At 64.5% G+C, this 55902-nt stretch carries 56 protein-coding genes and 1 riboswitch (1 of these 57 only partly in view); of the genes, 28 read left to right on the top strand and 28 right to left on the bottom strand.

The features are described 5' to 3' along the window. Both FJ424_RS27700 and FJ424_RS27695 read left to right on the top strand, forming a co-directional pair. Positions 1-11: the 3' portion of an electron transfer flavoprotein subunit alpha/FixB family protein gene (locus tag FJ424_RS27700; protein ID WP_140658798.1), read on the top strand. 919 nt of this gene lie to the left of the window's left edge; 11 of the gene's 930 nt are visible here — the last part of the coding sequence; its start codon lies beyond the left edge, outside the window; the stop codon is at positions 9-11. A gap of 201 nt (positions 12-212) precedes the next feature. Then, a complete protein-coding gene (locus FJ424_RS27695; RefSeq protein WP_140658797.1) occupies positions 213-1091 on the top strand; it encodes a 3-hydroxybutyryl-CoA dehydrogenase in 879 nt (292 codons plus the stop codon). 30 nt (positions 1092-1121) lie between these two features. On the opposite strand, the gene FJ424_RS27690 is transcribed toward FJ424_RS27695, so the two are convergent. From FJ424_RS27690 to FJ424_RS27680, 3 genes are all read right to left on the bottom strand, one after another. Next, positions 1122-3098, bottom strand: coding sequence for a PAS domain S-box protein (locus FJ424_RS27690; RefSeq protein WP_246677362.1), 1977 nt, complete (start codon positions 3096-3098; stop codon positions 1122-1124). Between the two features lie 166 nt (positions 3099-3264). Next, positions 3265-3903, bottom strand: coding sequence for an NrsF family protein (locus tag FJ424_RS27685; RefSeq protein WP_140658795.1), 639 nt, complete (start codon positions 3901-3903; stop codon positions 3265-3267). 1 nt (position 3904) lies between these two features. Further along, positions 3905-4441, bottom strand: a complete 537-nt coding sequence (locus tag FJ424_RS27680; RefSeq protein ID WP_140658794.1) for a sigma-70 family RNA polymerase sigma factor — start codon at positions 4439-4441, stop codon at positions 3905-3907. A 208-nt stretch (positions 4442-4649) separates the two neighbouring features. On the opposite strand from FJ424_RS27680, the gene FJ424_RS27675 reads away from it, so the two are divergent. From FJ424_RS27675 to FJ424_RS27655, 5 genes are all read left to right on the top strand, one after another. Then, positions 4650-5651, top strand: a complete 1002-nt coding sequence (locus tag FJ424_RS27675) for an iron ABC transporter substrate-binding protein (RefSeq protein WP_140658793.1) — start codon at positions 4650-4652, stop codon at positions 5649-5651. Positions 5652-5844: 193 nt separating this feature from the next. Continuing rightward, complete coding sequence (locus FJ424_RS27670) at positions 5845-7401, top strand: iron ABC transporter permease (RefSeq protein WP_246677364.1); 1557 nt, start codon at positions 5845-5847, stop codon at positions 7399-7401. Next, positions 7398-8480 (top strand): ABC transporter ATP-binding protein, encoded by a 1083-nt coding sequence (locus tag FJ424_RS27665; protein ID WP_140658791.1) that lies wholly within the window; start codon positions 7398-7400, stop codon positions 8478-8480. Before FJ424_RS27670 ends, FJ424_RS27665 begins: the two co-directional genes overlap by 4 nt. Positions 8481-8638: 158 nt before the next feature. Continuing rightward, on the top strand, positions 8639-8914 hold the full coding sequence (locus FJ424_RS27660) for an AbrB/MazE/SpoVT family DNA-binding domain-containing protein (protein WP_140658790.1): 276 nt from the start codon (positions 8639-8641) through the stop codon (positions 8912-8914). Further along, on the top strand, positions 8911-9309 hold the full coding sequence (locus FJ424_RS27655) for a type II toxin-antitoxin system VapC family toxin (RefSeq protein ID WP_140658789.1): 399 nt from the start codon (positions 8911-8913) through the stop codon (positions 9307-9309). The genes FJ424_RS27660 and FJ424_RS27655 overlap by 4 nt, the downstream gene beginning before the upstream one ends. Positions 9310-9312: 3 nt before the next feature. Here FJ424_RS27655 and FJ424_RS27650 read toward each other — a convergent pair whose 3' ends face one another. The 5 genes from FJ424_RS27650 to FJ424_RS27630 form a co-directional block, all read right to left on the bottom strand. Further along, complete coding sequence (locus FJ424_RS27650; protein ID WP_140645201.1) at positions 9313-10110, bottom strand: phosphodiesterase; 798 nt, start codon at positions 10108-10110, stop codon at positions 9313-9315. 22 nt (positions 10111-10132) lie between these two features. After that, positions 10133-11242 (bottom strand): sn-glycerol-3-phosphate ABC transporter ATP-binding protein UgpC, encoded by a 1110-nt coding sequence (gene ugpC / locus FJ424_RS27645; RefSeq protein WP_140658788.1) that lies wholly within the window; start codon positions 11240-11242, stop codon positions 10133-10135. A gap of 10 nt (positions 11243-11252) precedes the next feature. Then, positions 11253-12167 (bottom strand): ABC transporter permease subunit, encoded by a 915-nt coding sequence (locus FJ424_RS27640; RefSeq protein WP_140645199.1) that lies wholly within the window; start codon positions 12165-12167, stop codon positions 11253-11255. Positions 12168-12174: 7 nt separating this feature from the next. Next, positions 12175-13059, bottom strand: coding sequence for an ABC transporter permease subunit (locus FJ424_RS27635; RefSeq protein ID WP_140658787.1), 885 nt, complete (start codon positions 13057-13059; stop codon positions 12175-12177). 166 nt (positions 13060-13225) lie between these two features. Continuing rightward, positions 13226-14578, bottom strand: a complete 1353-nt coding sequence (locus tag FJ424_RS27630; RefSeq protein WP_140658786.1) for an extracellular solute-binding protein — start codon at positions 14576-14578, stop codon at positions 13226-13228. Positions 14579-14831: 253 nt separating this feature from the next. On the opposite strand from FJ424_RS27630, the gene FJ424_RS27625 reads away from it, so the two are divergent. Continuing rightward, positions 14832-15872 carry an endonuclease/exonuclease/phosphatase family protein gene (locus FJ424_RS27625; protein WP_140645196.1) on the top strand — a complete coding sequence of 347 codons (1041 nt, stop codon included), beginning with the start codon at positions 14832-14834 and terminating at the stop codon, positions 15870-15872. Positions 15873-16033: 161 nt separating this feature from the next. Continuing rightward, positions 16034-18475: an EAL domain-containing protein gene (locus tag FJ424_RS27620; protein WP_140658785.1), complete on the top strand. Its 2442-nt coding sequence runs from the start codon at positions 16034-16036 to the stop codon at positions 18473-18475. Between the two features lie 5 nt (positions 18476-18480). Here FJ424_RS27620 and FJ424_RS27615 read toward each other — a convergent pair whose 3' ends face one another. Then, positions 18481-19164 carry a TlpA disulfide reductase family protein gene (locus tag FJ424_RS27615; RefSeq protein ID WP_140658784.1) on the bottom strand — a complete coding sequence of 228 codons (684 nt, stop codon included), beginning with the start codon at positions 19162-19164 and terminating at the stop codon, positions 18481-18483. A gap of 33 nt (positions 19165-19197) precedes the next feature. On the opposite strand from FJ424_RS27615, the gene argH reads away from it, so the two are divergent. From argH to FJ424_RS27590, 5 genes are all read left to right on the top strand, one after another. After that, entirely contained in the window at positions 19198-20598 is a 1401-nt protein-coding gene (gene argH, locus FJ424_RS27610; RefSeq protein WP_140658783.1) for an argininosuccinate lyase, read from the top strand. A gap of 129 nt (positions 20599-20727) precedes the next feature. Next, entirely contained in the window at positions 20728-20934 is a 207-nt protein-coding gene (locus FJ424_RS27605; protein WP_127253283.1) for a lipoprotein, read from the top strand. A 55-nt stretch (positions 20935-20989) separates the two neighbouring features. Next, the gene (gene lysA / locus FJ424_RS27600) at positions 20990-22258 is read left to right on the top strand and encodes a diaminopimelate decarboxylase (RefSeq protein WP_140658782.1); all 1269 of its coding nucleotides are present in this window, start codon (positions 20990-20992) and stop codon (positions 22256-22258) included. A gap of 28 nt (positions 22259-22286) precedes the next feature. Then, on the top strand, positions 22287-23228 hold the full coding sequence (locus FJ424_RS27595; protein WP_140658781.1) for a threonine/serine dehydratase: 942 nt from the start codon (positions 22287-22289) through the stop codon (positions 23226-23228). Between the two features lie 114 nt (positions 23229-23342). Continuing rightward, the gene (locus tag FJ424_RS27590) at positions 23343-25970 is read left to right on the top strand and encodes a TIGR02302 family protein (protein ID WP_140658780.1); all 2628 of its coding nucleotides are present in this window, start codon (positions 23343-23345) and stop codon (positions 25968-25970) included. A 136-nt stretch (positions 25971-26106) separates the two neighbouring features. Here the strand turns inward: FJ424_RS27590 and FJ424_RS27585 are convergent, their stop codons facing one another. Beyond that, positions 26107-26991, bottom strand: coding sequence for a LysR family transcriptional regulator (locus FJ424_RS27585; RefSeq protein ID WP_140658779.1), 885 nt, complete (start codon positions 26989-26991; stop codon positions 26107-26109). Positions 26992-27359: 368 nt separating this feature from the next. Between FJ424_RS27585 and FJ424_RS27580 the strand changes: the two genes are divergently transcribed. Continuing rightward, positions 27360-28313, top strand: a complete 954-nt coding sequence (locus FJ424_RS27580) for a DMT family transporter (RefSeq protein ID WP_140658778.1) — start codon at positions 27360-27362, stop codon at positions 28311-28313. Here the strand turns inward: FJ424_RS27580 and FJ424_RS27575 are convergent. The 3 genes from FJ424_RS27575 to FJ424_RS27565 form a co-directional block, all read right to left on the bottom strand. Beyond that, the gene (locus FJ424_RS27575; RefSeq protein ID WP_140645187.1) at positions 28296-28667 is read right to left on the bottom strand and encodes a response regulator; all 372 of its coding nucleotides are present in this window, start codon (positions 28665-28667) and stop codon (positions 28296-28298) included. The two genes, FJ424_RS27580 and FJ424_RS27575, sit on opposite strands and share 18 nt — an antisense overlap. A gap of 83 nt (positions 28668-28750) precedes the next feature. Then, positions 28751-29293, bottom strand: coding sequence for a hypoxanthine phosphoribosyltransferase (gene hpt / locus FJ424_RS27570; RefSeq protein ID WP_027167478.1), 543 nt, complete (start codon positions 29291-29293; stop codon positions 28751-28753). Positions 29294-29440: 147 nt separating this feature from the next. Next, positions 29441-30028: a DUF3426 domain-containing protein gene (locus tag FJ424_RS27565; protein ID WP_140658777.1), complete on the bottom strand. Its 588-nt coding sequence runs from the start codon at positions 30026-30028 to the stop codon at positions 29441-29443. Positions 30029-30250: 222 nt separating this feature from the next. Here FJ424_RS27565 and ftsE point away from each other — a divergent pair, with 222 nt between their 5' ends. The 3 genes from ftsE (at position 30251) to FJ424_RS27550 (ending at position 32781) form a co-directional block, all read left to right on the top strand. Continuing rightward, entirely contained in the window at positions 30251-30910 is a 660-nt protein-coding gene (gene ftsE, locus FJ424_RS27560) for a cell division ATP-binding protein FtsE (RefSeq protein ID WP_027167480.1), read from the top strand. Next, positions 30903-31895, top strand: a complete 993-nt coding sequence (locus tag FJ424_RS27555) for an ABC transporter permease (protein WP_140658776.1) — start codon at positions 30903-30905, stop codon at positions 31893-31895. Before ftsE ends, FJ424_RS27555 begins: the two co-directional genes overlap by 8 nt. A gap of 196 nt (positions 31896-32091) precedes the next feature. Continuing rightward, the gene (locus FJ424_RS27550) at positions 32092-32781 is read left to right on the top strand and encodes a YdcF family protein (protein WP_246677363.1); all 690 of its coding nucleotides are present in this window, start codon (positions 32092-32094) and stop codon (positions 32779-32781) included. Here FJ424_RS27550 and FJ424_RS27545 read toward each other — a convergent pair. Beyond that, positions 32778-33398, bottom strand: a complete 621-nt coding sequence (locus FJ424_RS27545; protein ID WP_140658774.1) for a pyridoxamine 5'-phosphate oxidase family protein — start codon at positions 33396-33398, stop codon at positions 32778-32780. The two genes, FJ424_RS27550 and FJ424_RS27545, sit on opposite strands and share 4 nt — an antisense overlap. Positions 33399-33499: 101 nt before the next feature. On the opposite strand from FJ424_RS27545, the gene FJ424_RS27540 reads away from it, so the two are divergent. Both FJ424_RS27540 and FJ424_RS27535 read left to right on the top strand, forming a co-directional pair. Continuing rightward, positions 33500-34402: a LysR family transcriptional regulator gene (locus FJ424_RS27540; RefSeq protein ID WP_140658773.1), complete on the top strand. Its 903-nt coding sequence runs from the start codon at positions 33500-33502 to the stop codon at positions 34400-34402. A 163-nt stretch (positions 34403-34565) separates the two neighbouring features. Continuing rightward, positions 34566-35360 (top strand): 1-acyl-sn-glycerol-3-phosphate acyltransferase, encoded by a 795-nt coding sequence (locus tag FJ424_RS27535; RefSeq protein ID WP_140658772.1) that lies wholly within the window; start codon positions 34566-34568, stop codon positions 35358-35360. A 4-nt stretch (positions 35361-35364) separates the two neighbouring features. On the opposite strand, the gene FJ424_RS27530 is transcribed toward FJ424_RS27535, so the two are convergent. The 4 genes from FJ424_RS27530 to FJ424_RS27520 form a co-directional block, all read right to left on the bottom strand. Further along, on the bottom strand, positions 35365-35985 hold the full coding sequence (locus tag FJ424_RS27530) for a LysE family translocator (protein WP_140658771.1): 621 nt from the start codon (positions 35983-35985) through the stop codon (positions 35365-35367). 76 nt (positions 35986-36061) lie between these two features. After that, a complete protein-coding gene (locus FJ424_RS27525; protein ID WP_140658770.1) occupies positions 36062-37009 on the bottom strand; it encodes an aldo/keto reductase in 948 nt (315 codons plus the stop codon). Positions 37010-37088: 79 nt separating this feature from the next. Further along, positions 37089-37253 (bottom strand): hypothetical protein, encoded by a 165-nt coding sequence (locus tag FJ424_RS33725; RefSeq protein WP_181182169.1) that lies wholly within the window; start codon positions 37251-37253, stop codon positions 37089-37091. After that, on the bottom strand, positions 37250-37771 hold the full coding sequence (locus tag FJ424_RS27520) for a gamma-glutamylcyclotransferase (RefSeq protein ID WP_140658769.1): 522 nt from the start codon (positions 37769-37771) through the stop codon (positions 37250-37252). The genes FJ424_RS33725 and FJ424_RS27520 overlap by 4 nt, the downstream gene beginning before the upstream one ends. A gap of 125 nt (positions 37772-37896) precedes the next feature. Between FJ424_RS27520 and FJ424_RS27515 the strand changes: the two genes are divergently transcribed. Both FJ424_RS27515 and FJ424_RS27510 read left to right on the top strand, forming a co-directional pair. Then, on the top strand, positions 37897-38895 hold the full coding sequence (locus tag FJ424_RS27515; RefSeq protein ID WP_140658768.1) for a DUF2125 domain-containing protein: 999 nt from the start codon (positions 37897-37899) through the stop codon (positions 38893-38895). Positions 38896-38902: 7 nt separating this feature from the next. Then, positions 38903-39847 (top strand): sugar kinase, encoded by a 945-nt coding sequence (locus tag FJ424_RS27510; protein WP_140658767.1) that lies wholly within the window; start codon positions 38903-38905, stop codon positions 39845-39847. A gap of 120 nt (positions 39848-39967) precedes the next feature. On the opposite strand, the gene FJ424_RS27505 is transcribed toward FJ424_RS27510, so the two are convergent. The 9 genes from FJ424_RS27505 to FJ424_RS27465 form a co-directional block, all read right to left on the bottom strand. Next, positions 39968-40903: a prephenate/arogenate dehydrogenase family protein gene (locus FJ424_RS27505; protein WP_181182168.1), complete on the bottom strand. Its 936-nt coding sequence runs from the start codon at positions 40901-40903 to the stop codon at positions 39968-39970. A gap of 6 nt (positions 40904-40909) precedes the next feature. Then, a complete protein-coding gene (hisC, locus tag FJ424_RS27500; RefSeq protein ID WP_140658765.1) occupies positions 40910-42013 on the bottom strand; it encodes a histidinol-phosphate transaminase in 1104 nt (367 codons plus the stop codon). A gap of 141 nt (positions 42014-42154) precedes the next feature. Next, a complete protein-coding gene (locus tag FJ424_RS27495; protein WP_140658764.1) occupies positions 42155-42985 on the bottom strand; it encodes a 3-methyl-2-oxobutanoate hydroxymethyltransferase in 831 nt (276 codons plus the stop codon). Between the two features lie 2 nt (positions 42986-42987). Then, entirely contained in the window at positions 42988-43449 is a 462-nt protein-coding gene (gene rbsD, locus FJ424_RS27490; RefSeq protein WP_140658763.1) for a D-ribose pyranase, read from the bottom strand. Further along, positions 43446-44396 (bottom strand): ribokinase, encoded by a 951-nt coding sequence (locus tag FJ424_RS27485; protein ID WP_246677361.1) that lies wholly within the window; start codon positions 44394-44396, stop codon positions 43446-43448. The genes rbsD and FJ424_RS27485 overlap by 4 nt, the downstream gene beginning before the upstream one ends. Positions 44397-44409: 13 nt before the next feature. After that, positions 44410-45927: a sugar ABC transporter ATP-binding protein gene (locus FJ424_RS27480; protein ID WP_140658761.1), complete on the bottom strand. Its 1518-nt coding sequence runs from the start codon at positions 45925-45927 to the stop codon at positions 44410-44412. Positions 45928-45986: 59 nt separating this feature from the next. After that, on the bottom strand, positions 45987-46955 hold the full coding sequence (locus FJ424_RS27475) for a sugar ABC transporter substrate-binding protein (RefSeq protein WP_140658760.1): 969 nt from the start codon (positions 46953-46955) through the stop codon (positions 45987-45989). 153 nt (positions 46956-47108) lie between these two features. Further along, positions 47109-48131 carry an ABC transporter permease gene (locus FJ424_RS27470; protein WP_140658759.1) on the bottom strand — a complete coding sequence of 341 codons (1023 nt, stop codon included), beginning with the start codon at positions 48129-48131 and terminating at the stop codon, positions 47109-47111. Positions 48132-48265: 134 nt separating this feature from the next. Next, a complete protein-coding gene (locus tag FJ424_RS27465) occupies positions 48266-49021 on the bottom strand; it encodes a phytanoyl-CoA dioxygenase family protein (protein WP_226892106.1) in 756 nt (251 codons plus the stop codon). Positions 49022-49209: 188 nt separating this feature from the next. Here FJ424_RS27465 and FJ424_RS27460 point away from each other — a divergent pair, with 188 nt between their 5' ends. The 5 genes from FJ424_RS27460 to FJ424_RS27440 all read left to right on the top strand — a co-directional run bounded on the left by FJ424_RS27460 (position 49210) and on the right by FJ424_RS27440 (position 54115). Continuing rightward, positions 49210-50064 carry an AraC family transcriptional regulator gene (locus FJ424_RS27460; protein WP_140658758.1) on the top strand — a complete coding sequence of 285 codons (855 nt, stop codon included), beginning with the start codon at positions 49210-49212 and terminating at the stop codon, positions 50062-50064. A gap of 170 nt (positions 50065-50234) precedes the next feature. Next, a riboswitch (SAM riboswitch) is annotated at positions 50235-50312 on the top strand. Positions 50313-50408: 96 nt separating this feature from the next. Then, the gene (locus tag FJ424_RS27455; RefSeq protein WP_140658757.1) at positions 50409-51578 is read left to right on the top strand and encodes a homoserine O-acetyltransferase; all 1170 of its coding nucleotides are present in this window, start codon (positions 50409-50411) and stop codon (positions 51576-51578) included. 79 nt (positions 51579-51657) lie between these two features. Further along, a complete protein-coding gene (gene metW / locus FJ424_RS27450; protein ID WP_140645165.1) occupies positions 51658-52272 on the top strand; it encodes a methionine biosynthesis protein MetW in 615 nt (204 codons plus the stop codon). Further along, a complete protein-coding gene (locus FJ424_RS27445) occupies positions 52221-53024 on the top strand; it encodes a Stf0 family sulfotransferase (RefSeq protein WP_140658756.1) in 804 nt (267 codons plus the stop codon). The genes metW and FJ424_RS27445 overlap by 52 nt, the downstream gene beginning before the upstream one ends. A gap of 98 nt (positions 53025-53122) precedes the next feature. Next, positions 53123-54115 carry a glycosyltransferase family A protein gene (locus FJ424_RS27440; protein ID WP_140658755.1) on the top strand — a complete coding sequence of 331 codons (993 nt, stop codon included), beginning with the start codon at positions 53123-53125 and terminating at the stop codon, positions 54113-54115. 29 nt (positions 54116-54144) lie between these two features. Here FJ424_RS27440 and FJ424_RS27435 read toward each other — a convergent pair whose 3' ends face one another. Continuing rightward, complete coding sequence (locus FJ424_RS27435) at positions 54145-54465, bottom strand: DUF1330 domain-containing protein (protein ID WP_140658754.1); 321 nt, start codon at positions 54463-54465, stop codon at positions 54145-54147. A gap of 334 nt (positions 54466-54799) precedes the next feature. Here FJ424_RS27435 and FJ424_RS27430 point away from each other — a divergent pair, with 334 nt between their 5' ends. After that, positions 54800-55729, top strand: coding sequence for a glycosyltransferase family A protein (locus tag FJ424_RS27430; RefSeq protein WP_140658753.1), 930 nt, complete (start codon positions 54800-54802; stop codon positions 55727-55729). Positions 55730-55902 lie beyond the last annotated feature (173 nt).

Raw genomic sequence — 55902 nt, 5'->3', positions numbered from 1 at the left:
AGGCGCTTTGACGCAGCCGGTTCCGGCATATTAAAATCCGAAGGGTGGGGTAGACGAAGTCGCCCCGCCCTTTTAGTTTGCACTGCACAAAAAGCGGGCCATCGAGGCCTGAAGCCAATCCGGCGATTTTGCGTCCGGATTGCAGGAAATAAACAAAAAGGAGCGTTTCCGCGCTTCAAAGAAGCGGAAATGCTCAGGACGGGATCGGGGTAATGAGCAAGATCGAGACGATCGGCATTGTCGGCGCGGGTCAGATGGGTGGCGGTATCGCCCATGTCTCGGCGCTCGGGGGCTACAAGGTCCTGATCCACGACGTGTCGCCCGACCGGATCGAGAAGGGCATCGCCACCGTCAGCGGCAACATGGCGCGCCAGGTCGGTTCCGGCAAGCTGGAGGAGACGGCGCGCAACGAAGCGATGGCGCGCATCTCCGCCGCCCCGGCCATGGCCGACCTCGCCGCCGCCGACCTTGTGATCGAAGCGGCGACCGAGGACGAGACGGTCAAGCGCAAGATCTACGCGCAGCTCTGCCCGCAGCTCAATCCGGAAGCGATCCTGGCGACCAACACCTCGTCCATCTCGATCACCCGGCTTGCCGCCCAGACCGATCGTCCCGAGCGCTTCATTGGCATACATTTCATGAACCCGGTGCCGGTGATGAAGCTGGTCGAGCTGGTGCGCGGCATCGCCACCGAGGACCAGACCTTCGAGGCGGCCAAGACCTATGTGAAGCACCTCGACAAGACGATCACCGTTTCCGAGGATTTCCCGGCCTTCATCGTCAACCGCATTCTGCTGCCGATGATCAACGAGGCGATCTACACGCTCTACGAAGGCGTCGGCACGGTCGACGCCATCGACACCGCCATGCGGCTCGGCGCCAACCACCCGATGGGACCGCTGCAGCTCGCCGACTTCATCGGCCTCGACACCTGCCTGTCGATCATGCAGGTGCTGCATGAGGGCCTGTCGGATTCGAAATACCGCCCCTGCCCGCTGCTGGTGAAATATGTCGAGGCCGGCTGGCTCGGCCGCAAGACCGGCCGCGGCTTCTACGACTATCGCGGCGACCATCCGGTGCCGACGCGCTGATCTTCGCCGGCTGAACCCTTTCGGCGCGGCTCAGGAGGCCGCGGCAAGCGGCGGAGGCCGCACGACGCCTTTCGAAACATCCTCGGTCGAAACTTCGTCGGGTGCCGCCGAAACGCAGCCGCGTCCTGCCGCCTTGGCGGCATAGCAGGCGGCGTCGGCGCGGGCGATGATCTCGTCCACTTCGCCGCAACCGGCGCGGATCGGCGCGAGCCCGATGCTGGCGCCGATCGAATGCGGGCGCCCGTCCCAGCTGAAATTGAGGTTGCGGATGGCGTCGATGATCGAGCGCGCCGCGATCGGCCCACGCGCCGCGGCGCCCGATTTGAGGATGACGGCGAACTCGTCGCCGCCGAGCCGCGCGACGATGTCTTCCGGGCCAAGCACATTGCGCAGGGCGTCGGCCACGCGCTTGAGCAGCGCATCGCCCGCGGCATGGCCGCCGGTGTCGTTGACCGCCTTGAAGTGGTCGAGGTCGACGAACATGAACTGATGCTCGCCGCCATTGAGACGGCACTGGTCGACAAGTTCCTCCATAGTGCGGATGAAGCTCGAGCGGTTGGCGAGCCCGGTCAGCGCGTCATGGGCGGCGGCGTAGGCCAGCTGGCGCTGCAGGGCGCGCGCGTCGGTGAAATCCTGGAAGACGATGACGAGGCCGCAGAACTCGTCGCGGTCGTTCATCATCGGCGACGCCACCTGGCGGATGCTGCAGCGCGTGTCGTCGCGCCGGACAAGGACAGCCCGCGTGTTCTGGTCGCAGTGCGGCCGCTCGCTCGTCGAAGGGCGCGTCAGCCCGATCCTCTGTCCGCTTTTCTCGTCGACCGCCCAATAAACATGGCCGAGCACCTTGCCCATAGCCTCGCCAACGTCAACTCCGGTGAGCTTTTCGGCAACCGGGTTCATGAAGGTGACGCGATTGGCGGCATCGGTGCAGATCACCGCGTCGCCGATCGACTGCAGCGTCACCCTGAGACGTTCCTTCTCGTCGGCCAGCATCGCCGCCGAGACCATCAGCCGCGCCTCGGCCTCTTTGCGCTCGGTGATATCGGTCAGGCTGCCGATGGCCTGGACCAGCCGGCCCTCGCCGTCACGCTCGATCACCTTGCCGCGGTCGAGGATCCAGACCCAGTGGCCGTCCTTGTGCCGCATCCGGAACTCCGCCTCGAAAAAGGCCGTCTCGCCGGCAAGGTGCGCGCGATCCGCCTCGGCGACGCGCTCGCGATCGTCGGGGTGGATCATGGTCAGCCAGCGGTCGGGGTCGCCGTCGAGCTCGCCGTCGGCATAGCCCAGCATCTTCACCCAGGTTTCGGAATAGGTCGTGCCGCCCTTGCGCATATCGAGGCTCCAGATGCCCTGCCCGGCACTGGTGAGCGCGAAATTCCATCGAGTCTCGGCCTCGGCGATGCGCGCCTCGGCCTGCCTGCGGGCGTCGATGTCCTCGATCTGCGACACCAGATAAAGCGGCTTGCCTGTGTCCTCGTCGCGGATGACCGAGCCGGCAAGCTGCGCCCAGACCGGAGTCCCGTCTTTCCTGAGGTAGCGCTTTTCGAAATGGTAGGAGCTGATCCGGCCTTCCCGCACGTTCATCATCGTCTCGCGGCCGATCGAAAGATCGTCCGGATGCGTGATCTGCGGGAAGGTCAGCGCCTCGATCTCCGCGCGGCTGTAGCCGAGCATGGCTGCGAAGGCAGGGTTGGCCTGCTGGATGCGACCGTCGAGGCCGACAATGGCGACGCCGATCGCCGAATCCTCCATGGCGCGGCGGAAGCGTTGCTCGCTCTCGGCTATCTGCCGGCGATCGTCGACGATGCGGTGAATGAACAGCGCCGACAAAAACAGCGTCGCGGCGGTGATGGCGACGGATATCTGCAGGCAGAGCCTCAGCGCGTCGCCGCCCAGTTCAAGACGCGGCAGCAGGATCGACACGGCTGCGGCAACCAGGCCGACCACCAGCAGACCCTGCGCAGCGTGCCTGTCGGCACGGAGCCCTTTCCAGTTCAACCACGCCACGATGCGATCCCACCCAACACGCAACTGCACGTTGCCACAACCCTGGCGGATCGGTTTTAAGGAATGGTTGCGTGGACGTTGGCGATCACTCCGCTAACCGGCAAACAATTGCCGGCATGCTTAAGGTACTGTTTCCAAACTCTACCGAAGAATCGGTGTGTGGCGGCTACCAGCGTACGAAGAGCCGGCCGCCGATGGCTCCGAGCAGCGTCAGGAAGGCGATCGCGACCGTATACCAGGTAGCGACGAAGAGCGGTGAATCGTCGAAGCAATGCGCGGCATAGAAGGTTGCCGCGAGCCCGCCCGCGAGCAGGCCGGCGACGGCGCCGGCAAGCACCGGCCGCGTCGGCGCGCCGTAACGCAGCATGCCGAGGAAGATCGCCAGCGGACCGATGCCGATCAGCGGGATGAAGCTCATGCAGATCATCATGTTCGTGCCGACGAGCCGCTTGCCCCAATCGGCCTCGGGCACGACAAATAGCTCGAGGATCACGGCCAGCACGACCAGAAGCGGCGCGGCGATCATCCAGGCCATTGCCCGCCTGGTCGAAGCACCCGGCATCGACAGCGCGCGGATCAGCGCGAAGGCGCTGACCGCAAGCACCAGCGTGAACAGGAATTTCGACATGAAGCGCATCGTGTGCATGGCCAGCATGATGTCGGGGCGCGGCCCGATGGTCCCAAAGAAAACCACCGCCGCGATCACCACGGCCACGCCGACCGCCAGCCACCAGGCCTTGCCCATCGGCATCGCCTTGTCGCGGGCATCGGCGTCGAGCGCCTTGATGAGATCCTCGGTCCTCATGTCACTGTCGTCCAAATCTTTTTGCGATCGCGGCGAGGCCGCGATGCAGCGAGACCCGCACCGCCGTCTCGCTGATGCCGAGCTTGGCCGCCGTCTCGCCGATCGACTGCCCGTCGACCGAGATCGAGGAGACCACCGAGCGTTGCGCGGGCGGCAACCCGTCGAGCGCCCGGTTGATATCGCGCTCGCTCACCGTCTCCGCCTCCGGCTCGGCGAAGGTTTCGGCGATCTCGTCGATCTCGACCTCGATGCGCCGCCCGCGCCTGCGGAACGCGTCGATCAGCTTGAAGCGGGCGATCGCATAGATCCAGGGCAACACCGGCGCATCCGGCCGCCAAGTGTGGCGTTTCACATGAATGGCCAGCAAGGTTTCCTGCACGACATCCTCGGGGTCGACCCCGCCCTGAACGATTTTGCGCCGGACAAAGCCGCGAACGAGGGTGGCGACCCGGTGCAGAAAGTCGGCATAAGCCCTTTCGTCTCCACCGATCGCGACCCTGAGCAGCCGGGAAAGCTCGGCCTCGTCCTTGCCGGTCACAAGAGTTTACCCCCAGATGTTCGCGTCTCGGCCTTGGTTTGTTACGTGGCCGGCGAAATAATGTCCAAGCCAAACTACCGCAAAATCACGAAAGTTTGCGGCATGGCGACCGATTGAAGCAGGGTCACAATGTTGACTACAATAATCAGGTATTGATAGGTGCAGCCGTGCCCGAACCACTCTGTCTCCAGATTTGAGGATGATGCCCATGAAGATTGCCCTTTCCACGCTCGCCACCGCGCTGGCGATCGGCCTGATCGCCGCCCCGGCCATGGCCGAGGATCAAGGCATCATCGTGTACAATGCCCAGCATGAGAGCCTCGCCAAGGAATGGGCGGCGGGCTTCACCAGGGAAACCGGCATCAAGGTCACGTTGCGCAACGGCGGTGACAGCGATTTTTCCAACCAGATCGTCGCAGAGGGCGCGGCCTCGCCGGCCGACGTGTTCCTGACCGAGAATTCGCCGGCCATGGCGCTGGTCGAGGCGGCCGGCCTGTTCGCGCCGGTCGACGCCGATACGCTGGCGCAGGTTCCGCAGGAATACCAGCCGTCGAGCGGCAAGTGGGTCGGCGTCGCCGCCCGCAGCACCGTCTTTGCCTACAACAAGGACAAGCTCAAGGAAGACCAGTTGCCCAAGTCGCTGCTCGATCTTGCCGATCCGAGCTGGAAGAGCCGCTGGGCCGCTTCGCCGTCCGGCGCCGACTTCCAGGCCATCGTCAGCGCGCTGCTGCAGATCAAGGGCGAAGCCGCCACCGCCGACTGGCTGAAGGCGATGAAGGCGAACTTCACGGCCTACAAGGGCAACTCGACGGTGATGAAGGCGGTCAATGCCGGGGAGATCGATGGCGGCGTGATCTACCACTATTACTATTTCGGCGATCAGGCCAAGACGGGCGAAAACAGCGGGAATGTCGCCCTGCACTATTTCAAGAACCAGGACCCGGGCGCCTTCGTTTCGGTGTCGGGCGGCGGCGTGCTGGCTTCCAGCAAGCATCCGAAGGAAGCCCAGGCATTCCTGAAGTGGGTGACCGGCAAGGGCGGCCAGGACGTGCTGAAGACCGGCACGTCCTATGAATATGCGGTCGGCAACGGTGCCGAGTCCAACCCGAAGCTGGTGCCGCTCCCCGACCTGCAGGCGCCGAAAGTCGATCCGGCGACGCTGAATTCCAAGAAGGTTATCGACCTGATGACGCAAGCCGGCTTGCTTTAGTTCGCGTTGGTCCTAAAAGGGCAAACGACCGTGCTCCCGCGGCAATTCGCCTTCCGCGGGAGCGTTTTTGTTTGGAGATCGCCTCGTCGATGACAGTCGACTGCGCTTCGATCCGCCTGAGTGGCACATCGCACCGCTTCCGCCGGCAGGCGGAGGCGACCCGGCGGCCTGCCTGATGCAGTCGGCGATCGACATGACGCCGGCAAGACTGCCGGCGGCCGGGATGAAGAAGCACCGGTCCATCTCGTGGATCACGCTCGCCGCCGCTCTGATCGCGCTTATCGCGCTGCTGCCGCTCGCCTTCATCGTCTGGGTGGCGATCCAGACCGGCTGGGATACCGTGGCGGCGCTGATCTTCCGCCCGCGCGTCGGCGAATTGCTGGTCAACACCGTGCTCCTCGTCGTTGTCGCCGTGCCGATCGCCATCGTGCTGTCGGTGGCGCTGGCCTGGCTGACCGAGCGCAGCGACCTGCCAGGTAACCGCTGGTGGTCGTGGCTTTCGGTCGCGCCGCTCGCCATTCCCGCTTTCGTGCACAGTTATGCCTGGATCAGCTTCGTTCCGGGCCTGCACGGGCTGTGGGCCGGCGTGCTGGTCTCCGTCATCGCCTATTTCCCTTTCCTCTACTTGCCGATCGCCGCCGCGCTGCGCCGGCTCGATCCGGCGCTGGAGGACGCGGCCGCGGCGCTTGGTCTTGATCCTTGGCGGGTTTTCGCGCGCGTCGTGCTGCCGCAGCTCAGGCTCGCCATCTGCGGCGGCTCGCTGCTGGTCGGCCTGCATCTTCTGGCCGAATACGGCCTCTATGTCTTCATCCGCTTCGACACCTTCACCACCGCGATCGTCGACCAGTTCCAGTCGACCTTCAACGGTCCGGCGGCCAACATGCTGGCCGCCGTGCTGGTGGTCTGCTGCCTTTTCCTGCTCGCTCTCGAGGTGATGATACGCGGCGAGGAGCGCTATGCCCGCGTCGGTTCCGGCGCCGCGCGCCAGCAGCAGCGCGCTCGCCTGGGCCGCGCCACCTTGCCCTGCCTGCTTTTGCCGGCGGGCGTCGCGCTGCTGTCGCTCGGCGTGCCCTTCGTCACGGTCAGCCGCTGGTTGATCGCCGGCGGCACGGAAGTCTGGCGTTGGGACGAGATCGGCCTGGCGCTCGGCCAGACGTTGTTCCTCGCCATCGCCGGCGCGGTGCTTGCAACGATTGCCGCCATGCCGATGGCCTGGATCTCGATCCGCGCGCCGGGACGGCTGCAGCGACTGCTCGAGAGCTGCAACTATATCGTCGGCGCGTTGCCGGGCGTGGTCATCGCGCTGGCGTTGGTGACCATCACCGTGCGCGTCGCGCTGCCGCTCTACCAGACGCTGTTCACCATCCTGTTCGGTTACGCGCTGATGTTCCTGCCGCGCGCGCTGATAAGCTTGCGCGCCTCGATCGCACAGGCGCCGGTGGAGCTGGAGCGCGCCGCTTCCAGCCTCGGCCGTCCGCCGGTCAAGGCGCTGTGGTCGACGACAATCCGTCTGTCGGCGCCGGGTGCGGCGGCCGGCATGGCGATGGTGGCGCTCGGCATCACCAACGAGCTCACCGCCACTCAGATGCTGGCGCCCAACGGCACCCGCACGCTGGCGATGGCCTTCTGGTCCTACAGCGGCGAGATCGACTACGCCTCCGCCGCCCCTTATGCGCTGATCATGGTGGCGATGTCGTTGCCGATGACCTGGTGGCTCTACGTCCAATCGAAGCGGATGGCCGGACGATGAGCTTTCTCGAACTCAGTGGCGTCGCGAAGAATTATGGCCCGGTGGCGGCGCTCGCCGGCGTCGACCTGGCTGTCGAGAGCGGCAGCCGCACCGCGATCGTCGGGCCGTCCGGCTGCGGCAAGACAACCTTGCTCAGGCTGATCGCCGGCTTCGAGGCGCCGGACCGCGGTCGCATCGCGCTCGACGGCAAGGTGCTCGCCAATGGCGGCGCGGCCGTGCCGGCGCATCGCCGTGGCATCGGCGTCGTCGCGCAGGACGGCGCTCTGTTCCCACATCTCACCATTGCCGACAATATCGGTTTCGGCATCGCTCGGAATGCCGATAGACGAGCCGAGCATATCGTCGAGCTCGCCTACATCGTCGGACTGGACAAGGCGATCCTGAAGCGGCGGCCGCACGAGCTTTCCGGCGGCCAGCAGCAGCGCGTGGCGCTTGCCCGCGCCATGGCCATGAAGCCCAGGCTGATGCTGCTCGACGAGCCGTTCTCGGCGCTCGACACCGGGCTTCGCGCGTCGATGCGCAAGGCGGTGGCCGAGCTTCTGGAAGAGGCGGGCATCACCACCATACTGGTCACGCACGACCAGGCCGAGGCGCTCTCCTTCGCTAGCCAGGTGGCGGTGATGCGCGACGGCCTGTTCTCGCAGGTCGGCACGCCGCGCGAGCTCTATTTCCAACCCAGGGACAGGATGGTCGCCGAGTTCCTCGGCGACGCCATCATCGTGCCGGCGAGGATCGTGGACGGTTTTGCCGTGTCGCGGCTCGGCCGCATCGCGGTCGACACAAAGGAACGGCGCGATGTCGCGCGCATCATGCTGCGGCCCGAGCAGGTCCTGCTCAAGCGGACCTCGCGCGAGGGCATGTCCGGCACGCCGGACATGCTGTTCGGCGAAGTGACGGACTGCGAGTTCGCCGGCTCGGTCTGCACCGTCGCGGTGCGGCTGCTCAACAGCCCGGATCCGCCCGACGCCGCTGCCATCGGGAACACGCCGCTCGTCCTGCGCAGGACAGGCATGGACGCGCCGGCTGTAGGCGAGATCGTGCGCCTCACCTTCACCGGCAAGGCACATGTCTTTGCTTGATCTCCGTCTTGAGAATAATGCAATATTGCATTATTTTTAGCACTTGAGCAATTCCAGGAAAAGTGTGAGCGGTTTTCCGTCAGGAATTGCGACAAAAGAAGGAGATAGAGCGGTTCGCCGTTTCCGTGGAACGGTGAACCACTCTAGCAGGCTACATCATGACGACTTTGACTGTTACCGCACGGGGCCAGGTCACATTCCGGAAGGACGTGCTCAAGCACCTTGGCATTCAGCCCGGCGACAAGATCAGGCTTGATCTTCTGCCTGGTGGACGGGCGGAGCTGAAAGCTGACCGGGGCAAGGGCTCGTGGCAAGAGCTGAGCGGGATGCTCAAGGGCAAAACGAACGGCGCACGGCTTTCGATCGAGGAGATCAACGATGCGATCGCCGGCGCCGGTGCTTCGAGCGGGATGCGCGGAATCGAGCGCAAGTGAAGATCAACCTCGACACCAACGTGCTGTTGCGCCTTGTTGTCGGAGACGACGAAGCGCAGCAACGGACAGCAGCCGAGACCCTGGAAGGGGCCGAGTTGGTCGCGATCAGCGTTCAAGCGCTCTGCGAGTTTGTTTGGGTGCTGGATAGAAGTTACCGGGTTGCGCGGCCGGACATATCCGCTTCGATCCGCCGCATCCTCGATATGCGCAATGTCGTAGCCAACCGACCAACGATCGAAGCGGGCCTGGCTGTGCTCGACGCTGGTGGAGATTTCGCGGATGGCGTGATCGCGTTCGACGGTCAGTGGCTCGGTGGCGAAACCTTCGTGTCCTTCGATAGGAAAGCGGTAAAGCAGGTCGATGGGCAGGGAACGTCCACACTGTTGCTCGGGTGATTTCTACCGCACGCGCTGTCCCGTCGCCGGCGACCATAGCGGCCATTGCTCGAGGAAATCGCAGCTGTGGATGACGACGCGCTGGCTATCGATCAGGATGATCGAATAGGCGGGCGGCGCCTGCTCGACAACCTCGTCGCCGACGAGATCGAGCATGAAGCGGGCATGCAGGCCGCGCTGCACCGAGAAGGGGATACCGGCGACAGTGCCGGCGATGTCGCGGTGGACATGGCCGAAGAAGATGTAGCGGACATTGCCGTGGCGGGTCAGCACATCGAGTAGCCGCTGCGGCTGTTCGAGGCCGAGCGGGTCGAGCAGCGTGAGCCCGAGTTCTACCGGCGGATGATGCAGGAAGATATAGGCCGCCTTGCCTGCCGCCTCGCCAAGCCGTGCATCGAGCCAGGCAAGCCGGTTGTCGCACAACTCGCCGGTGACACGGCCTTCCGCCAGGCTGTCGAGAAAAACCAGCCGCCCCTCCGGCGTGTCGAAAACCGATTGCGCGAAGCCGTTGCCGTCGGTTCCATTCTCGGGAAAGGCGGCGATGAGATTGGCGCGCCGGTCGTGGTTGCCGGGCAATAGACGGTAAGGCACGGTCAGCCGGCTCAGCGCCGCCTTCAGGTCGGCATAGCTCTCGGCCTCTCCGTCATCGGTCAGGTCGCCGGTGAAGATGCAGAGCGTCGCATCGCTGTGACGTTGATTGATATGATCGATGCATCGATCGAGTCGTTCATTCAGGTTCGCGCCGTAGCGTATCTCGCGCCGACGACCGAGATGGACGTCGGTGACCTGGATGATTTTCATTGCATGAACCCTCAAATCAAATTCACAACGTCGCCGGAGCCGGTTCCGGCACCGAGGCCTTGAACACGTCGAGCCTGCCACCCGTCTCCGAGGAGAAGAAGTGCAGGTCCGATTCGGCGAACTGCAGGCCGATCGTGCTGCCCGGTTCGGGGTGGACGGTCTCCGACGTCACGATGGAGAAAGGCGCGCCGTCGAGATCGACATAGACGACGCGGCCGGCGCCCAACTCTTCGATGAGATCGACAGTCGCCGCGAGCGCTCCCGGCGTGCCCGGCGCCACCATGCGCACCGCCTCCGGCCGAATCCCGACCGCGACTTTCGCGCCCACGGGAACGCCCGTGCGCGACACATTGAGCTTGCGGCTGCCGCCGAGCAATGACAGCCCGTCGAGCGTGACGGTGCCTTCGAGCATGTTCATCGCCGGCGCGCCGACGAAGGTGGCGACGAAGCGGCTTGCCGGGCGGCTGTAGACTTCCGCCGGCGTGCCGACCTGCTCGACGCGACCGCCATTCATCACCACCAGCCGGTCGGCCAGCGTCATCGCCTCGACCTGGTCATGCGTGACGAAGACCGAGGTGGCGCTGAGGCGCCGGTGCAGCTTGCGGATCTCGGAGCGCATCTGCACGCGCAGCTTGGCGTCGAGGTTGGAGAGCGGCTCGTCGAAGAGGAACACCTTCGGCTCGCGGATCATGGCGCGGCCCATGGCGACGCGCTGACGCTGGCCGCCGGAGAGCGCCATCGGCTTGCGGTCGAGCAGGTGCTCCAGCTCCAGGACGCGCGCCACCGCCTGGACGCGCTGGGTGCGCTCGGCCGACGCAACGCCGGCTACCTTCAGCGAATAGCCGATATTCTGTGCCACGCTCATATGCGGGTAGAGCGCGTAGTTCTGGAACACCATGGCGCAGCCGCGCTCGCGCGGCTCGAGCCTGTTGACCACCGTGCCGTCGATCGCGATCGTGCCGTCGGAAATCTCTTCCAGCCCGGCGATCATCCTGAGCAGCGTGGACTTGCCGCAGCCCGACGGCCCCAGGATGACGACGAATTCGCCCGAGGCGAAGTCGAGGTCGACGCCGTGCACGACCTGCGTCTTGGCGTAGTTCTTCTTGACGCCGCGAATGGTGATGGAGGCCATTTTTGTCTCCCTATTTTTCGGTGGCGATCAGGCCGCGCACGAACCAGCGCTGCATCAAGACCACGACGATCAGCGGCGGCAGCATGACGATCAGCGTGCCGGCCATGGCGATATGCCATTCCGGCGCGCCGCCGACATTGGGTATGAGCTGCTTCAACTCGGTCACCGCCATCGCATGTGACTGGTCGGTGGTGATGAGCAACGGCCACAGATACTGGTTCCAGGCCCACAGGAACATGATGGTGCCGAGTGCCGCCATGTTGTTGCGCGACAGCGGCAGAAGGATGTCGACGAAGAAGCGCAGCGCGCCGGCGCCGTCCATGCGCGCCGCCTCGGTCAACTCGTCCGGCACGGTCAGGAAGAACTGGCGGTAGAGGAACGTGCCGGTGGCGGTGGCGACCAGCGGCAGGATCAGGCCGCTATAGGAGTTGAGCAGTCCCAGGCTGAGCGAAACCTGCACGCCCGAGACCTTTTCGATCAGCCAGGAGAGGCCGGTCAGGTCCATGATCGCCTGATAGGGCTCGAGCACGTTGGCGACCACCGCGTAGGTCGGCACGATGCGCACCTCGAGCGGCAGCATCAGCGTGATGAAGATCAGCCAGAACATCAGCATGCGGCCGGGATAGCGGAAATAGACGATCGAGAACGCGGTCAGCGCCGAGATGATCACTTTGCCGGCGGCGACGCCAAACGCCATGATGAAAGAGTTGAGCAGCTTCGGACCGAGATCGGCGGTCGTCCACGCCGTCTTGATGTTGACCCAGAAATCGCTGCCCGGCAGCAGCGACATCGGCACGTCGTTGACGTCCTTCAGATTGTGCGAGGCGGCGATCGCGACGATAGCAAACGGCGCCACGCAGAATACGAAGCCCGCGAACAGGATCAGATGCGTGAAGAAATTGAGGATCGGGGTGCGCTCGACCATGGCCGCCTCACCGGTAATGCACGCGCCGCTCGATAAAGCGGAACTGAACGATGGTAAGGGCGATGATGAGCAGCATCAGGATGATGCTCTGTGCGGCGGCGCCTGAATAATCCAAACCTTTGAAGCCGTCGGAATAGATCTTGTAGACCATCAGATTGGTGGCGTTGGCCGGGCCGCCGGCGGTCATGATGTCGACGATGCCGAAGGAGTCCTGGAAGCTCTCGGTGATGTTGATGACCAGCAGGAAGAAGATCGTCGGCGTGATCAGCGGGAACTGGATATCCCAGAAACGCCGGATGACGCCCGAGCCGTCCATCGCCGCCGCCTCGATCAGCGAGCGCGGAATCGCCTGGAAGGCGGCGAGGAAGAAGATGAAATTATAGCCGACATATTTCCAGGAAAAGGCGATGATGATCGAGGCCATGGCGTCGGCGCCGTCGAGGCCCGGGTCCCAGAAGCCGGGCCAGGCTCGGTTGACGACGGCCATGAAGCCGGCTTCCGGCGCCAGGATGAAGCGAAATGCCAGCGCAAGCGCCGGCGCGGCGATGCCGTAGGGCCAGATCAGCACCACGCGATACAGCCATGAGCCGGCAAGTTGCCGGTCGGTCAAGGCGGCGAGCACCAGCGCGATTGTCATCGCCAGACCCGTGCTGATGCCGGCGAAGATCATGCTGGCGGTGATCGAGTCCCAGTAGCTGGCGTTGGACAGGATCGAGCGGAAATTGTCGAGCCCGACCCAGATATTGCCGCCGCCCCAAGGCTGCTGCAGCGTCAGCGACCAGTACACGGCCTGCCCGGCCGGCCAGTAGAAGAAGGTGAAGATCAGGAAAAGCTGCGGCACGGCGAACAGGATGCCGATCGTCCATTTGCTGAAAGTGACGCGTTTTTCCATCGATCCGCCGATGTCGTTGAACCGCCAACCCGCTCTCGCGGCACAAGACTAAAGCATGTCTCCCGAAAGTGGGAACCGGTTTCGGGACAAAGACATGCGTAAATCAAAACCCATAGGAAATGGCCGCCCGTCGATGCTCGGCGGGCGGCCGTTCCAGTATCCGGGATCAGGGCAGGGTCTTACCCGGATAGGTCTGCTGGAAGCGATCGAGGATCGCGTCGCCATTCTTGACCAGCGCGTCGAGGCCTTCCTGCACGCTGACCTTGTTGGCGAAGATCGCCTGCATCTGGGTGCCGAACTCGGCGCGGATCTGGGTGAAGTTGCCGAGGCGAACGCCGCGGGTGATGTCGGTCGGCTCCGACGCGGTCAGGCTGGCGATAGCCACTTCGCGGCCCTTATAGGGCGCCTTGTCGTAGAAGCCGTTGGACTTCATGAAATCGAAGCCCGACTTCGTCACCGGAATGTAGCCGGTGTTGGTCGACCAGAACAAAGCGGTCTTGGGGTCGTGGATGAAGTTGAGGAACGCGGCCGCGCCCTTGTATTCGCCGTCCGACTTGCCCGACAGCACCCACAGCGAAGCGCCGCCTACCAGCGAATTCTTGCGCTCGGTGCCGGCATAGACCGGCAGCTCGGCGACGTCCCAGTTCATGCCTTCCTTCTGCGTGCGGCCGACCGTGCCGTGGTCGCCGACCGAGGTCAGGATGAGCTGGCAGGTGCCGGTGGCGAAAGCCTGAACCATATCCTGGCCGAGGTCCTTCGACTTGATCTTGACCAAGCCGGCGTCATACCACTTCTTGAGGTCGGTGACGTACTGGACGAACTTGGTCTTGTTGACTTCGAGGCGGGCGTCGAGGCCGTCATAGCCGTTGTTCTTGGTGGCGACCGGCTGGTTGTGCAGCGCCGAGAACTGCTCCATCAGCTGCCAGCTTTCGTTGGCCGAGATGTTGATCGCCATCGGGCAATCATAGCCGGCGTCCTTCAGAGCCTGGAGGTCGGCGGCGACATCTTCCCAGGTCTTCGGCGCCTCGGTCTTGCCGATCTTGGCGAAGGCGTCCTTGTTCCAGTACATCAGCGCGGTCGACGAGTTGAACGGGAAGGACAGCATCTCGCCCTTCGACGTCGCGTAATAGCGCGCGATGCCTGGGAAATAGTCGCTGTAGTCGATCTTGTAGCCGTTTTCTTCCATCAGCTTGTCGGCGGGCTTGTAGGCGCCCGACAACATCATAGTGGCGGTGCCTACGTCATAGACCTGGACGACGGTGGGCTGCTTGCCGGCGCGGAAGGCGGCGATCGTGTTCTGCAGCGTGGCGTCGTAATTGCCCTGGCTGGTGCAGACGACCTCGTAGTCCTTCTGGGATTCGTTGAAGTTCTTGCACAGCGTATCGACGACGCGGGCGAGATCGCCGGAAAGACCGAACCAGAAATCGAATTTGACCGGCTCCGCAAAAGCAGGAACCGCGAGCGCGCTGCTGAGCGCGCCGGCGGCAAGGGCGGCAAAGCCCCGCTTGATGATCGTCATGGTTTTTCCCTCTTGATTGGCAGTGTGACAAGGGTTTTGCGCAAGTCCTTGCCCGCTCTCATAGAGAAGGTATGTGACAGTTCTGTTGTGGCCCTTGGACCGGTAAGCGGTTCCTGTGGACAGCCAGTCTCTCCTCCCCTGGCAGCGGTCGCGCCGGCATGAAAACGTCACATCGGCGCTCTAGGAAGCTAGGGCGCCTCGAAGCGCCGAAAAGGCCTTCCGTGATTAACCGGCTAACTGGATGAGAAGAGACATGCTGGTCCCGCAGCTCACGCACGTGCCTGTCGCCGCCCGCAACGCGATGCGGAACGGACCGCGCGACAGCGCCACCCATCTGCGCCACGCCGCCGCCGTTCCCGCCCTGGGCGAGATCGAGATCGGCGGCCAGGCGACGCGGGAGAGCGTCGGCGGGAGCCTGACCGTCATGGCCTGGAACGTCGAGCGGCTGCGCCATGTCGATGCCATCGCCGCAACGATCGCCGGCCGGGCGCCAGACGTCGTGCTGCTGTCCGAGGTCGACAAAGGCATGGCCCGCTCCGGCAACGGCCATCTGTTGAGCCGGCTTGCCGATCGTCTGGGCCATTCCTACGCCTATGGCGTCGAGTTCCTGGAACTCGGCACCGGCAATGAGACGGAGCAAGTGGCAAATGGCGGCGCCGAGAACACGGAGGGCTTCCATGGCAATGCCGTAACCAGTGCCGTTCCGCTGCTGCGGCCTTTTCTCATTCGCCTGGACGCGGCCGGCGCCTGGTTCCTGCCGGAGCACGGCCAGCCGCGCATTGGCGGCCGCATGGCGCTTGGCGGGCAGGTGATGGTCGGCGACCATCGGGTCACCGTCGTTTCGGTGCATCTCGAAAACCGCACCACGCCTGCCGGCCGCGCCGACCAGACGCGCCATCTCCTCGACGCCATCGACAGGTATGACGCGGAGGCGCCGGTCCTGATCGGCGGCGACTTCAACACGCTGACCGCCACATACCCGGAACGCAATGACGATCCTGCGGCGTGGCTAAAGCGCGTTGCCGCCGAACCGGACCGGCTGATGTATCCGGAGCGCCATGAGCCTTTGTTCGCGGTGTTTGCCGGGCATGGCTACGACTGGAAGACGGCCAATGCTTTCGACAAGCCCACCCAGCGGCGCGCGGTCGGCGACTTGACGCCAGCCGGCCATATCGACTGGTTCTTCACCCGCGGCCTCACGGCAAGCGCGCCGGCGACGCTGCCGGCGGTATTGCCGGACGGCAGCCCGAGCGCCGATCACGAGGCGCTGGTGGTCACGGTGCGGGTGAAGTAACGGCCTGCCGGATCGACACAATCGATCCCGAGATCGTTCCGGCGCATCAATACAACCTGGAAAGCACGCAACGGTTGCGGGCAGCATAATCGATTCTTCAGCCGTCCGGTCCTAATCAATCATGTTGCCTTGATTGATGGGGGAAGATCAGGTGAAGCAAGATGCTGACCGTCTATAATTGCATCGTGAACGAGCACGACCTGAGACTGGTGGCACTGGCCGCGCTCATTTGCGGAATCTCCTGTTTCTCCGCCGTCAACCTGCTTCGCCATGTCGACCAATCGACGAGCCGAAACCGTCATGTGTGGTTGCTGATTGCAGCCGCGTCGACCGGCTTCGGCATATGGGCGACGCACTTCATCGCCATGATCGCCTTCACGCCGGGAATACCCAACGCCTACAACGCCGAGCTTTCGGTGGCTTCGCTGGCGATGTCCGTCATCCTGACCGCGGCCGGTATGTGGATCGCGACGGTGCGCCGTAGCATCGACCACTGCCTCGTCGGCGGCGCCGTGCTCGGCATCGGCATTGCGGCGATGCATTATACCGGCATGGCGGCTTTCGAGGTCGAAGGCCGGATCGTCTGGAACCAGTTGCTGGTCGCCGCGTCGTTGGCCTCGGGTGTAACGCTTGCCGCGCTCTCCATGCTTGTCGTGCTTCACCGGCCGTCCACACAGGCGACGGTCGCCGGCGCTGTCCTGCTCACGCTGGCGATCTGCACGCTGCATTTCATCGCCATGGCCGCCGTCTCGATCTATCCGGACTCCTTGATCGAGATCTCGAAATTCACGATTGCGCCGATGTCGCAGGCCTTTGCCGCCGCGGCGGCAAGCCTCGTCATCCTGGTGCTGTCGGCCACGGCGCTGTGGATCGACCTGCGCTTCCGCCGCCACAGGACAGAGGCGGAGCGTATGCACGGCCTCGCCAATGCCGCCGTCGAAGGCCTCATCGTCTGCGACGGCAGCCGCATCGTCAGCGCCAATGACAGCATCGCTGCGCTGAGCGGTGTCGCCGCCGGCACGCTGAACGCGATGACGCTGGGCGACCTGTTCGGCGAGCGGATTGCTTCCGCCGTCGCCGCCGGCAACGGGCAGGCGCAGGAGGTCGACCTGCGCGGCCAGGATGACAGCCGGATTCCGGTGGAACTGATCGCCAGGAGCATCGACTATTGCGGCAAGCCGCACCTGGTCGTTGCCGTCCGCGATATTCGCGAGCGCAGGAAGGCCGAGCAGGAGATCATGCGCCTCGCGCATTACGACCCGCTCACCGGGCTTGCCAATCGCCGCAACTTCACCGGCCGCCTGGAAGCCGAGATCGCCGCGTCCGCGGAAGGCGGCAAAGACGGCCAGTTGGCGCTCATGCTTCTCGATCTCGACCGGTTCAAGGAAGTGAACGACCTCTTCGGCCACGCCGCCGGCGACGCCGTGTTGCAAAAGGTGGCTCACTGCGCCTCCGGCGTGCTGCGCCAAGGCCAGATGCTGGCCCGACTCGGCGGCGACGAATTCGCCATCATAGCCCCTAGTCTTCCCGACCCGCAGGCGGCCGGCCGCATTGCCGAAGCGGTGCTTTCGGCGCTGCGTCAGGAAAACCGGCTGTCGCCCGGCGGCATGGTTTCGGCCAGCATCGGCATCGCGCTCTACCCGCTCGACGCCGACGAACAGGCGGCGCTGATCAGCCATGCCGACACCGCGCTCTATCGCGCCAAGGCCGAGGGCAAGGATACGTTCCGCTACTTCGAGGCCTCGATGGGCGCCGAGGCGCGAGACCGGCGCATCATGGAGCAGGACCTGCGCCAGGCCGTGGCGCGCGGCGAATTCCGGCTCGTCTACCAGCCGCAGAAGGAAATCAGCAGCGGCAGGATGGTCGGCTTCGAGGCCTTGCTCCGCTGGCAGCATCCCGAACGCGGAGAGGTTCCGCCCTCGGTGTTCATCCCGGTGGCCGAGGATAGCGGTTCGATCGCCCAGATCGGCGAGTGGGTGCTGGCGACGGCCTGCAACGAGGCCGCGACATGGAAGAACCCGTTGACGGTCGCGGTCAACGTCTCGGCGGTGCAGCTTCACAACCTCGATTTCAGCCACCGGGTGCATGAGGTGCTGCTTCGTTCAGGCCTGGCGGCGGGCAGGCTCGAGCTCGAGATCACCGAGACGGCGCTGGTGAAGGACATGCCGCGGGCGCTGGCCACCTTGCGGCAGATCAAGGCGCTCGGCGTGCGGGTGGCGATGGACGATTTCGGCACCGGCTATTCGTCGCTGTCCAACCTGCGCGCCTTCCCTTTCGACAAGATCAAGATCGACGGATCCTTCATCAAGTCTGTCGACCGCAACGACCAGGTGGCGACCATCGTGCGCGCCGTGCTGGGTTTGGGGCGCGGCCTCGGCCTGCCGGTCCTGGCCGAAGGCGTCGAGACGCTGGACGAGCTGCGCTTTCTCGATGCCGAGGATTGCGACATCGGCCAGGGATATTATCTCGGCAGGCCTGGCCCGATCGAGGCGTTCGGCGAGCTGACCGGCGTTCCGGCCGCCGATGACGGCGTCAAGCCTGCCGGTAGGAGCGGCGGCAGCATCCTGATGCTCGAGCCTGCCGCGGCGGCGCGCTCAGCCTGATACGATCAGGGTTCGAGCGCCGCCTCCACCAGCCGCTTGGCATCGGGGCTCGACCACTCGGCCGGGCCGTTCATATGCGCGATCAGGCAGCCATCCGCGTCGATCAGCATGGTGACCGGAAGCCCGAGCGCCAGCCCGCGCGTCTTGACCTCGTTGAACAGCGCGATCGTCGGGTCCCGGTAGAAGCCGAGCGTTTGAACGCCGATCTCGTTGAGGAACTTCTTCGGCTTCGTGTCGTCGCCAGTGTCGACATTGACCGCGACCACCTCGAAAGCATTGCCGCCTTTTTCCTTCTGCAGCGCATCGAGCGCCGGCATCTCGGCGCGGCACGGCGCGCACCATGTCGCCCATAGATTGAGCAGCACCGTCTTGCCGGCATGGTCGGCCAGCGTCATCGGCTTGCCGTCGGGGCCGTTGAAGGCCAGGCTCTTCAGCGACTGCGGCGGGTCGGCCGGCTGCAGCGCGGCCACCTGGCCGACGGCCTTGGCGGCGACCTGCTTGGCGCGCCCGGCCTTGGCCGCGCAGGCGGCGTCGTCCTTGCCGGCAGCCGCTGCGACCTTCTCGGGAGCGTTGTTGCCAGAACCGCTCTCGCTGACATATACCGCGACCGCGCCCGCCAGCACGCCCGCCAGCAAGGCGGCCAGGATGAGGCGCGTAGCCGGAAAAAAGAATCTCTTGCCGTCTGCCATTTTCAAAACTGCTCCGGAGCACGGGTTATAGCGATGAGCGACAAGAAGGCCAGCAACCAGATGTGGGGCGGACGTTTTGCCTCGGGTCCGGCCGCGATCATGGAAGCGATCAACGCGTCGATCGGCTTCGACCGCAAGCTCTATGCGCAGGACATAAGCGGATCGATCGCCCATAGCGAGATGTTGGCCGAAACGGGCATTATTTCGGCGGCAGATCAAGAAAAAATCGCTCACGGGCTGAACACGATCCTGAAAGAGATCGAGGCCGGCACGTTCGAATTCTCGACCAAGCTGGAAGACATCCACATGAATGTCGAGGCCCGCCTTGCCGACCTGATCGGCCCGACGGCGGGACGCCTGCACACCGCCCGCTCGCGCAACGACCAGGTGGCGGTCGACCTCAGGCTCTGGGTCAAGCAGGAATGCCAGCGCGTCGCCCGGGCGTTGAAGGACCTGATCGCCGCGTTGCTCGAACGCGCCGAGGAACATGCGGCGACCGTCATGCCCGGCTTCACCCATATGCAGGCGGCGCAGCCGGTGACTTTCGGCCACCATTGCATGGCCTATGTCGAGATGTTCGGCCGCGACCTCGCGCGCGCCCGCGACGCCATCGAGCGCATGGACGAAAGCCCGCTCGGCGCGGCGGCCCTTGCCGGCACAAGTTTCGGCATCGACCGCCACATGACCGCGAAGGCGCTGGGCTTCCGCGAGCCGACGCGCAATTCGCTGGACAGCGTTTCGGATCGCGATTTCGCGCTCGAATTCCTGAGCCTCGCCGCGATCTGCGCGACGCATTTGTCCAGGCTCGCCGAAGAGATCATCATCTGGTCGACGCCGCAATTCGGCTTCCTCCGCCTGTCGGATTCCTTCTCCACCGGCTCCTCGATCATGCCGCAGAAGAAGAACCCGGACGCCGCCGAACTGGTGCGCGGCAAGACCGGCCGCGTCAACGGCCATCTCGTCGGCCTGCTGACCGTGATGAAGGGCATGCCGCTGACCTATGGCAAGGACATGCAGGAAGACAAGGAAGCGGTCTTCGACGCTGCCGAGACGCTCGACCTGATGCTGGCGGCGACCGCCGGCATGGTGCGCGACATGACCGTCAACGCCGCCGCCATGAAGAAGGCCGCCGGCGCCGGTCACGCCACCGCGACCGACCTTGCCGACTGGCTGGTGCGCAATCTCGGCCTCCCCTTCCGCGAGGCCCATCATGTCACCGGCCGCGCCGTGGCGCTTGCCGAGGAGAAGAAGGTCGGGCTGGAAAAGCTATCGCTGGACGACCTGCGCTCGATCCATCCAGGCATCACCGACGACATCTTTTCGGTGCTTGCCGTGCAGAATTCGGTGAAGAGCCGCACAAGCTTCGGCGGCACCGCGCCGTCGGAAGTGCGAAAGCAGATCCGCTATTGGAAAAAGCGGCTCGCCAAGGCTTAATGCATGTCGCCCAGAACTGTGCAGCGGTTCTGGGACAACGACATGCATCAAAGCAATTGCCGGGATGCAAAGCGCTGAAAACTCGGCTAAAAGCGGCGTCACAAGAAACAGTTTCGAACGGATGGATCGATGACCCGTAGCAGGATTTTGGTGACGCTGGCGCTGCTGGCGGCGGTTGTCACCGTCACGGCCTGCGGCAGGAAGACCGGCCTCGACACGCCCTATGAGGCGGCGGAGCAGGCGCGCAAGGATGCGGAAAAGGCCAAGCAGCCGGTGCCGCCCGAGCCGGAAAAACCGGTCAAGGACAGGAAGTTCATCCTCGATCCCCTGCTCTAGAGCCGATGAGATCGACCCGATCTCATCGAGCTTCAACCCTCCGGAACCGAACCCCGTGAACCATTTCGACTACCGCGACGGCGTGCTCCACGCCGAGGACGTCGCCATCCCCGACATCGCAGCCGAGGTCGGCACGCCCTTCTATTGCTATTCGACGGCGACGCTGACCCGGCATTTCCGCGTCTTCAAGGAGGCCTTTTCCGGCCTCGACGCGCTGGTCTGCTACGCCATGAAGGCGAACTCCAACCAGGCCGTGCTGAGGACGCTGGCCAGGCAGGGCGCGGGCGCCGACGTGGTCTCCGAAGGCGAATTGCGCCGCGCCCTGGCCGCCGGCGTCCCGGCCAGCAAGATCCTGTTTTCCGGCGTCGGCAAGACCGCGCGCGAGATGGACTTCGCGCTTTCCGCCGGCATTCTCTGCTTCAACGTCGAATCCGAGCCGGAGCTGGAATTGCTGTCGGCGCGTGCCGTGGCCTTCGGCAAGGTGGCGCCCATCTCGCTGCGCATCAATCCGGATGTCGATGCCAGGACCCACAAGAAGATCTCGACCGGCAAGGCCGAGAACAAGTTCGGCATTCCGTGGCAGCGCGCGCGGCAGGTCTATGCCCGCGCGGCTGAACTGCCCGGGATCAGGGTGACCGGCATCGACACCCATATCGGCAGCCAGATCACCGAATTGCAGCCGTTCGACGATGCCTTCGCATTGCTGGTCGAACTGGTCGGGGCGCTGCGCGCCGACGGACATTCGATCGAGCATGTCGATCTCGGCGGCGGCCTCGGCATTCCCTACCGCGTCGACAACAACCCGCCGCCGCTGCCCGACGCCTATGCCGAGATCGTCAGGAAGCACGTCACCAGTCTTGGCCTGAAAGTGATGTTCGAGCCCGGCCGCCTGATCGTCGGCAATGCCGGCATCCTGGTGTCTGAGGTCATCTATGTGAAGGAAGGCGACGCCAAGAACTTCCTCGTCGTCGACGCCGCCATGAACGACCTGATCCGGCCGACCCTCTATGACGCCTTCCACGACATCCGGCCGGTGGTGCAGCCGCCTGCCTCCGCGCCGCGCATGAAGGTCGACGTCGTTGGCCCGGTCTGCGAGACCGGCGATTTCATCGGTCTCGACCGCGACCTGCCAAGATTGAAGGCAGGCGATCTGATCGCGGTTTCCACCGCCGGCGCCTATGGCGCGGTGCAGGCCGGCACCTACAACACCAGGCTCCTGGTGCCAGAGGTGCTGGTCGACGGCGACCGTTTTCATGTCGTGCGGCCGCGCCAGACCTATGAGGACCTGATCGGACTGGATTCGGTTCCCGACTGGCTGAAATAACCGAGCGGCGCGCCTTAAGGAGTTGGCCATGCTGGAAAAAAAGACGATCACACGCGAGCGCATCGCCGCTGTCGAACCGCGCATCCGCCCCTATGTCCGCCACACGCCGGTGATGCGCGTCGACCTGGCGGATTTCGGCCGTCCCGCCTTTCCGATCGATCTCAAGCTCGAATGCCTGCAGCATTCCGGCTCGTTCAAGGCGCGTGGCGCCTTCACCAACCTGCTCGAGCGCCAGGTGCCCGAGGCCGGCGTGGTCGCCGCGTCCGGCGGCAATCATGGCGCCGCCGTCGCTTATGCCGCCATGAAGCTCGGCCACAAGGCGACCATCTTCGTGCCCGAGGTCAGCCCGCCGGCGAAGCTCGCGCGCATTCGCGGCTACGGCGCCGAGTTGGTGGTCGTCGGCGCGCGTTATGCAGAGGCGCTCGCCGCCAGCGAGGATTTTGCGACCAGGACCGGCGCCTTGCAGATCCATGCCTTCAACCAGGAGGAAACGCTGCTCGGCCAGGGCACGCTCGGCCTGGAGATCGAAGCCGACTTGCCCGAAATCGACACGCTGCTGGTCGCCGTGGGCGGCGGCGGCCTGATCGGCGGCATCGCCGCCTGGTTCTCGGGACGCATCCGCATCGTCGCCATCGAGCCCGAGGGGGCGCCGACGCTTTACCGCGCCTTGGAGGCCGGCCAGCCGGTCGATGCGCCCGCCGAAGGCATTGCCGCCGATTCGCTGGCGCCGAAGCGCGTCGGCGAAATGATGTTCCCGATCGCCGAGGCGTTCGTCGAACGCTCGATCCTGGTCAGCGACGACGACATCGTCGCGGCGCAGAAAGCGCTGTGGGACCGCGTGCGAATCATCGCCGAGCCCGGTGGCGCCGCGGCCTTCGCCGCCATGCTTTCCGGGCGCTATGTGCCGGCGGAGGGCGAGCGCGTGGCGGTCCTCGTCTGCGGTTCCAACACGAATCCCGCCAATTTCTGATCGTAACCCGGCCAAACCGCTTCACGTTTTTGGAACCCGCCTCGCCTTTGCCGTGTTTGCTGGTATCCTTCTGGTGATGACGTCCGGGCTATTGTGCCCGGGCAGGAAGGGCCGATGACCGAACGACCCATTTCCAGCGGCGAACGCGGCCGGGCCGGCGATGGACGCCTGGCCGGGCGCTTGGCGCTCAGCCGGTTGGCGACGCGGGCCTCGATGACCTTCGAGCGCGCCTGGCCTCTCGTGCTGCCGCTGCTGGTCGTCGCCAGCCTGTTTTTCAGCTTTTCGTGGTTCGGCCTTTTCCCGCGCCTGCCGGACTCGGCGCGTATCGGCCTTCTGATCCTGTTCGCGCTGGCGGCGGTCGCGGCGCTCTATCCGCTGCGTTTCTTCCGCATGCCCTCGGCCGCCGAGGTCGACAGGCGCATCGAGGCGGCGAACGAATTGCTGCACAGCCCGGTGCAGGTGCAGACCGACCGGCCAAGCGGCGCCGACAGCATCTTCTCGCAGGCGCTGTGGCGCGAGCACCAGAAGCGCATGGCCGAGCGGCTTTCGAGCCTCGGCGCCGACCGGCCGCGCACCGGCGTGCCGGACTATGACCGCTGGGGCCTGCGCGCTGTGGCGGGGCTGCTGTTCGTCACGGCTTTGGCCTTCTCCTTCGGACCCTTTGGCGGCAGGATCAGCGACGCTTTTGTCGCCCGCGCCGCGCACGACGCCGTGCCGCCGCGCATCGACGCCTGGGTGACGCCGCCCGCCTATACCGGCAAGGCGCCGCTGTTCCTGACCGCCGATGCCAATCAGGCCGTCCAGACCTTTTCCGTTCCGCAAGGCAGCGACGTTTCGCTGCGCGTCACTGGCGGCTCGGGCGAGGAAACGCTGAGCTATGCCGATCAAGGCGGCAATGACCGCGCCATCGAGCCCGCGGCGCCCCCCGGAGCAGCCAAGGGGACTGCGCCCGCCGCCGCCAGCCAGACGGCGCCAAACGTGCGACAGTTCTCCGGCAAGCTGAACACCAACGGCACGCTGACGCTGAAATCCGGCGAGGGCGATCTCGGCCATTGGGCCTTTGCCGTCATTCCCGACAAGCCACCGACGATTCGCTTCGTCGGCGAGCCGAAGCGCGCGGTCAACGGCGCCATCGAGCTGAACTACCAGATCGACGACGACTACGGCGCCGCCTCTGCCAAGGCCGTTTTCGAGCCGTCGAACCCGCCGGCCGCCAACGCCCATCCGCTCTACGGCGCGCCCGACATGCCGCTGACGCTGCCGCGCCGCGGCGGCAAGGCGAACGCGGCCAAGACGACCAAGGACCTCACCGAGCATGTCTGGGCCGGCACCAACATCAAGCTGACGCTGAGCGTCACCGACGATGCCGGCCACACCGCGACCAGCGAAACCAAGACAATGGTGATGCCGGAGCGGCCTTTCGCCAATCCGCTCGCCCGCGCGGTGATCGAGCAGCGCCGGCTGCTGGCGCTCGACACCAATGCCAAGCCGCGCGTCCTCGACCTGATGGACGCGATCACGCTGCGTCCCGAGGACACGTTCGACAACATGTCGAACTATCTCGCCATCATGAGCGCGAGGAGCCGGCTGAAGCTCTCCGAGAGCGACGACCAGCTGCGCAACGTCGTGTCCTATCTGTGGGAGATCGCGCTCGGCATCGAGGAAGGCAATCTGTCGGCCGCCGAGCGGCGGCTGCGCCAGGCGCAGCAGGCGTTGCAGGATGCCATCAAGAACGGCGCCAGCGATCAGGAGATCGAGAAGGCGATGAAGGAACTGCGCGAGGCGATGAACCAGTTCCTGCAGGAATTCGCCCAGCGCGCGCAACAGAACCCGAACGCGCCGCAGATGCAGCAGAACGGCCGCGAGCTGCGCCAGAGCGATATCGACCGCATGATGGACCAGATCGAGAATCTGGCCAAATCGGGCGATCGCGACAAAGCCCAGCAGCTTCTCTCCGAGCTGCAGGACATGATGAACAACCTGCAGGCCGGCCGCCAGCAGCAAGGCGGCGAGCAGGACAGCGAGCTGCGACAGCAGATGGACAAGCTCGGCGACATCATGCGCCGCCAGCAGGAAATGATGAACGACACATTCCGGCTGGACCAGATGCAGCGCGGGCAGCGTGGCGAAGGCGGCGAGCAACAGCAGCTTGGCGAGGACGGCGAACAGGGCCAGTTCGACGACCAGCAGCAGCGGCCCGGTCCCGGCCAGGACCGCGATCCGCTCGGACGTCCGAAAATGTCGCCGAAGGATTTGGCCGATGCGCTGAAGCAGTTGCAGGAGGGCCAGGGCCAGCTGCAGAGCGAGCTCGACCAGCTGAAGAAGGGGCTCGAGGGCATGGGCATGGAGCCCAATGAGGGCTTCGGCGAGGCCGGCAAATCGATGGGCAATGCCGAACAATCGCTGGGCCAGGGCGACGGCGACCAGGCCGTCGGCCACCAGGGCCGCGCGCTGGAGGCGCTGCGCCGTGGCGCCAAGGACATGATGAAACAGATGCAGGCCATGCAGGGCGATCAGGGCGGCAGCGAGCAGGGCGGCCGCCAGCAGGACGCCGACCGCGATCCGCTGGGGCGGCCGCGCGCCACCAACGGCCCCGATGACGGCACCTCGGTCAAGGTTCCCGACGAGATCGACGTGCAGCGCGCGCGCCAGATCCTCGACGCGATCCGCAAGCGGCTCGGCAATGCGCTCAGCCCCGATATCGAGCGCAGCTATCTCGAGCGGCTGCTGGAGCTGAAGTAAGCTCGCCTACGCCTTCCGGATTTCCGTCACCTACGCCGAAACTTGGACCCGTCACCCGATCCTGCGCATGTTCGACATCGCCAAGGCGCGCGAATTCTATCGGCAAACCGCTCCAAACCGGACACAGTTGCAGAATTCAAAGACCGGCCGCAACCGGTGCCTGCCTGGTCAGCATGAAGGCCTCGCGGATCGCATTCTCCATGCCGTCGATCGCTTCGCCCGTCGCCAGCGGATTGCGGTGCAGGACGACATTGGAGGAATCGATGTCGCCGAAACCGTCGGCGACCGTCAGCTCACGGCAATCGTCCGGGATGTTGCTGCGCGAGATCGGCGCGATCGCCAGGCCGGAAGTGACGGCGAGCGTCAGGCCGCCATTGGTGTCGCTCGTATAAGCGACCCGGTAGTCGAGGCCGCGCTGCTGCAGCGACTTGATGGCGAAGTCGCGGCACCAGCCGTTGCGGCTGTAAAGCGCGATCGGCACCGGCCGTTCCTCATGCATGTGGTGCAGCGTCGACGTCACCCACACCGTGGGGTCGTGCATCAGCACCTCGCCGCCGGAAGAGCCCTCCCATTCGAACACCACCGCGAGATCGAGCTCGCCAGCCGCGAGCGCCCTCACCTGCGAATCAGAATGCGCGTAGCGCACCGTGACCTCGACGCGCGGATGGCGCTTGGCGAATTCGCCGAGTGCCCGCGACAGGATCGACCGGCCATATTCGGCCGGGATGCCGATGCGCACCAGCCCGCCGAGCGGCGGCGCCACCAGCGAGGCGGCCGTCTCGTCGAGCAGCGAGACGATCCGCCGCGCGTTCGAGATCAATTCGCTGCCGCGGCGCGTCAATGCCACGCCGCGCGAGCCGCGCTCGAACAGATCGTCGCCGACCATGTCCTCCAGCTTCTTCATCTGCATCGACACGGCCGATTGCGTGCGCCCGGCTTTCTCCGCCGCGCGTGTGAAATTGCCGGTTTCGGCCACCGCCACGAAGGTGCGCAGGAGGTCGCTGTCGAGCACGGGCTTCATCGATTTCCGCCATAAGAAAATTTGATTGCTGGCATCATTCCAATTCGTTTGCAAGATGTCAAACGCCGCAGGATAGTCGCCACACCCATTGGATATGCGACCGCGAAATCGGCCGCGGACCAATCGAAGAGTCCTCACTCGTACCCGCTGCCTGAAAATGGTAGCGGGTTCTTTTTACGAGCATGATGCCGAAAAGTGGGAACCGGTTTTCGGACAAGATCATGCTCAAACGACAACAGTTGGAGCAGGATGACGGTTCAACGAAGCGTCATCCTGCTCTACGGGCAATTCCAGGAAAAGTGCCCAGCGGTTTTCCGTCCGGAATTGTGTGAATTGAATAACCAACGGCTCGCGGGGGGCCGACATTGATGCAGAACCGGATGGTGCTAGGCATTCTGAGCCTCTGCCTCGGCGTGCTGGTCTTTTCGCTGCAGGATCCGCTGGTGAAGGCGGTGTCGAGCGGCTATCCGGTGACCGAGGTGATGGCGATCCGCGCTATCGTCGCGCTGCCGATCCTGATCGTGCTCGTCCAGGCCGATGTCGGCCTGAAGGCGGTACTGTCGAAGCGCTTCGGCATGCTGACGCTGCGCGCCTTCATCCAGTTCTCGTCCTACACGGTCTACTATCTGGCGATCGCCGCCTTGCCGCTGGCCGACGCGGTGGCGCTCTATTTCATGGCGCCGCTGTTCATCATGGCGATGGCCGGCCCTTATCTCGGCGAGCGCGTCTCGTGGAAGACGCTGGCGACCGTGCTGATTGGCTTGGTCGGCGTGCTGGTGATGGTGCGTCCAGGCGCCGGCGTGTTCGACTGGGCGGCGCTGCTGTCGCTCGGCTCAGCCTTCCTCTACGGCTTTTCGCAGTTGATGGCGCGCCGCATCGGCGACACCGAATCGTCGACGGTGATGGCCTTCTACCAGAACGGCGCCTACCTCAGCGGCGCCATTGCCGTCGCGGCCGTCTTTCATCTCGCCGGCATCACCCACGCGGCGCATCCGAGCATCGAATTCCTGGTGCGGCCATGGGTGTGGCCGACGATGCCGGATTTCCTCAAGATGGCCGCCTGCGGCTTCGTCGCTTCCGCCGGCATGATCCTGCTGTCGCAGGCCTACCGCATGGCGCCGGCCAACCGCGTCGCCACGTTCGAATACACCGGCATTCTCTGGTCGCCGCTGTGGGGTTTCCTGTTCTTCGCCGAGGTGCCGCGCGAAACGACCGTGCTGGGCGCGGCGCTGATCATCGGCGCCGGCCTGCTTGCGCTCAGCGGCGGGCGTCGGCGAAGGGCCGCGCCGGGCGCAGGGGCGGTCTCAAGCGAAGCAGCTTAATGCCTTGCCGACACGGGCGCGGATCTCGGCAAGCGTAAACGGCTTTTGCACGACATCGAGGATGATGCCGTTGAGTTCCTCGGCGCGCTCGCGCTGATCGGCATAGCCGGTCATCAGCACGATCCTCATCGTCGGGAATTCTCTCGCGGCCGCCGTCGCCATCTCGATGCCGTCCATCTCCGGCATGCGGATGTCGGACACCACCAGATCGTAGCCGCCACGGGCCTGCCGGATCATGTCCAGGCCCTGCGCACCGTCGGTGGCAATGGTGACATTGTGGCCGTCGCGCTCCAGAGCGCGGGCGGCGAGGGTGCGGACGGACTCATCGTCCTCGACGATCAGAAGCTTTGCCATGCCGAGATAGATGCCGCCGAAACGTTGACGTTTTCTGAAAATTCTAACGAACGGCGGCTTTTCGGGACGACTCCCGCGCCTCCTCAGGCGTCGCCCTTGACCACCCCGACAAACGGCAGTTCGCGGAAGGCATGGGCGACATCCATGCCGTAGCCGACGACGAAATAGTCCGGGCAGTCGAAGCCGACATAGTCGGCGTTGAGCGAGGTCTGGCGGCGCATGCGCTTGTCGAGCAGCACGGCAATGGCGCAGCTCTTGGCGCCGCGCGAAAGCATCAGGTCGCGGGTGAAGGAAAGCGTCTTGCCGGATTCCAGTATGTCGTCGATCAACAGCACATCGCGGCCGGCGACCTCATTGTCGATGTCGCGCAGCACCCTGACCTCGCCGCTCGTGGTGCCGGCGCCGTAGCTGGAAATGAAGATGAACTCGACTTCCGGCGACAGGCCGACATCATGCATGGCGCGGATGAGATCGGCGGCGAAGACGAACGAGCCCTTGAGGATCGAGATCACCAGCAGGTCGTGATAGTCGCGCCCGGCGATTTCCTTGGCGAGCTCGAGATTGCGGCGCGCGATCGCCGACGCCGAAAACAGGACCTCAATGTCCTTGCCACGCACAACTGGCATAGTTTTTCCTTCAAAAATCGGCGCACGTGAACGCCGGCCGTAGCCTCAATTTAACTGCCACGCCACTCCTAAATGCTTCGGCCGGCGAAGGCCGGAAGCGCAGGAAGCCGCTATTTGCAGGCCGGCCTCACCTGAATATCGACCCGTCTAGCCGGCGAAGATGACTGCGACGGTTCTTACGCCGTCTTTAGGCACATCGAAGCGGCTGGAAAAGCCGAATCTTTCGCCGGGCGCCAGCGAGTGGTTGGATGTCCCCAGCCTGTAGCGGATGATGTTGGAATTGTTGTCGGTGACGCGGATTTCGAGCGGCGGCAGCGTTTGCGACCTCGTCCCGTCATTGGCCGCCTCGCCATCCACGAACAGCACCGGCCTCAAGCCCGATTCATCGATGCGCGACGTTACGCCGGAAATGGTGAGCGCGCTTGCCGGCGCCGCGGCTGCCCAAAAGGGGCTCTGCCGGACCAGCGCATGACCGCCCGACACCCAGAAGGAGATCAGCGCTATGCCGACGCCGGCAATCCAGAACGTCGGGCCGCCGCGCGAGGATCGCGACGGCGCGGCTTCCGGTTTGCGCAGCATGCCCATGCCTTTGATCGGCGGCGTCGGAGGGATCTGCGGCGGGGGCGCCGACGGCGTCGCGGCAAATCGCGGCAGCACCACATAATCGGCATCGACGATATCGGCTGCATCGAACATGACGCGATCCGGCGCGGCATTTGTTGCCGTGCCGGTCATGATTTCGCCGGAAACAGGGCGCGCGGTTCTCTCGTCAGCCACTACGGCACCAGTGCAGTCTTCGTTTCTTTTGCGTAAACGGAATAGGTTAACGCTTCCCCTCCGGAATGGCTTTGATGCGCGCTGAACGTTGCAAAATTAACCGCCGGTTAACCATGCCGGCCGATGGTCTGTTAAAGTAGATTGTGGCGCGTCGCCGCCGAAAGTTTCAGGTCGCCGAACGTGATCCGCTTCGAAAATGTCGGCCTCCGCTATGGCATGGGTCCGGAGATCCTCCGCGACATCTCCCTGCACATTCCGGAGCGCTCCTTTCAATTCCTGAGCGGCCCCTCGGGTGCCGGCAAGACGACCTTGCTGCGCCTTTTGTTCATGTCGCTGAAGCCGACGCGCGGCCTGATCACCATCTTCGGCAAGGACCGCTCGCGCATCTCGCGAGGCGAACTGCCGCTGCTGCGCCGCCGCATCGGCGTGGTGTTCCAGGATTTCCGCCTGCTCGACCACATGACCACCTACGAGAATGTCGCGCTGCCGTTGCGCGTGCGCGGGCGCGAGGAAGCAAGCTACCGCACCGACGTGACCGAGCTTCTGAAATGGGTCGGCCTCGGCGACCGCATGCATGTCCTGCCGCCGGTGCTTTCGGGCGGCGAGAAGCAGCGCGCCGCGATTGCCCGGGCCTTGATCGAGCAGCCGGAGATCCTGCTTGCCGACGAGCCGACCGGCAATGTCGATCCGCCGCTGGCGCGCCGGCTGCTCAGGCTGTTCATCGAATTGAACCGGCTGGGCACAGCCGTGGTCATCGCCACCCACGACCTCGGCCTGATGGAGCAGGTCGATGCGCGCCGCATGATTCTGGCCGGCGGAAGGCTGGACGTCTATGACTGACTTTCCGGCCGATCACCTGCACGATGAAGCCGACGCCGAGGCGCCGGTGACGGTCCGGCGTGTGCAGCGCAAGACGGCGCCAATCGTGCCGGCGCAAAACATCGCCGGGCGGGCACTGGTGCTGGTCATCGCCATCATGACCTTCCTGTCCTGCCTCACCTTCGGCGCGGTGACGCTGGTGCGCGATACCGCCTCCGTCTGGGAGAACCAGATCTCGCGCGAGGCGACGATCCAGATCAAGCCGGCCGACGGCCTCGACATGGAGGCTGCCCTTGCGCAGGCCTCGCAGATCGCCGGCGAGTTCCCCGGCGTGAAGGGCACCAAGATCATCGACCGCGAGGCGACGGCGCGCCTTCTGGAGCCATGGCTGGGCAGCGGCCTCAACATCGACGAGCTGCCGGTACCGCGCCTCATCATCGTCACCATCGACGAGGCCAGCCCGCCGGACTTTGCCGCCATGCGCGCCGCCATCACACCCAAGATCCCGACCGCCGCGCTCGACGATCATCGTACCTGGGTCGACCGTCTGGTCGCCATGGCGCACACGACGGTGACGATCGGCATCGCCGTGCTGGTGCTGATGCTGTCGGCGACCGTGCTGACGGTGGTGTTCGCCACACGCGGCGCCATGGCCGGCAATGGCCATATCATCGAGGTGCTGCATTTCGTCGGCGCCGAGGCGCGCTTCATCGCGCGCGAATTCCGCTGGCACTTCCTGGTCACCGGCATGAAGGGCGCGGCTGCCGGCGGCGCTCTGGCGATCGCCGTCTTCATCGTCTTTTCCTGGTGGTCGTCGCGCAACATAGCCACGCCCCAGGCCGACCAGGCAACCGCTTTGTTCGGCAATTTCGCCATCGGTTCCGCCGGCTATTTCGGCGTCGGCCTGATGGTGCTGGTGATCGGCGCGCTGACAGCGGCGACCTCGCACGCGACCGTCGTCACCTATCTCAGCGACATCGACGTTCGCCAACCGGATGCGGGCTGACCCATGAGTTCAGACCGAAAATCGGCGCAAAGCGTTATATCCAAACAGGACAACGATCACAGATGAGACACTTGCCGTAACGCAATGTGCGCCGTCTTACCTATCAAAGGCCGCATTTCGGAGTTAACCATGGGATGCTTTCGGGATTAACCTGGGGATGATGGAAGCGCGGGAGTCGATCGGGACAACTGGACGGATGCCGGTGGTGCATGCACGCGCCGCTGCTTCCGCCACGCCCGGCCGTTTGAGGTTTGCCCTGCGCGTCTGCGGTTTCATCGTTCTCGCCGCGCTGGTGCTTTTTGCCGGCGGCTTCGGCTGGTTCGCCGACAAGGTCAGCCACATGACCACCCCGCTCAACCCGGCCAGGGCCGACGCCATCATCGTGCTCACCGGCGGTCAGTCGCGGCTCGACGCGGCGATGGACCTGCTGGCCTCTGGCAAGGGCGAACGCCTGCTGATCAGCGGCGTCCATCCATCGGCCACCAAGCGCCAGTTGCAGGCGGCAATGGGCGGCGACAAGCAGCTCTTCTCCTGCTGCGTCGATATCGACCGCGCTGCGCTCGACACTATCGGCAATGCCGAGGAAAGCGCCAAATGGGTGGAGAACCACGCCTATGGCAGCATCATCATCGTCACCAATAATTACCACATGCCGCGCAGCCTGCTCGAAATGAGCCGGCTGCTGCATGGCGCGCGCCTCGAGCCCTATCCGGTGGTCAACACCAATCTCGGCAATGGCGGCTGGCTGACCAAGCCGGAAGCCCTGCGCGTGCTGCTGACCGAATACAGCAAATATGTGCTGTCGCTGGCGCGCGGCTTCCTGCCGCTCCGCGCGGCGCCCGAGGGCGTCACGCTGGCGGAAGCATCGACTGTGGTGAAGAACTAAACCTTAGCCGCCGCATTCTCGCGCAGGCGCGCAATCTCCTGCTCCAGGCTTGCGATGCGCCGGTCGCGCTCGGCCAGCGCCGCCGCGACATCCGCCGCCTCGAAACGCTGCGGGATGTGCTGCGGGCAATTGGCATCCCAGGCCGTAACCGTGAACAGGATCGCCTGCTCCGGCCGCGCCTTGTAATCCGGCGGCATCAGCCTCGCCGTCAACTCCGGGTCATTTTCGACGACACCCGCCCTGCCCCAGATCTTGATGCGCTGCCTGAGCATGTAGTCGATCAGAAACAGGAAAGCCTGGTCGTTGTCCTTGAGATTGCCCTGGGTGATGAACTGCCGGTTGCCGGAAAAATCGGCAAAGCCGATCCTGTGCTCGTCGAGCACCTTAAGGAAGCCGGCAGGCCCGCCGCGATGCTGGATGTAGGGCTGGCCTTCGGCGTTTGCCGTCGCCAGGAACACGCTGGTCTGCGCTTCGATGAAGGCGGCGAGGTCGGCAGTGATCGTCGCCCGCCAGCCGCCGCGCTGCTCGACGCGCGCATAGGAGTCGCGCGATCCCTTGCGGGACTGGATGGCCTTGACGGTCGGCGTGAAGGCGACGTCGCTGGTGAATTCATTCATGCTGGCGCTCCTCGGACAGGATCGCAGATCAATTAGCCACTTTCGAAAATCGGATGTAGAGGGCATATTCGCAATCTATCTTTCCAGATTTCGGAAGAATAATGGATCGCCTCGACGCCATGTCCCTGTTCGTCACCACGGTTGAGGCGGGCAGCCTGTCCGCCGCGGCGCGCCGCGCCGGCGTGCCGCTGCCGACCGTCAGCCGCAAGCTCTCCGAACTGGAGAAGCACTTAGGGACGCGCCTGCTCAACCGCTCGACGCGGCGGCTGACGCTGACCGATCCCGGCCAGTCCTATCTCATCGCCTGCCGCCGCATTCTCGACGAGGTGAGCGAGGCCGAGCGCTCTGCCGCCGGCGAATACCTCAACCCAACCGGTGAGTTGGTCATCACCGCGCCGGTCGTCTTCGGCCGCCTGCATGTGCTGCCGGTAATCACCGGCTTTCTAGCCGTCTATCCGCAAGTGGACGTCCGCCTGACCTTGTCGGACCGGATCACCCAACTGGCCGAGGAGCATATCGATCTGGCGGTGCGCATCAGCGAACTGCCGGATTCGGCCATGGTTGCAATCCGCGTCGGCTCGATCCGCCGCATCGTCTGCGCAAGCCCCGCCTATCTCGCCCTACATGGCACGCCGGAGAAACCATCTGAACTCGCGGGCCACAACTGCGTCACCTTCGAAGGTCTCTCCGCGCCCGCGACCTGGACTTTCGGCACGGGCAAGACGGAGATCGTGGTGCCGGTGCGCTCGCGGCTGCAGGTCAACACCGCCGAGGCGGCGATCGATGCCGCGATTGCAGGCTTGGGCCTGACTAGGGTTCTGTCCTACCAGGCCGACGCTGCCGTGCGCGCCGGCGCGCTACGGGTGGTGCTGGAGCCGTTCGAGCCGCCGCCCTGGCCGGTCAGCCTCGTTCATGCCGGCCAGGGCCGGCTGCCGGTGAAGCTGCGCGCCTTCCTCGATTTTGCGGCACCGCGCCTGAAGGAGCGGCTGGCGCGGGCGCTTTAAGCAATTCCCGGAAAAATGCATCGCGGTTAGGTTCGGCGACTTCGCCGTAACCCTCCGTCCGGAATTGCGGCAAAACAAGAGTGGCCGGCATTCGACCACCGTGCCGTTTCCTTTTTGCAGCCGCTTGGTGTAACCAACGCACACTTCCTCACGGGCCCCTTGCATGCTCATCATCCGCTCGCTGGCGTTCAATCTCGTCTTCTATCTCAACCTGATCGTCCAGATGATCTTCTGGACGCCCTATTATTTCCTGTCGCCGCGCCACCGCGCCTGGTTCGTGCCGAAATTCTGGTCGCGCACCTCGATGTGGCTCTATGACAAGATCGCCGCGACCACGAGTGAGATCACGGGTGTCGAGAACCTGCCCGAAGGCTCCTTCATCCTGGCGCCGAAGCATCAGTCCTTCTGGGACGCGATCGCCTTCTTCCCCCATCTCGACGATGCCCTCTACATCCTGAAGCGCGAGCTGACCTGGATCCCCTTCTTCGGCTGGTACATCATGAAGATGCGCATGATCCCGGTCGATCGGGGCAGCCGCTCGAAGGCGCTGAAGGCGGTCGTTGCCGCCACCAGGCAGGAAATGGATCGCAATCCGCGCCAGCTCATCATCTACCCCGAAGGCACGCGCCGCCCGCCGGGCGCCGAGCCGTCCTACAAATACGGCATTGTCGAGATCTATTCGCAACTGGGCGTGCCGGTGGTGCCGGTCGCCCATGTCGCCGGCCTCTACTGGCCGCGCCGCAAGTTCCTGCGCTATCCCGGCACCATCAAGGCCCGCTTCCTGCCGCCGATCCCGCCCGGTCTCGGCAAGGACGAATTCATGCAGCGGCTGATCGGCGAGACCGAAGCCGCCTGCGATCAGATGCTTGTCGAGGCGGCGCAAGCGCCGAACCCGCCGCCCATGCCGCCGACTGCAGTGAAGCGGCTGGCGGAGCTCGGCGCGACCGCGAAGACCTGATCGGCTACCGCAACGCCGCCAGCGCAGTCGTCAGCACGAGCGTGGCGGCAAACGCCAGATTGATGATCCGCGAGGCCAGCGGATGGCGCAGGAAGCGCGCGAAAGCCGTTCCGGCAAGCAGCCACGCCACATGGATCGCGACGATCATCGCGGCAAGCACCATTAGCCTGGTGGAAACGCCGAGCGTATCGGCCCGCGACGCTGCGCCGGCGAACACGGCGCCGATCGCCACATAGGCTTTCGGATTGGCGATGGCGAGCATGAAGCCGCCGAGAAAATCAGGTTTCGTCGCCATGCTGCCGCGCTCGGCCAATGGCGGCGCGGTCGCGATCTTGAAAGCGAGATAAAGGATGTAGGCCGACGAGGCGGTCGCCAGCACCGGCGTCAGAAACGGCAGCGAGGTCAGCATGCCGAAAATCCCGGCCGCCACCGCCAGAAGCACGGCGATCGTGCCGAGCGCCACGCCAGACGTGTAAGCCAGGGAAGGGCGCAGGCCGAAAGCCGCGCCAATAGCGGTGACGCTGATCGTCGCCGGTCCCGGACTGCCCATCACGACCGTCGCGGCCACGATAAGTGCCAGCACTTGCTGCCAGGGCTGCGCTTCGCCCAAGATGCCGTCGGCCATGCCGTACCTCCTCCTGCCGCAATGCGACAGGATTTACGAGGGATCGTCATGGCCGTCTTGGACGATCGTGCGAATGCTATGAGCTGGCGCGGTCCAGCGCCCCGATATCGTCGGCTGAAAGCTTGAGCGACGCGGCGCGGATCAGGCTGTCCATCTGGGCGGGCGTCGTGGCGCTGGCGATCGGCGCGGTGACGCCCGGTCGCGCGATGATCCAGGCCAGCGCCACTTCCGCCTGCTTGGCCGAATGGCGCTCGGCCACGGCATCGAGGGCGGAAAGGATGCGCATGCCGCGCTCGTTGAGGTAGCCGGCAACGCCCTCGCCGCGCGCGCTTTTCCCGAGATCGGCCTTGCCGCGGTATTTGCCGCTCAAAAATCCTTTGGCCAGGCCGAAATAGGTGATGACGCCGATATCCTCGGCCTTGCAGAGGTCGAGCAGCGGTCCGTCGAGCGACGAGCGGTCGTACAAATTGTATTCAGGCTGCAGCACCTCGTAGCGCGGCAGGCTGCGCAGGCTGGCGACGTCGAGCGCCGCGCGCAACTGCCCGGCATCGAGATTGGAACAGCCGGCATAGCGGATCTTGCCCTTTTCGAGCAGGCGCTGATAGGCGCCGAGCGTTTCCTCGTAAGGCGTCGCCGGATCCGGCCAATGCGACAGATAGAGGTCGATGACATCGACCTGAAGCCGCTTCAGCGAAGCGTCGACCGCCTTTTCGATATAGGCGGCGGAGAGGTCCTTCTTGCCTTGCCCCATGTCGGAGCCGACCTTGGTGATGACGACGACATGATCGCGGTTGCCGCGGCTTTTCATCCAGTTGCCGATGATGGTTTCCGATTCGCCGCCCTTGTTGCCCGGAACCCAGCGCGAATAGGCATCGGCCGTATCGACGGCATTCAGGCCGGCGCCCACGAACCGGTCGAGCAGGTCGAAGGAGGTCTTCTCGTCGGCGGTCCAGCCGAAGACGTTGCCGCCCAGGACCAGCGGCGCGATGGAAAGGTCGGTGCGACCGAGACGGCGTTTCTGCAAGACTGATCTCCGTGATGCTGGAAAGGGCTTGATGCCCAAGGATGGGGTTGCCGCTAAGCTAGGTCGTGCCCGGCGGAGGTCAAAGGCATGGTTTTGCTTTTTGATCGGACCAGGGCAATTCCAGCAAAAGTGCGCAGCGGTTGGGCTCGGCGGTTTTGCCGTAGCCTTGCGCCCGGAATTGCGTAAAAACAAAGAGATAGAGCCCATTGAAGGCGAAATTATTTTCGCCGGAAATGCTCTTCACGAAGGCGCGATCCGGCGGCCCACCTCCTCCAGCCAGTGATCGCGGATGCCGAGCGCCTTGAGATGCTCGAGCGTGCTCAAGACATAGTCCTCGTTCCGGCCTGACTGGCCGACGGCGCCGCGAACGACCTCTGCGGCGTGATCGGCATCGAGCCCGCCGGCATATTGCTCATGCTGCCGGTCGACGGTGTAGGCGACCGCCTCGACCGAACTGCCGCCATCCAGCCGGACATCGAGCATGCGTTCGATATAGACGCTGGTCACCAGCTCGCGCTCGCGCAGGTAGGAAAGTACCTCGTCGCGCAAATTGCCGGGAACACGGTATGCCAGGCCGATGCAGGAGCCGCCCCGGTCGAGGCCGAGCACCAGGCCCGGCCGGGTGCGTGTGCCGCGATGCACGAAGGAATAGACGCAAAGCGAGCGGCGATAGCCGTAAAGCCGGGCGCGGCGCGTCTCGACATGGGCAAATCCGGGCCGCCAGATCAGCGACCCATAGCCAAAAACCCAAAAATCGCCCATATCGCCAAGCCTGATCGCATTCGAGTGAACGACACCGCACCGCCAAGGTGCTTCTTCTGTCCCCCGCTTGTTTGCGTGAGAGTGAATGCCCGCTCGCTGGATGAGGGGTTAACGAGAGCCGCAGCATGACGTCAAGTGACGAGCGATCACCCAAACCTCGCCGCCGGCTGTTCTGGCTTGCCGCGTTCATCCTCGTGCTGTTTGCCATTTACAGCGGCGGCTGGTTCTATCTCGCCGGCAGGCTCAAGGCCGAGGCCGATCAGGCGGTGGCGAGGCTGGGCAGCAATGGGATCGCCGCCGGTTGCGCCAACCTCGCCGTCACCGGCTATCCGATGAGCTTCATGGTCTCCTGCGACAACATCGCCTACGAAGACGACGCCCGGAAGGTCGCCGCCTCCACCGGAAGCTTCAATGCCGTCGCCGGGATCACCGGACCCTTGTCGCCGGTCGCCGACCTGCGCGGGCCGCTGCGGACGATGGCGCCCGGCATGCCGCCGCTCTGGATCGACTGGGACCAGTTGCAGGCCAATGTCAAAGTGTGGTGGCCGCTGCCACGGAGCGTTTCGCTGCAGGCTGAAGGCTTGAACGGTCAGACCGATCCGCAGGACGACACAGACCCGATGCAGTTGTTCAGTGCCGGCAAGGCGGCCGGCCAGTTGCAGCCGGCCGGCCAGGACATCAACTATGTCGGCAGCTTCGGCGATCTGGAGATCAATGCGGATGCCATCGACGGACGCGTGCTGCCGGCGCTGGACGGCAGTGGCGACGTAACGCTGAAGAACGGCATAGCGCTGATCGCCGCGCCGCCGAAAAGCCTGCGCGGCCAGTCGATCGACATCGCCAAGCTCGACCTGTCGTCGGGAACCGCGCGCATCACGGTGTCCGGGCCGGTCTCCGTCGACGCGGAAGGCCTGATCGACGCAAGCCTGACGATCAAGCTCAAGGACCCCAAGGCGGTGGCGGCCATCCTTGGCGGTGCCATGCCGGAGCACAAAAGCGAAATCGACCAGGGCTTTGCCGCCATTGCCATGCTTGGCAAGGAACCGTCCTTGCCGCTCAAGATCGTCAAGGGCAAGGCCTCGCTGGGCTTCATCCCGCTTGGCAAGATCAAGCCGTTAGAGTAGCGCAGCGATGGCGCGGCCGGTCAGACTGCTCAGCGTCGGCGCCTTCACCCTCGACACGATCCTTCGCGTCGAGGCGCTTCCCGCGCATCAAGGCAAGTTCATCGCCAGCGACGGCGTCCAGATCGCCTCCGGCATGGCGACGAGCGCCGCCTGCGCCGCGCGGCGCCTCGGCGCCGAGGTCTCGCTATGGGCAAGCGCGGGCGACGATCCGGTCGGCGACCAACTGATCGCGGACATAGAGGCCGAACGCGTCGACTGCAGCCTCGTCCGCCGCGTCGCCGGCGCGCGGTCGGCGCTGGCCGCGATCCTGGTGGATGCGCATGGCGAGCGCGTCATCGTGCCCTTCTACGACAAAAAGGCGCAAGCCGATCCCGAGGCGCTGCCGCTCGCCGACCTTTCCGCCTTCGACGCCGTGCTGGTTGATGTCCGCTGGCCGGGCGCCGCGGCGCTTGCTCTGAGCGCGGCCAGATCGATCGGCCGCCCGGCGATCCTGGATGCCGACACCGCGCCCATCGAGGTGCTGGAGCGGCTGCTGCCCTTGGCCTCGCACATCGTCGCCTCGGAGCCGGCGGCGCGCATCGTCTGCGGCCACGCGCTCGACCCCGAAAGCGCCTGCGCCGACCTTGCCTCGCGCACCGATGCCTTCGTCGCGGTGACCGGCGGCGCGGCAGGCACATGGTGGCATGATCGGGCGGTCGGACGCGTCCGCCATGTCGAGGCACCGAAGGTCAAGGCGGTGGACACACTCGCCGCCGGCGACGTCTTCCATGGCGCCTTCGCCGTCGGCCTCGCCGAGGCCATGTCCACGGAAGAGGCCCTGCGCTTCGCCAGCGCCGCCGCCGCGCTCAAATGCCTGCGCTTCGGCGGCCGCCTCGGCGCGCCGGATCGGGCCGAGACGCTGGCCATGATGGCGGCGCACTGGCCGCCAGCCCGAGAAGGCAAAGGGAGCTGAGATTCAGGTCAGGCCGAGTCGAAAATGGTGGGTCCCGAGAACCGGAGCGGAGCGTACTTGAAGTACGTGAGCACCGGAAGCGCAGGGAGCCGCCATTTGCAGACCGGCCTCACCTGAATATCAGTTCCCTTTGGGGTGCTCGACCGCTTGGCGACCAAAATCCGGCACATCGATGTCCTGGCCGGCCTCGATGATCGAGCGGCGGACGGCGCGGGTGCGGGTGAAGAGATCGAAGAGCTTTTCGCCGTCGCCCCAGCGGATCGCCCGCTGCAGCGACGCCAGATCCTCCGAGAAACGCGCCAGCATCTCCAGAATGGCATCCTTGTTATGCAGGCAAACATCGCGCCACATGGTGGGATCGGAGGCTGCAAGACGCGTGAAGTCGCGAAAGCCGGAGGCGGAATATTTGATGACTTCGCTCTTGGTCACCGCTTCCAAATCGTCCGCCGTGCCGACGATGTTGTAGGCGATGATATGCGGCAGATGCGAAACGATCGCGAGCGTCATGTCGTGGTGCTGCGGGTCCATCGTGTCGATGTTGGAGCCACAGCGTCGCCAGAATTCCGAAAGCTTCTCGAGCGCCGCGGGATCGGTGCCCGGCAGCGGCGTGAAGATGCACCAGCGGTTCTCGAAGAGGTCGGCGAAGCCGGCATCGGGTCCGGACTTTTCCGTGCCGGCCAGCGGATGTCCGGGGATGAAGTGCACGCCTTCCGGCACATGCGGCTGCATTTGCGCGATGACCGAGGCCTTGGTCGAGCCGACATCGGTAAGGATGGCGCCTTTCTTCAGCGTCGGCGCGATCTCGGCCGCGACCTCGCCGGACGAGCCGACCGGCACCGAGACGACGACGAGGTCGGCGTAACGCACCGCTTCGCTGGCATCCGTCGTGTAGGAATCGCCAAGGCCTAGCTCCTCGGCGCGCTTCAGCGTCGATGCGCTGCGCGTCGCGATGGCGATATGGCGCGCCAGGCCCTCGCGGCGGATGACGCGGGCGAGCGACGAGCCGATCAGGCCGATGCCGACCAGCGCTATTTTCTCGAACATCGGTGATGCCATGGTGTTCTAGCTTTTCAGGAAGGTCTTGAGCGCGTCGATGACGCCGCGATTGGCCTCTTCTGTGCCGATGCTCATGCGCAGCGCATTGGGAAAGCCGTAGCCGGTCACGCGGCGCAGGATGTAACCGCGCGCACTGAGATAATCGTCCGCCGCCGCCGCCGAATGCTTCTTGCCGTCGGGAAAATGGATCAGCACGAAATTGCCGACGCTGGGCGTGACGCGCAGGCCGAGCCCGGTCAGCTCCGCGCTGAGCCAGGCCAGCCATTTCTCGTTGTGCGTCGCGCTGCGCTCGATATGGGCGCGGTCGCGGATCGCGGCGATGCCGGCCTCGATCGCGGTGGCATTGACGTTGAACGGGCCGCGGATGCGGTTGATTGCATCGACGATATGCGCCGGGCCGTACATCCAGCCGATGCGCGCGCCGCCAAGACCGAGCTTGGAGAAGGTGCGGGTCATCACCACGTTCTCGGAGCTGCCCGCCAGCTCGATGCCGGCTTCATAGTCGTTGCGCCGCACATATTCGGCATAGGCCGCGTCGAGCACCAGCAGCACATCCTTCGGCAATGCCGCGTGCAGCCGGCGCACTTCCTGGAACGGCACATAGGTGCCGGTCGGATTGTTCGGATTGGCGAGGAACACGATCCGCGTGGCCGGCGTCACCGCGGCCAAAATCGCATCGATGTCGGCGCGCTCGTCGGTTTCCTTGACCGCCACCGGCTTGGCGCCCGCCGCCTGGATGTAGATCTTGTAGACCATGAAGGCGTGCTCGGTGAACACCGCCTCGTCGCCCGGCGCGAGATAGGTCTGCGCCAGGAGCCCGAGGATCTCGTCGGAGCCGTTGGAGCAGATGATGTTTGCCGGGTTCAGCCCATGCACTTCGGCGATCGCCTCGCGCAGCCGGCGGGCGGTGCCATCGGGATAGACGTCGAGCTTCGCCGCCACTTCGCGCGCGGCCTCGATCGCCTTCGGCGAGGGCCCGAGCGGATTTTCGTTCGACGACAGCTTGTAGACTTTCGTCACGCCGGCGGGCGCGGTGCTTTTTCCCGGCACATAGGCCTCGATGTCCATGATGCCCGCGCGGGGCGTCGGACGGGGCTGATCCTGCTTCATGTCACAAATCCGTCGAGAAGGCCTTCAAGGCCGCAGCGGAAATACAGGCCACGGGCTGGAATGTCGAGTGCCGGCGCCTGATGCATGCGGACCGCCCGCGAGGATCAGGGCCTTGAAATCACACCGGGTCTCGGGAGCCAGTCATGACTTCGTCGAATCGACGAGGGCGCGGAACCCCTCCAACTCCTCTTCGGCAATGGCCGCGATCTCGGCCTTGCCGGGGTAGCTGCCGCCGTCGACCTCCTTGCGGAAGGCGGTGAGCGCGTCGATCCGGGCGTCGCGTACCTGCTGGTGCAATGCGGCCAGCTTGCCCCAGGCCCGCGCGTGGCGAGGGAGACGGGTCGACTCACCGCAGATGTCCGACGTGAACAGGAAGATGACGTCCGGCTCGGCGCCCGAGCCGAGCGACACGGTCACCAGCGAGGTGCGGCGGTGGATTTCCGCCATCAACGCCGCCGGCATGATCTCGCACTCGACCGCGAAGGCGCCGGCATCCTCCAGTCGCCGGAACTGGTCCCAGAGCTCGACCGCCTCGGCCGCAGTCTTGCCGACCGCCCGGATGCCGCCGACCCAGGTCGATTTGCGCGGCACGAAACCGAGATGGCCCATGACCGGTATCCGTTCATTGGCCAGCATGCGGACCGTGTCGAAGCCGCGTCCGGTGATGACGGCGTCCGCGCCGGAGGTGATTGCCGAAAAAGCGGTGCGCAGGATCTCGTCGCCGGTCACCGCGTCGGCGAAGCCGAGCGCGGCCGTTACGAAGACGCGGCGCGACCCCTCGCGGACGCGGGCCACATTGGCCGCCCGGCAGACGACCATCTCGATGCCGGCCGCCTCGGCCGCGGCGGCCTCGTCCGCCGTCTCGGCGGTCACCTGGGCGACGCGGTGGCCAGCCTGCCGCAATGCGCGCAGGCCGGCCACCGTGATGCTCCGCTCGACCTCGCGGCCGCCGAAATCGAAGATCTTCGGCACGCTCAGCCCTTGAGTTTCTTGGCGTAGTAGTCGGGCGCGACAACGCCGGGCTTGGAGAACCAGGCCGGAACGTCGACACCGGAATAGAGCAGGATGTTGCCCCAGGGGTCGAAGGCGCCGGTGCGCACGATCACCTTGGCCTTGGCGGCCATCTCGCCGAGAATGGCCTCGTGCTTGACGCTTTCATGGTCGGCGTCCGGGAACAGGCGCTTCACCTTCGCGAGCAGCGGCGCGTTGTGCACGGGCAGCGTGTCGGCATAGGCGACGCGTTCGGCGATCAGGTTGGCCGCGATTGGCGTCAGCACGGTCTCGAGATCGGGAACGTCGGGCGTGATGGCGAGGTCGATGCGCCATGCGCTCGACGGAATGGGAAAACCCGCGTCGCAGACGATCATCAGGTCGCCATGCCCCATGGAGGCGATGGCATGAGCGAGTTCGGCGTTAAGCAGTCGGTTGCGGTTCACGGTTGCTCCTTCCATACGGTTTTCATGGCTTCGGCATAAAGCGCGTCGGCCTGGGCGCGCTGGGGCAGGCCGGGAATGACGCCGAGCCTGGTGCAGGCGATCGCGCCGCAGGCGACGCCGAAACGCACGGCCTCGACGATGTCGCGGCCTTCGGCAAGCGCCATGGCGAAGCCCGAATTGAAGGCATCGCCCGCGCCGGTCGTGTCGGTGACCTCCACCGGCACCGCCGGCACCATGACGTCGATCTCGTCGGTCAGGATCAGCGCGCCGCTGCGGCCGAGTGTGACGACGACGTTGCGCACGCCGCGCCGCCGCAATTCCCGGGCGAGGTCGCGCGAGGACCTGGGGTCGTCGGCAGGCAGGCCGAGCAGGATGCGCAGTTCGCTTTCATTCGGGGTGAGGTAATCGACCCAGGCGAAGGTCGTGTCCGGCAGCTGGCGCGCCGGAGCCGGGTTGAGGATCGTCCTTGCGCCATGCTTGCGGCCAAGCTCCATCGCCCGCGTGGCGGCGGCCGTCGGCACCTCCAGCACGGTCATGACGACATCGCTCTCGGCGATGCGTGCCTCGGCCGTGTCGACCGTGGCCGCGTCCATCAACTCGTTGGCGCCCATGTCGAGGATGATGAAGTTCTCGCCCTTGTCGTTGAGGATGATGAAGCCGACGCCGGTCGCCCGCTCCGTCCGCGTGCTCACGAGGCCGGTGTCGACGCCTTCGATTGCATAGAGGTCGGTGGCGATGCTGGCGAGCTTGTCGGTGCCGAGGATGGCGAGCAGCGACGACGACGCGCCCAGACGCGCGGTTGCGACGGCCTGGTTGGACCCCTTGCCGCCCGGACCCATGTCGAAATCGGTGCCGAGCATGGTTTCGCCGAAAATGGGCAGCTTGGGCGCCCGCATGGTCAGCCCGACCGCGAAGCTGCCGACGATGGTTATCTTTGGCTTGGTCATCCGCATTCCCGTCTCAGGATGTCATGGCGCATGCGAGGATCGCCGTCTCGGTGATAGCCTGGCCGGTGAGTTCGCCCGACAGGCGGCCGTCGCGCAGCACAAGCACTCGTTCGGCATTCATGATCAACTCCGGTATCTCCGAAGAGATCATGACGATCGCCATGCCTTCGCCGGCGATGCCGCGCAGGATCGAGTAGATTTCCGCCTTGGCGCCGACATCGATGCCGCGTGTCGGCTCGTGCAGCACCAGCACGCGCGGATTGGTGACGAGGCTGCGGCCGAGGATGATCTTCTGCTGGTTGCCGCCCGAAAGCGTTCCCAGTTTCTGGCCGAGATGTGAAATCCGCGCATCGAGCCGCGCGACCTGGGCGCGGGCCTCGCGTTTCACCGCGCCGCGCCGCACGAAGCCGGCCAGCGAAAAGCGCGGCAGCGAGGCGGAGACGACATTGTCGGCCACGCTCATCTGCAGAAGGCCGCCGGAACCGCGCCGGTCGGCCGGAACGAAGGACATGCCGAGGCGGATCGCGGCAAGTGGATCGGCGCCGCGCAGTTCCTTGCCGTCGATGGTGACCTTGCCGCGCCGGGCGCAGAGCCCGAAAAGCGCGTCGCCAAGTCCGTCCTTGCCCGAATCGGGAAGTCCGCCGATGCCGAGTATCTCGCCGGCGCGCACGCTGAAGCTGACGTCCTCCAGCCCCGCCGCCTCGAGCTTCTCGACTGTCAGCACGGTGTCCTCGTCTTCAGGCCTGGGTTCGACCTGAAGCGACCATTGCATGGCGGCGTCGAGGTCGCGGCCGACCATGGCCCGGATGAGCTGGCCCTCCGACAGGCCCTCATTGACCATCGTCACGATCGTGCGGCCATCGCGCATCACCGTGACGCGGTCGGCGATATCCAGCACCTCGCGCAGATGGTGCGATACGTAGATGATGGTCACGCCCTCGGCGCGGAGCTGCCTGACGACCTCGAACAGCCTTTCGCTTTCGCGTTTGGAAAGCGCCGAATTCGGCTCGTCGAGCACGAGCACGCGGGCATTCTGGCGGATGGCGCCGGCGATTTCGACCAATTGCATCTCGGCGACCGAGAGGCGGCCGACCTTGGTGTCGGGGTCGAGGCCGCCCATGCCGAGCCGGGTAAGCGCATCGCGCGCCTCCCGCCGCATCATATCGCGCGGCAGCAGCGAAATGGCAGAGCGCGCCGCCATGTCCGACATCATGATGTTTTCGGCCACGCTCATCGTCGGGCAGAGCGCCAACTCCTGATAGACGACAGTGATGCCGTGGGCGCGGCTGTCGAGCGGGGAGGAAAGTTTCACTTCCCGGCCCTCGACCAGAAGCTTGCCACCATCGGGGCGCAGGTCCCCGGCCAGGATGTTCATCAGCGTCGACTTGCCGGCGCCGTTCTCGCCGATCACGGCGTGAACCTCGCCGGCCCGGAAGCCGACGGAAATACGGTCAAGCGCGAGCACACCGGGAAACCGCTTGGTTACGCCGGCGATCTCGACAATGTTTGCGAAGGAGGGGGCGGCCGTCATCGAGCTGGCTCGACGGGCCGGCGGAACCTGCGGCCCGCCGGCCCGTCACGCTGGCATTGTTACTTCTTGGCCACCTCGGCAATGTTCTCCTTGGTGTAGACGCCGACGCCGGTGTCGAGGTTCTCGATCGTCTGGCCCTTGAGGAACTGGACGAGGAGGTCGACCGCGGCGAAGCCCTGCTTTTCCGGAGCCTGGTCGATGGTGGCCTGCACATCGCCGCTCTGCACGAGCTGCACGGTCTGGTCGAGCAGGTCGAAGCCGACCACCTTCACCTTGTCGGCCGCCTTGTTGCGTTCGACCCAGGTGCCGGCGGCGGGAGTGGAGCAACACTCCAGCGACAGGACGCCGGAGATCGAGGGATTCGCCAACATGGCGTTCTCGATCGCCGAATAGATCTTCTGCGGATCGGTGCCGGTGTTCAGCGTGCTGACCACCTCTAAGCCGGGCTCGGCCTTCAGCGCCTCGCGCGCGCCTTTTTCACGGTCGAGCGACCACTGGGCGGCGGCGTCGATGGTGGTGATCATCACCTTGCCCTTGCCGCCGAGAACCTTGGCCATCAGTTTGCCGGCCTCACGGCCCGACTGCACGAGATCCTGCCCGGCGAAAGCCAGGCGCTTGCTTTCGGGATTGTCGGTGTTGAAGGTGACGACCGGGATACCGGCGGCGATCACCTTGTCGATCAGCGGCGCCAACGCGTCGGTCGACACCGATGAAATCGCCAGGCCGTCCATCTTGCCCATCAGCGTCTCGATCTCGCTGATCTGGCCGTCGGCATCGGCGCCGACGGGGCCGATGAACTGCGCGCTGACCTTGTCCTCGGTCGCCGCCCGCTGCACGCCGGCCTTCATGAACGGCGCGAATTCGTTCGAGACGTCATGGTAGGAAACGTAGATGTCGAGCGGCTGGCCTGCGGCGATCTTGGCCTTGATGCGATCGGCGAGCGAGAAATCGGCGAGCTTGGCCTCGGCATGCGCGAGCGTGGGCAGCAGGCTGAGCGTCGCCGCGAGAATGACATGTCTGATTTTCATGGATAGTCCTCCCTTTTTTGTTTGGCTTGATTGCCCTCAGAGCATGATGCCGAAAAGTGTGCAGCGGTTTTCGGACGACATCATGCTCTATCTCCCTGATTTGGAACCGGATTCAGATTTCAGGTTGATGCGGCCTGAAACCTGTATCCGGTTCTAGGCCGCGCGGCGCGTTGTCCATTTGTCGATGCCGACGGCGATGATGATGACGAGGCCGATCATCAGTTCCTGCACGAAGGGCGACACGCCCATCAGCACAAGGCCGTTGCGCATCACGCCGATGATCAGCACGCCGAGTATGGTTCCAAGGATGGTGCCTTCGCCGCCCGACAGCGAGGCGCCGCCGACGATGGTCGCGGCGATGACGTCGAGCTCCAGCCCGAGGCCGGTGCGGCCGGCCTGCCCGCTGGGCAGGAAGGCGAGGCTGAGGATGCCGGCGAAGGCGGCGAGCAGCCCCATCAGCACGAAAGCCCAGATCTTCACGGTGTTGACGGAAATGCCCGACACGCGCGCCGCTTTGGCGCTGCCGCCCACGGCATACACCCGGAAGCCGAAGTTCAAATAGGAAAGCACCAGCCATGCCAGCACGGCGATGACGGCGAAGAACACGAGCTGCATCGGAATGACGCTGAACAGATAGCCCTGACCCATGAAGTTGAAGGTGTCGAGAACGTCGGGAAGCGCGCCGTTGCGCGCGTTGACGGTGACGGGCTGGCCGTTGGTCAGGATGAGCGCGGCGCCGCGGACGATGCTGAGCAAGCCGAGCGTGGCGATGAGCGAGGGCAGGCGGCCGTAGGTGGACAGGGTACCGTTGATGACGCCGATGACGGCGCCGGCGAAGAGGCCGACCGCGAGCGCCGGCAACAACCCCCAGCCAGCGACGATCAGCATGCCGGTGGCAAGCCCCGAAAAGGCGTAGGTCGATCCGACGGACAGATCCACCTCGCCGGAGATCAGCACGAATGTCATGCCGACCGCCATGATCCCGAGCAGCGAAACCTGTCGGCCTATGTTCAAGAGGTTCAGCGACGTGAGGAAGCTGTCGGTCGCGAAGGTCAGGAACAAGCAGATCACGACCAGCGCGATGAACACGCCAGCCTCACGGACCCGCAAGAGTCGCGACAATTCAAACCGGCCTGCGGCTGCCGCGCGCGCGCCGCTCCTGACCGTATCGGCCATCCCATTCCTCCCTCGACGGCGGCGCGACGGCTGCAGCCGTCCGTCGCTGTTCTTCATCTCCCCATCGATCCGCAGCCTGGGCCCAAGCCCGGTTCGATGTCCTCAAGGCCGGGCTTCTGCCCGGTCGTGCTTGCTCAGGAAGCCTGCTGGAAAGAACCGGCAGGCACCTTGCGCAATTGTTCGTAGTTGCCGTATTCGCGCACCTTCTTGAAGGGCGCGTTCTCGACCGCGTTGTAGGAGCAGATATAGCCCCAGCGATACGTGTCCGAGCGGTTCGCGTCCGAACGGTGCAGCAGGTTGCCGTCGAAGACCAGGGCGTCGCCCGCCTCCATCTCGACATAGATGTGCTCGAAGCGCTTCAGGGCAGCTTCCAGGTGCTCATGCTCGACATTGGTCTGCTCGTTCTCGCGGATATGATTGAGGCGGCCGAGCTTGTGCGTGCCCTTGAGCACCTGAAGGCAGCCGTTTTCGCGGGTCGCCTTGTCGAGCGCGACGTAGATGCTCATCATTTCCGGTGCCAGGCAGCCGTAATTGTACCAGTAGCCGAAGTCCTGGTGCCATTCCCATGCGCCGCCTTCGTTGGGCTGCTTCATCGTCATCTTGTGGCTGTAGAGGTAGATCGGCTTGCCGACGGCGTCCTCGGCCAGATCGACCATGCGCTCGTCGCGGGCCAGCAGGCCGTATTTGTCGTCTTCGGCCTTGGTCCACATCTTCAGCAGCGTGGTCTTGCCCTCCTTGTCGCCCTTGGACATCACGCCGCCCTTGCTCTGCTCCTCCGCGAGCTGCTTGCGGGCGTGGTCGCGAAAGTTGGCGACTTCACCGGCGCCCAGCAGGCCACGGCGAATGATGTAGCCGTCGCGAGCGTAAAGCTCGGCTTCATGTCTGGTCATCGCGAGCATCGGTATTCTCCCTGGAACCCCAAAGCGTCCCGCGATGCGGCACGGGCGCCCCTGAACCTTTTTGAAGGCCTGGTCCCGATCCGTTTCCGGCCGGAAATCCCAGGCTCTTGAGGAGAATTTAGCCCCTCCGCCGAGGAACAAAATGGACAAAGGGAACGTATTTTTTGTATAAAACGCGCATGCACAAAAGAACGTCCGTAATTGAGAGTTTCCACTATGTGCCAGCCCCGACCTGGACCCGCGCCGCGTTCAGCGTGCTGCGCGCCGGAAAAGTCGCCGCCGGGCCGGATTACCGGATAGAACGCGCCATCTATCCCGGACAGGACATCATCTACTGTCTTGCCGGCGCCGGCTTTGTCGAAACGCTTGGGCAAAGGATAGACGTCGGGGCTGGTCAATTGGTCTGGATGGCGAACGAGGCTCCGCACGTCCATTCCGCCGATCCCCGGGATCCTTGGACGGTGCTTTGGTTCAGGCTGGACGGCCCGGAGCCCGCCATCCTGCGGCGCAAGCTGTTCGGAGAGGGCACGCCGCGCGCCAGCTTCGCCGAGGGAACAACTCCAGTCCCGTGGTTCGAGCGCCTGTTTGCCGCGTTGCGCCGCCGCGACGCCAGCCTCGATCTGCGCCTTTCGCAACTGGTTGCCGAATTCCTGCTCCTGATCGATCGCGCGTTGGCGGGGCCGGATAGCGACGACCTGCCGAAACCGCTCGCTTCCGGTATGGAAGCGATGCGCGGGGCGCTCGGTTTCGCATGGACCGCGTCGGCCCTGTCGGCCGTCACCGGGCTCGGGCCGTCGCAGACCCGGCGGATGTTTCAGCGCTATCTTCGCACCAGCCCGCATCAGTGGCTGATGCGCGAGCGGTTGATGCACGCGCAGTCGCTGCTGGTGCAGGACGACCAGCCGATCGCCGAGATTGCCGAGACATGCGGCTTTTGCGACGTCTATCATTTCGGCCGCGAATTCAGGCGATCCGTTGGCATTTCGCCTTCGGCCTGGCGGCGCAGCGAACTAGGTGTTGCGTCGAAGCGCTGAACAGATTCCGAAGGCGTCACACGGCTTTCCGGCGAGAAACTGCGACAAGACAAGGCAGGCCATGTGTTGGCTTGGCAGGAAATGGCCTGCTTGGGTGTGGTGAACCGACTGGAGCGCCGCGAGGAGGCTACCCGTTGACGAAGAGCGGCGCTGGTCCTAGAAGAACTGCCAGACTTCTCCGTGGTGATTTGGCCGGTCGGCTTGCAGCCACGTTAAACAACTCGCTAAAGGGCCGTTTGCAACCTGTAACCGGCTTTGCGACGGCAATGCCGGTTTTTTGTTGTCCGCTGCCGGCCGGACACCGCATCGGGACGAGACCGATGCGGGACAGGATGAGGATGGACATGGCCGCTCAACGCGCTGCAAGGACCAAGGACGAGGCCGACCATCCGTCGAGCCCGGTGCTGCAGTTCGGCCCCGATAAGCCGCTGAAGCTCGACGCCGGCACCATCCTCTCGCCTTTCCAGATCGCCTACCAGACCTATGGCACGCTCAACGCCGCGCGCTCCAACGCCATCCTCGTCTGCCACGCGCTGACGGGCGACCAGCACGTCGCCAATACCAATCCGGTGACCGGCAAGCCTGGCTGGTGGGAAGTGCTGATCGGCCCAGGCAAGATCATCGACACCAACCGCTTCTTCGTCATCTGCGCAAACGTCATCGGCGGCTGTCTCGGCTCGACCGGCCCGGCCTCGACCAATCCGGCGACGGGCAAGCCTTATGGGCTCGACCTGCCCATCATCACCATCCGCGACATGGTGCGCGCGCAGGCGATGCTGGTCGATCATTTCGGCATCGAAAAGCTGTTCTGCGTGCTTGGCGGCTCGATGGGCGGCATGCAGGTGCTGGAATGGGCGGTGAGCTATTCGGAGCGTGTGTTCTGCGCCCTGCCGATCGCCAGCGGCGCCCGCCATTCCTCGCAGAACATCGCCTTCCATGAAGTCGGCCGACAGGCCGTCATGGCCGATCCGGAATGGCATGGCGGCAAATATCTCGATTTCGGCAAGCGGCCGGAAAAGGGGCTCGCCGTCGCGCGCATGGCCGCTCACATCACCTACCTTTCGGAAGCAGCGCTCCACCGCAAGTTCGGCCGCAATCTGCAGGACCGCGAGGCGCTCACCTTCGGCTTCGACGCCGATTTCCAGATCGAAAGCTATCTGCGCCACCAGGGCATGACCTTTGTCGACCGCTTCGACGCCAATTCCTACCTCTATCTGACCCGCGCGATGGACTATTTCGACCTTGCCGCCGATCATGGCGGGCGCCTCGCCGACGCCTTCGCCGGCACCAAGACGCGCTTTTGCCTGGTCTCCTTCACCAGCGACTGGCTGTTCCCGACCGAGGAGAGCCGATCGATCGTGCATGCCTTGAACGCGGCGGGCGCTTCCGTCTCCTTCGTCGAGATCGAGACCGATCGCGGCCACGACGCCTTCCTGCTCGACGAGCCGGAGCTGTTCGCGGCCATCAACGGCTTCATCGCGTCGGCCGCCCGCGCCAGGGGGCTCGGCGCATGACCCCGAACCGAAGGTCAGCGAACGCAGAAAGTTGCAGACTTTTCGGAGCCGGATCGCGCGCCATGCAGGAGGCAAGGCCATGAGCGTCAATCGCGCCCAGCGTGTCGACCTCGAGGTCGTCACCGATCTCATTCCGGCCAATTCGCGCGTCCTCGATGTCGGCTCGGGCGACGGCGTGCTTCTGGAACTCCTGCAGGAGACCAAGCAGGTCGACGGCCGCGGGCTGGAACTGTCGCAGCGCGGCGTCAATGAATGCGTGGCGCGCGGGCTATCGGTTATCCAGGGCGACGCCGACACGGATCTGAAATTCTACGCCGACAAGGGCTTCGACTTCGTCGTGCTGTCGCAGACGCTGCAGGCGACGCGCAACCCGAAGGTCGTGCTCGACGAGTTGCTTCGGATCGGCAACCGCGCCATCGTCTCCTTCCCCAATTTCGGCCACTGGCGCGTGCGCTTTTCGCTGCTGATCAAGGGCAGAATGCCGGTCACCAAGGACCTGCCCTACTCCTGGTACGACACGCCCAACATCCATTTCTGCACCATTCGCGACTTCGTCAACCTGTGCGAGGAACTCGGCGCGACGGTCGAGAAAGCGACCGCGCTCGACGCCAACGGCCAGAAGATCGGCCTGTCGATGCCCTGGTGGTTCTGGAACTTCTTCGGCCAGCAGGCGGTGTTTTTGTTGAGGCGCTGACGGGAATGCGTTTCTTTCGTCGGTCACCGGCAGTGGTGGAAATCCCACCAAACATTTTGTCCGAGCTACGGGCGGGAATTCTCGTCTGCACGTCACCACGCAGCGGCAGCAATCATCTCGCGGGTCTGATGGCTTCCGCCGGGCTGGGCCATCCACTGGAGTGGTTTGGCGGGCGACGCCTGCTGGAGTTGCCGGGTTACCCACGAGATCCCCGCGCCCAGCTTCTGCGTGCACTGACGGAGGGGCGGTCCTCTACCGGGATCTACGCAATCAAGATCTTTGCGAGTCAGTTCACCCAACTTGCCAAGAAGGTGAACCTGCCAGCCAGCCTCCCCAACTTAAGCTATGTGCGGTTAACGCGTGACGATCTGCTCGGGCAGGCGATCTCATGGGCACGTGCGCGTCAAACCCGCGAATTCCGATCCACCGAGATCAGTCACGTACCGCCACGCTACAATGGCCAGGCAATCGCGGAGTCTCTGGAAAAGATTTTGATGGAGAATCTGGCGTGGGACGGCTGGTTCGCGAAGAATGGCCTGCCCTTCCTATCCCTGACCTACGAGGAAATTGAGCACGATCCTGCAGGAAGCCTGACGAAAGTCGCGCACCTGGCGGATGTGGAGCCCAACTGGGAGACCAACCCTCGGTCAGGTCTCAAAATCCAGCGCGATGCACTCAATGAAGAATGGCGAAAGCGTTTCCTGTCCGAATATGCCGACCCTTCCAGCTTCCAATACCGAATGATGAAATAGTCCATTTAACAAATGCGTAGTGCAGAACTGCATCTCGATCGTTTGACAGCATGCTGGTAGGGCGATAGCCACTAGTTTGATTAACCGGTTGTGTCGCGATGGCGGAACGTCCCACCTATTCTATCGTCATAGAGATGGAGAATGCCAAATCCATCGACTGGGACGAGATCGGCCTTGGGCTGAAAGCCTTGGCGCGTGAGATCGCCGAGGTTTCCGCTAGCGGATTTGCGAGACCGAAGGTCATTGTCTCGCATGGCGGCCTCGAGACTGACGCAGTCTCACTGCGAAGCAGCATCGGAGCCGAAGCGCCACAACTGGCGCAGGTTGCCGATCTGGCCTTCGCGGCGTGTCCTGGCGGCAGATACTACGACCTCAAGAACAACGGCATTCCTTCGAGCGAAGGAAGCATCCTTGTTTTCCTGGATTCCGATACAGTTCCGGAACGGAACTGGCTATCAACTTTACTGAAACCCTTTGTCGACCGGCCTGAAACCATCTGTGTGAATGGGCATACCTATCTTTCATACGATGACTTCTTCTCGCGAACCTTCGCGTTGATCTGGTTTTTCCCGATGGCTGAGGGAGACGAGAGATTCGCCTCAAAGCGTGCTCTCAACGCCAACAACATCGCCTTTCGGCACGACTGGATATCCAGCCACCCATTTCCAGCACACAACGGCTTCAAGGTCTCCTGCACGCTGCTGATGCATGAGCTTTGGAGCGAAGGCCACAAGATAGTCAATGTGGACGCGCGCGTTCACCACTATTCCCCGCGCGGCTGGCGGTTCTTCTTTTGGCGCGCTCTGGTGACCGGCAGGGACGCCGATCGAAAATTCGTCGAGCTTCACGCGCCTGGCAGGGTTCAGCGTATCGTCAAATCATTCACGCGCTGGGGGACAATGTCGTGGCGCACGCTGCGGCGCGTGGTCAACCTCGCACCGCAGACCGGCATGCCGGTCTGGCAAATTCCCTTCGCGGCGATTGTTGGCCTGACGTTCTACACTTTCGCGTTTCTCGGCCATTTCAGCCTGGCGGTGGGGCTCGTTCGCGACGAGCCTGAAATCGTGCCCGACTATGTCGTGCACAGTTAGGGCAATTCCAGGAAAGGCGAGTTGTTCTGCTAGCCAAGCACATCCGTAGCCTTGTGCGGATGCTCGACGCCGTCGACGAAGATCACGTCGGATTCAGAATTGTGGGTGCGCAACTCGAGGATCTGTTGATACGCGGGCGACCGGTACCAGTCCCGCACATGCTGGCTGTCGGGGAATTCGATGACGATCAGATGCCCGGGCCAGTTGTTTTCGACGACCTCGACATCGCCGCCATGGACGACGAAGCGTCCGCCGAACGGCGCCAGCGTGGCGTCGATCTTCTCCAGATACTCGATCATCCAGGGACCCGGCGTGACTTGGCGCATGTGGGCAACGGCGTAAGCGGTCATGATCCTGCTCCTTCATGGGACTGAAGCCGATCGGCCGGCCTCGTTGGGTCATCATGCAAAAGTCAGGTAGTCCGATCGATTACCTTGGACGTCATCGAGACAACGCCGACCCTTAAGCCATCGCCCGGCGGGCTGTCGCATAGCCAGAACGTCGATTGTGTCGCCATCAAACCGCAATGTTGCGGAAAAGCCACTAATTCGACGTTTCTCGGACAGCTTTGCGTGACACACGCGTGGCTTTTTTGTAGCGTCTGTCGCAAATCAGAGGTGGGACGCGAGGATAGCCATCAGACCCATCCGACAAACGCTAGATCCGACCGGCAGTGGCAGCCCGATGTCGAACCAGGACGTTCCGCTGATCTCAGTGATCACGCCGACCCACAACCGGCGCAGCCAGGTCGTGCGCGCGGTGGAAAGCGTTCTGGCGCAGACACTTACCCGCTTCGAGCACATCGTGGTCGACGACGGTTCGACCGACGGGACGGCCGCCGCGCTGGCCGAAATCCGCGACCCGAGGCTGATCTATGTCGGCGCCAAATGGCGCGGCGCCAATGCCGCGCGCAATGCGGGCATTGAGCGCGCCCGGGCGCCGGTCGTGACCTTCCTCGATTCGGACGACGTCTATCTGCCCGATCGGCTGGAGCGGACGCTGGCGCGCTTCGACCAAAATCCCTCGCTCGAAGTCCTCATCAGCTCGTTCTTGTCGCTGAAAGGCAGCCGCAGCACCAAATGCATCAATCGCGACGCTTTCCTCGATAAGAGCACGCTGCAGCGTGCCCTGGTCTCGCAGACCATCTTCATTGCCGGCTCGGCGATCACGGCAAGGCACGAGTCGCTGCTCGCGATCGGCGGCTATGACAGCGACATCACGCGCATGCAGGATCGCGAATTGCTGCTGCGCTTTGCCCAGCGCAGCGGCGCCTTGCTGTCCGAGGACATCGACTGGAAGAAGTACAATTCGGAGAATTCGATCTCCGGCCGCCGCGACGGCTATGTCGAGGCCTACGCCAGTCTGATCGACAAGCATCCTTATATCGCCGATCGCTATCCCGACGTTCCGCCTTACATGATTGCGCGCCAGATCATCGCCGATATCCTCAAGGGCAGGTTGCCGCAGGCGTTTTCGGGCTATCACGCCAACCGGTCGTCCAAGTCGCTCGGCTACTCGCCCGCCGAACTGTTGCGCGGCTATGTCGTCGGCCGCCGCTGGCGGCGCGACTGCTACGACGAGTTCCGCGCCAAATACGGCGCCCGGGCGGTCTGATTACCTCCTTGACGCGACGCCGACGAAAGCCGCTGCACACTTTTCCGTCAGGAATTGCGTGAAAACAAAGAGATAGAGCCGTTTTCCGCGAAACGGCCACAGTACACGACTCATTGGGTTTTGATGGTCTTAGGGAAAGCGCTGAGCCATGCGGTTAGAGCGTTTTGGGGTGA

The sequence above is a fragment of the Mesorhizobium sp. B3-1-8 genome (assembly GCF_006439495.1).
Taxonomy (GTDB): domain Bacteria; phylum Pseudomonadota; class Alphaproteobacteria; order Rhizobiales; family Rhizobiaceae; genus Mesorhizobium.
This window is presented reverse-complemented; position numbering and strand designations above follow the sequence as displayed.

Excerpts from the sequence above, each read along its gene's own strand:
- FJ424_RS27695 (WP_140658797.1), top strand. The coding sequence starts at position 213 with ATGAGCAAGATCGAGACGATCGGCATTGTCGGCGCGGGTCAGATGGGT.
- FJ424_RS27685 (WP_140658795.1), bottom strand. The coding sequence starts at position 3,903 with ATGAGGACCGAGGATCTCATCAAGGCGCTCGACGCCGATGCCCGCGAC.
- FJ424_RS27675 (WP_140658793.1), top strand. The coding sequence starts at position 4,650 with ATGAAGATTGCCCTTTCCACGCTCGCCACCGCGCTGGCGATCGGCCTG.
- FJ424_RS27670 (WP_246677364.1), top strand. The coding sequence starts at position 5,845 with ATGACGCCGGCAAGACTGCCGGCGGCCGGGATGAAGAAGCACCGGTCC.
- FJ424_RS27665 (WP_140658791.1), top strand. The coding sequence starts at position 7,398 with ATGAGCTTTCTCGAACTCAGTGGCGTCGCGAAGAATTATGGCCCGGTG.
- FJ424_RS27660 (WP_140658790.1), top strand. The coding sequence starts at position 8,639 with ATGACGACTTTGACTGTTACCGCACGGGGCCAGGTCACATTCCGGAAG.
- FJ424_RS27650 (WP_140645201.1), bottom strand. The coding sequence starts at position 10,110 with ATGAAAATCATCCAGGTCACCGACGTCCATCTCGGTCGTCGGCGCGAG.
- ugpC (WP_140658788.1), bottom strand. The coding sequence starts at position 11,242 with ATGGCCTCCATCACCATTCGCGGCGTCAAGAAGAACTACGCCAAGACG.
- FJ424_RS27640 (WP_140645199.1), bottom strand. The coding sequence starts at position 12,167 with ATGGTCGAGCGCACCCCGATCCTCAATTTCTTCACGCATCTGATCCTG.
- FJ424_RS27635 (WP_140658787.1), bottom strand. The coding sequence starts at position 13,059 with ATGGAAAAACGCGTCACTTTCAGCAAATGGACGATCGGCATCCTGTTC.
- FJ424_RS27630 (WP_140658786.1), bottom strand. The coding sequence starts at position 14,578 with ATGACGATCATCAAGCGGGGCTTTGCCGCCCTTGCCGCCGGCGCGCTC.
- FJ424_RS27625 (WP_140645196.1), top strand. The coding sequence starts at position 14,832 with ATGCTGGTCCCGCAGCTCACGCACGTGCCTGTCGCCGCCCGCAACGCG.
- FJ424_RS27620 (WP_140658785.1), top strand. The coding sequence starts at position 16,034 with ATGCTGACCGTCTATAATTGCATCGTGAACGAGCACGACCTGAGACTG.
- FJ424_RS27615 (WP_140658784.1), bottom strand. The coding sequence starts at position 19,164 with ATGGCAGACGGCAAGAGATTCTTTTTTCCGGCTACGCGCCTCATCCTG.
- argH (WP_140658783.1), top strand. The coding sequence starts at position 19,198 with ATGAGCGACAAGAAGGCCAGCAACCAGATGTGGGGCGGACGTTTTGCC.
- FJ424_RS27605 (WP_127253283.1), top strand. The coding sequence starts at position 20,728 with ATGACCCGTAGCAGGATTTTGGTGACGCTGGCGCTGCTGGCGGCGGTT.
- FJ424_RS27595 (WP_140658781.1), top strand. The coding sequence starts at position 22,287 with ATGCTGGAAAAAAAGACGATCACACGCGAGCGCATCGCCGCTGTCGAA.
- FJ424_RS27590 (WP_140658780.1), top strand. The coding sequence starts at position 23,343 with ATGACCGAACGACCCATTTCCAGCGGCGAACGCGGCCGGGCCGGCGAT.
- FJ424_RS27585 (WP_140658779.1), bottom strand. The coding sequence starts at position 26,991 with ATGAAGCCCGTGCTCGACAGCGACCTCCTGCGCACCTTCGTGGCGGTG.
- FJ424_RS27580 (WP_140658778.1), top strand. The coding sequence starts at position 27,360 with ATGCAGAACCGGATGGTGCTAGGCATTCTGAGCCTCTGCCTCGGCGTG.
- FJ424_RS27575 (WP_140645187.1), bottom strand. The coding sequence starts at position 28,667 with ATGGCAAAGCTTCTGATCGTCGAGGACGATGAGTCCGTCCGCACCCTC.
- hpt (WP_027167478.1), bottom strand. The coding sequence starts at position 29,293 with ATGCCAGTTGTGCGTGGCAAGGACATTGAGGTCCTGTTTTCGGCGTCG.
- FJ424_RS27565 (WP_140658777.1), bottom strand. The coding sequence starts at position 30,028 with ATGACCGGCACGGCAACAAATGCCGCGCCGGATCGCGTCATGTTCGAT.
- FJ424_RS27555 (WP_140658776.1), top strand. The coding sequence starts at position 30,903 with ATGACTGACTTTCCGGCCGATCACCTGCACGATGAAGCCGACGCCGAG.
- FJ424_RS27550 (WP_246677363.1), top strand. The coding sequence starts at position 32,092 with ATGCCGGTGGTGCATGCACGCGCCGCTGCTTCCGCCACGCCCGGCCGT.
- FJ424_RS27545 (WP_140658774.1), bottom strand. The coding sequence starts at position 33,398 with ATGAATGAATTCACCAGCGACGTCGCCTTCACGCCGACCGTCAAGGCC.
- FJ424_RS27540 (WP_140658773.1), top strand. The coding sequence starts at position 33,500 with ATGGATCGCCTCGACGCCATGTCCCTGTTCGTCACCACGGTTGAGGCG.
- FJ424_RS27535 (WP_140658772.1), top strand. The coding sequence starts at position 34,566 with ATGCTCATCATCCGCTCGCTGGCGTTCAATCTCGTCTTCTATCTCAAC.
- FJ424_RS27530 (WP_140658771.1), bottom strand. The coding sequence starts at position 35,985 with ATGGCCGACGGCATCTTGGGCGAAGCGCAGCCCTGGCAGCAAGTGCTG.
- FJ424_RS27520 (WP_140658769.1), bottom strand. The coding sequence starts at position 37,771 with ATGGGCGATTTTTGGGTTTTTGGCTATGGGTCGCTGATCTGGCGGCCC.
- FJ424_RS27515 (WP_140658768.1), top strand. The coding sequence starts at position 37,897 with ATGACGTCAAGTGACGAGCGATCACCCAAACCTCGCCGCCGGCTGTTC.
- FJ424_RS27510 (WP_140658767.1), top strand. The coding sequence starts at position 38,903 with ATGGCGCGGCCGGTCAGACTGCTCAGCGTCGGCGCCTTCACCCTCGAC.
- FJ424_RS27505 (WP_181182168.1), bottom strand. The coding sequence starts at position 40,903 with ATGGCATCACCGATGTTCGAGAAAATAGCGCTGGTCGGCATCGGCCTG.
- hisC (WP_140658765.1), bottom strand. The coding sequence starts at position 42,013 with ATGAAGCAGGATCAGCCCCGTCCGACGCCCCGCGCGGGCATCATGGAC.
- FJ424_RS27485 (WP_246677361.1), bottom strand. The coding sequence starts at position 44,396 with ATGACCAAGCCAAAGATAACCATCGTCGGCAGCTTCGCGGTCGGGCTG.
- FJ424_RS27480 (WP_140658761.1), bottom strand. The coding sequence starts at position 45,927 with ATGACGGCCGCCCCCTCCTTCGCAAACATTGTCGAGATCGCCGGCGTA.
- FJ424_RS27475 (WP_140658760.1), bottom strand. The coding sequence starts at position 46,955 with ATGAAAATCAGACATGTCATTCTCGCGGCGACGCTCAGCCTGCTGCCC.
- FJ424_RS27470 (WP_140658759.1), bottom strand. The coding sequence starts at position 48,131 with ATGGCCGATACGGTCAGGAGCGGCGCGCGCGCGGCAGCCGCAGGCCGG.
- FJ424_RS27465 (WP_226892106.1), bottom strand. The coding sequence starts at position 49,021 with ATGACCAGACATGAAGCCGAGCTTTACGCTCGCGACGGCTACATCATT.
- FJ424_RS27460 (WP_140658758.1), top strand. The coding sequence starts at position 49,210 with ATGCACAAAAGAACGTCCGTAATTGAGAGTTTCCACTATGTGCCAGCC.
- FJ424_RS27455 (WP_140658757.1), top strand. The coding sequence starts at position 50,409 with ATGGCCGCTCAACGCGCTGCAAGGACCAAGGACGAGGCCGACCATCCG.
- metW (WP_140645165.1), top strand. The coding sequence starts at position 51,658 with ATGAGCGTCAATCGCGCCCAGCGTGTCGACCTCGAGGTCGTCACCGAT.
- FJ424_RS27440 (WP_140658755.1), top strand. The coding sequence starts at position 53,123 with ATGGCGGAACGTCCCACCTATTCTATCGTCATAGAGATGGAGAATGCC.
- FJ424_RS27435 (WP_140658754.1), bottom strand. The coding sequence starts at position 54,465 with ATGACCGCTTACGCCGTTGCCCACATGCGCCAAGTCACGCCGGGTCCC.
- FJ424_RS27430 (WP_140658753.1), top strand. The coding sequence starts at position 54,800 with ATGTCGAACCAGGACGTTCCGCTGATCTCAGTGATCACGCCGACCCAC.